This window comes from Arthrobacter sp. 05T45 (genome assembly GCF_056395875.1).
Genome location: NZ_JBFTKI010000030.1, coordinates 1 through 56,386, shown reverse-complemented (window position 1 = coordinate 56,386; position 56,386 = coordinate 1). Strand labels below are relative to the sequence as shown.

At 67.7% G+C, this 56,386-nt stretch carries 44 protein-coding genes and 1 pseudogene; 18 read left to right on the top strand and 27 right to left on the bottom strand.

Features of this window, described 5'->3' with window-relative positions; genetic code table 11:
• Window positions 1-184: 184 nt before the first annotated feature.
• The 4 genes from AC1DGD_RS19960 to dut all read right to left on the bottom strand — a co-directional run bounded on the left by AC1DGD_RS19960 (window position 185) and on the right by dut (window position 2,925).
• Window positions 185-1,018 carry a DUF3159 domain-containing protein gene (locus AC1DGD_RS19960; protein WP_476850471.1) on the bottom strand — a complete coding sequence of 278 codons (834 nt, stop codon included), beginning with the start codon at window positions 1,016-1,018 and terminating at the stop codon, window positions 185-187.
• Window positions 1,015-1,485, bottom strand: a complete 471-nt coding sequence (locus tag AC1DGD_RS19955; protein ID WP_476850470.1) for a hypothetical protein — start codon at window positions 1,483-1,485, stop codon at window positions 1,015-1,017. The genes AC1DGD_RS19960 and AC1DGD_RS19955 overlap by 4 nt, the downstream gene beginning before the upstream one ends.
• The gene (locus tag AC1DGD_RS19950) at window positions 1,478-2,224 is read right to left on the bottom strand and encodes a DUF3710 domain-containing protein (RefSeq protein WP_476857976.1); all 747 of its coding nucleotides are present in this window, start codon (window positions 2,222-2,224) and stop codon (window positions 1,478-1,480) included. Before AC1DGD_RS19950 ends, AC1DGD_RS19955 begins: the two co-directional genes overlap by 8 nt.
• 182 nt (window positions 2,225-2,406) lie before the next feature.
• Window positions 2,407-2,925, bottom strand: coding sequence for a dUTP diphosphatase (dut, locus tag AC1DGD_RS19945; RefSeq protein WP_230010969.1), 519 nt, complete (start codon window positions 2,923-2,925; stop codon window positions 2,407-2,409).
• Between the two features lie 183 nt (window positions 2,926-3,108).
• Here dut and AC1DGD_RS19940 point away from each other — a divergent pair, with 183 nt between their 5' ends.
• A complete protein-coding gene (locus tag AC1DGD_RS19940; protein WP_476857975.1) occupies window positions 3,109-3,594 on the top strand; it encodes a DUF3093 domain-containing protein in 486 nt (161 codons plus the stop codon).
• Between the two features lie 117 nt (window positions 3,595-3,711).
• On the opposite strand, the gene AC1DGD_RS19935 is transcribed toward AC1DGD_RS19940, so the two are convergent.
• Window positions 3,712-4,011 (bottom strand): DUF4193 domain-containing protein, encoded by a 300-nt coding sequence (locus AC1DGD_RS19935; protein ID WP_018772415.1) that lies wholly within the window; start codon window positions 4,009-4,011, stop codon window positions 3,712-3,714.
• A gap of 332 nt (window positions 4,012-4,343) precedes the next feature.
• Here AC1DGD_RS19935 and sepH point away from each other — a divergent pair, with 332 nt between their 5' ends.
• Window positions 4,344-5,771, top strand: coding sequence for a septation protein SepH (sepH, locus tag AC1DGD_RS19930; protein WP_476857974.1), 1,428 nt, complete (start codon window positions 4,344-4,346; stop codon window positions 5,769-5,771).
• 121 nt (window positions 5,772-5,892) lie between these two features.
• Here the strand turns inward: sepH and AC1DGD_RS19925 are convergent, their stop codons facing one another.
• The 3 genes from AC1DGD_RS19925 to AC1DGD_RS19915 all read right to left on the bottom strand — a co-directional run bounded on the left by AC1DGD_RS19925 (window position 5,893) and on the right by AC1DGD_RS19915 (window position 10,719).
• Window positions 5,893-7,182: an alkaline phosphatase family protein gene (locus AC1DGD_RS19925; protein ID WP_476857973.1), complete on the bottom strand. Its 1,290-nt coding sequence runs from the start codon at window positions 7,180-7,182 to the stop codon at window positions 5,893-5,895.
• 1 nt (window position 7,183) lies between these two features.
• Window positions 7,184-7,927, bottom strand: coding sequence for a DUF5998 family protein (locus tag AC1DGD_RS19920; RefSeq protein ID WP_223917079.1), 744 nt, complete (start codon window positions 7,925-7,927; stop codon window positions 7,184-7,186).
• A gap of 80 nt (window positions 7,928-8,007) precedes the next feature.
• The gene (locus AC1DGD_RS19915; protein WP_476857972.1) at window positions 8,008-10,719 is read right to left on the bottom strand and encodes a bifunctional acetate--CoA ligase family protein/GNAT family N-acetyltransferase; all 2,712 of its coding nucleotides are present in this window, start codon (window positions 10,717-10,719) and stop codon (window positions 8,008-8,010) included.
• A 67-nt stretch (window positions 10,720-10,786) separates the two neighbouring features.
• On the opposite strand from AC1DGD_RS19915, the gene AC1DGD_RS19910 reads away from it, so the two are divergent.
• On the top strand, window positions 10,787-13,327 hold the full coding sequence (locus AC1DGD_RS19910; protein WP_476850465.1) for a DNA gyrase/topoisomerase IV subunit A: 2,541 nt from the start codon (window positions 10,787-10,789) through the stop codon (window positions 13,325-13,327).
• A gap of 120 nt (window positions 13,328-13,447) precedes the next feature.
• Here AC1DGD_RS19910 and AC1DGD_RS19905 read toward each other — a convergent pair whose 3' ends face one another.
• Window positions 13,448-13,831, bottom strand: coding sequence for a VOC family protein (locus AC1DGD_RS19905; RefSeq protein ID WP_223917085.1), 384 nt, complete (start codon window positions 13,829-13,831; stop codon window positions 13,448-13,450).
• Window positions 13,832-14,077: 246 nt separating this feature from the next.
• Between AC1DGD_RS19905 and AC1DGD_RS19900 the strand changes: the two genes are divergently transcribed.
• The 4 genes from AC1DGD_RS19900 (at window position 14,078) to AC1DGD_RS19885 (ending at window position 17,874) form a co-directional block, all read left to right on the top strand.
• A complete protein-coding gene (locus AC1DGD_RS19900; RefSeq protein WP_476850464.1) occupies window positions 14,078-14,335 on the top strand; it encodes an SHOCT domain-containing protein in 258 nt (85 codons plus the stop codon).
• An 8-nt stretch (window positions 14,336-14,343) separates the two neighbouring features.
• Window positions 14,344-15,795: a multicopper oxidase family protein gene (locus tag AC1DGD_RS19895; protein ID WP_476857971.1), complete on the top strand. Its 1,452-nt coding sequence runs from the start codon at window positions 14,344-14,346 to the stop codon at window positions 15,793-15,795.
• A 761-nt stretch (window positions 15,796-16,556) separates the two neighbouring features.
• Window positions 16,557-17,180, top strand: a complete 624-nt coding sequence (locus AC1DGD_RS19890) for a DUF305 domain-containing protein (RefSeq protein WP_476857970.1) — start codon at window positions 16,557-16,559, stop codon at window positions 17,178-17,180.
• A 175-nt stretch (window positions 17,181-17,355) separates the two neighbouring features.
• The gene (locus AC1DGD_RS19885; RefSeq protein ID WP_476850461.1) at window positions 17,356-17,874 is read left to right on the top strand and encodes a DinB family protein; all 519 of its coding nucleotides are present in this window, start codon (window positions 17,356-17,358) and stop codon (window positions 17,872-17,874) included.
• Between the two features lie 65 nt (window positions 17,875-17,939).
• Here AC1DGD_RS19885 and AC1DGD_RS19880 read toward each other — a convergent pair whose 3' ends face one another.
• From AC1DGD_RS19880 to AC1DGD_RS19865, 4 genes are all read right to left on the bottom strand, one after another.
• The gene (locus AC1DGD_RS19880) at window positions 17,940-19,016 is read right to left on the bottom strand and encodes a GNAT family N-acetyltransferase (RefSeq protein ID WP_476857969.1); all 1,077 of its coding nucleotides are present in this window, start codon (window positions 19,014-19,016) and stop codon (window positions 17,940-17,942) included.
• Window positions 19,017-19,037: 21 nt separating this feature from the next.
• On the bottom strand, window positions 19,038-22,670 hold the full coding sequence (gene cydD / locus AC1DGD_RS19875) for a thiol reductant ABC exporter subunit CydD (protein ID WP_476857968.1): 3,633 nt from the start codon (window positions 22,668-22,670) through the stop codon (window positions 19,038-19,040).
• 8 nt (window positions 22,671-22,678) lie between these two features.
• The gene (gene cydB, locus AC1DGD_RS19870; protein WP_476857967.1) at window positions 22,679-23,728 is read right to left on the bottom strand and encodes a cytochrome d ubiquinol oxidase subunit II; all 1,050 of its coding nucleotides are present in this window, start codon (window positions 23,726-23,728) and stop codon (window positions 22,679-22,681) included.
• A 62-nt stretch (window positions 23,729-23,790) separates the two neighbouring features.
• Window positions 23,791-25,386, bottom strand: coding sequence for a cytochrome ubiquinol oxidase subunit I (locus tag AC1DGD_RS19865; protein WP_476857966.1), 1,596 nt, complete (start codon window positions 25,384-25,386; stop codon window positions 23,791-23,793).
• Between the two features lie 319 nt (window positions 25,387-25,705).
• Between AC1DGD_RS19865 and AC1DGD_RS19860 the strand changes: the two genes are divergently transcribed.
• Both AC1DGD_RS19860 and AC1DGD_RS19855 read left to right on the top strand, forming a co-directional pair.
• Window positions 25,706-26,092, top strand: a complete 387-nt coding sequence (locus AC1DGD_RS19860; protein ID WP_018772400.1) for a BlaI/MecI/CopY family transcriptional regulator — start codon at window positions 25,706-25,708, stop codon at window positions 26,090-26,092.
• Between the two features lie 6 nt (window positions 26,093-26,098).
• Window positions 26,099-27,088 (top strand): M56 family metallopeptidase, encoded by a 990-nt coding sequence (locus tag AC1DGD_RS19855; RefSeq protein ID WP_223917105.1) that lies wholly within the window; start codon window positions 26,099-26,101, stop codon window positions 27,086-27,088.
• Between the two features lie 39 nt (window positions 27,089-27,127).
• Here the strand turns inward: AC1DGD_RS19855 and AC1DGD_RS19850 are convergent, their stop codons facing one another.
• Entirely contained in the window at window positions 27,128-29,236 is a 2,109-nt protein-coding gene (locus tag AC1DGD_RS19850) for a DNA gyrase/topoisomerase IV subunit B (protein ID WP_018772397.1), read from the bottom strand.
• Between the two features lie 250 nt (window positions 29,237-29,486).
• Between AC1DGD_RS19850 and AC1DGD_RS19845 the strand changes: the two genes are divergently transcribed.
• Window positions 29,487-29,708, top strand: a complete 222-nt coding sequence (locus tag AC1DGD_RS19845) for a DUF7455 domain-containing protein (RefSeq protein WP_026266251.1) — start codon at window positions 29,487-29,489, stop codon at window positions 29,706-29,708.
• A gap of 257 nt (window positions 29,709-29,965) precedes the next feature.
• On the opposite strand, the gene AC1DGD_RS19840 is transcribed toward AC1DGD_RS19845, so the two are convergent.
• The 7 genes from AC1DGD_RS19840 to AC1DGD_RS19810 form a co-directional block, all read right to left on the bottom strand.
• Entirely contained in the window at window positions 29,966-31,303 is a 1,338-nt protein-coding gene (locus tag AC1DGD_RS19840) for an RNA polymerase sigma factor (protein ID WP_018772396.1), read from the bottom strand.
• A 284-nt stretch (window positions 31,304-31,587) separates the two neighbouring features.
• Entirely contained in the window at window positions 31,588-33,105 is a 1,518-nt protein-coding gene (locus tag AC1DGD_RS19835) for a DUF4192 family protein (RefSeq protein WP_476857965.1), read from the bottom strand.
• A gap of 166 nt (window positions 33,106-33,271) precedes the next feature.
• Window positions 33,272-34,150 (bottom strand): hypothetical protein, encoded by an 879-nt coding sequence (locus AC1DGD_RS19830; RefSeq protein WP_476857964.1) that lies wholly within the window; start codon window positions 34,148-34,150, stop codon window positions 33,272-33,274.
• A 90-nt stretch (window positions 34,151-34,240) separates the two neighbouring features.
• A complete protein-coding gene (locus tag AC1DGD_RS19825) occupies window positions 34,241-34,897 on the bottom strand; it encodes a response regulator (protein WP_476857963.1) in 657 nt (218 codons plus the stop codon).
• On the bottom strand, window positions 34,894-36,153 hold the full coding sequence (locus tag AC1DGD_RS19820) for a sensor histidine kinase (protein ID WP_476857962.1): 1,260 nt from the start codon (window positions 36,151-36,153) through the stop codon (window positions 34,894-34,896). Before AC1DGD_RS19820 ends, AC1DGD_RS19825 begins: the two co-directional genes overlap by 4 nt.
• 114 nt (window positions 36,154-36,267) lie before the next feature.
• Window positions 36,268-37,599, bottom strand: coding sequence for an MFS transporter (locus AC1DGD_RS19815; protein ID WP_476857961.1), 1,332 nt, complete (start codon window positions 37,597-37,599; stop codon window positions 36,268-36,270).
• A 34-nt stretch (window positions 37,600-37,633) separates the two neighbouring features.
• Window positions 37,634-38,572: a proteasome assembly chaperone family protein gene (locus AC1DGD_RS19810; protein ID WP_476850450.1), complete on the bottom strand. Its 939-nt coding sequence runs from the start codon at window positions 38,570-38,572 to the stop codon at window positions 37,634-37,636.
• A gap of 375 nt (window positions 38,573-38,947) precedes the next feature.
• Between AC1DGD_RS19810 and AC1DGD_RS19805 the strand changes: the two genes are divergently transcribed.
• The 4 genes from AC1DGD_RS19805 to AC1DGD_RS19790 all read left to right on the top strand — a co-directional run bounded on the left by AC1DGD_RS19805 (window position 38,948) and on the right by AC1DGD_RS19790 (window position 44,514).
• Window positions 38,948-40,474 carry a leucyl aminopeptidase gene (locus AC1DGD_RS19805; RefSeq protein ID WP_476857960.1) on the top strand — a complete coding sequence of 509 codons (1,527 nt, stop codon included), beginning with the start codon at window positions 38,948-38,950 and terminating at the stop codon, window positions 40,472-40,474.
• A gap of 267 nt (window positions 40,475-40,741) precedes the next feature.
• Window positions 40,742-42,127: a dihydrolipoyl dehydrogenase gene (gene lpdA / locus AC1DGD_RS19800; protein ID WP_018772391.1), complete on the top strand. Its 1,386-nt coding sequence runs from the start codon at window positions 40,742-40,744 to the stop codon at window positions 42,125-42,127.
• A 126-nt stretch (window positions 42,128-42,253) separates the two neighbouring features.
• A complete protein-coding gene (gene sucB, locus AC1DGD_RS19795) occupies window positions 42,254-44,011 on the top strand; it encodes a 2-oxoglutarate dehydrogenase, E2 component, dihydrolipoamide succinyltransferase (RefSeq protein ID WP_476857959.1) in 1,758 nt (585 codons plus the stop codon).
• 152 nt (window positions 44,012-44,163) lie between these two features.
• Window positions 44,164-44,514 (top strand): hypothetical protein, encoded by a 351-nt coding sequence (locus tag AC1DGD_RS19790; protein ID WP_018772389.1) that lies wholly within the window; start codon window positions 44,164-44,166, stop codon window positions 44,512-44,514.
• Between the two features lie 89 nt (window positions 44,515-44,603).
• Here AC1DGD_RS19790 and AC1DGD_RS19785 read toward each other — a convergent pair whose 3' ends face one another.
• Window positions 44,604-44,987 (bottom strand): VOC family protein, encoded by a 384-nt coding sequence (locus AC1DGD_RS19785; RefSeq protein WP_230011753.1) that lies wholly within the window; start codon window positions 44,985-44,987, stop codon window positions 44,604-44,606.
• A gap of 134 nt (window positions 44,988-45,121) precedes the next feature.
• Here AC1DGD_RS19785 and AC1DGD_RS19780 point away from each other — a divergent pair, with 134 nt between their 5' ends.
• The gene (locus AC1DGD_RS19780) at window positions 45,122-45,550 is read left to right on the top strand and encodes an OsmC family protein (protein ID WP_026266249.1); all 429 of its coding nucleotides are present in this window, start codon (window positions 45,122-45,124) and stop codon (window positions 45,548-45,550) included.
• A 108-nt stretch (window positions 45,551-45,658) separates the two neighbouring features.
• On the opposite strand, the gene AC1DGD_RS19775 is transcribed toward AC1DGD_RS19780, so the two are convergent.
• Window positions 45,659-49,246 (bottom strand): S41 family peptidase, encoded by a 3,588-nt coding sequence (locus tag AC1DGD_RS19775; RefSeq protein WP_476857958.1) that lies wholly within the window; start codon window positions 49,244-49,246, stop codon window positions 45,659-45,661.
• A 74-nt stretch (window positions 49,247-49,320) separates the two neighbouring features.
• On the opposite strand from AC1DGD_RS19775, the gene AC1DGD_RS19770 reads away from it, so the two are divergent.
• Window positions 49,321-50,214: a TIGR01777 family oxidoreductase gene (locus AC1DGD_RS19770; protein WP_476850445.1), complete on the top strand. Its 894-nt coding sequence runs from the start codon at window positions 49,321-49,323 to the stop codon at window positions 50,212-50,214.
• Window positions 50,215-50,223: 9 nt separating this feature from the next.
• On the opposite strand, the gene AC1DGD_RS19765 is transcribed toward AC1DGD_RS19770, so the two are convergent.
• From AC1DGD_RS19765 to AC1DGD_RS19750, 4 genes are all read right to left on the bottom strand, one after another.
• Window positions 50,224-51,570: a M20/M25/M40 family metallo-hydrolase gene (locus AC1DGD_RS19765; protein ID WP_476857957.1), complete on the bottom strand. Its 1,347-nt coding sequence runs from the start codon at window positions 51,568-51,570 to the stop codon at window positions 50,224-50,226.
• Between the two features lie 3 nt (window positions 51,571-51,573).
• The gene (locus AC1DGD_RS19760) at window positions 51,574-52,020 is read right to left on the bottom strand and encodes a hypothetical protein (RefSeq protein ID WP_476857956.1); all 447 of its coding nucleotides are present in this window, start codon (window positions 52,018-52,020) and stop codon (window positions 51,574-51,576) included.
• Window positions 52,017-53,459, bottom strand: coding sequence for a glutamate/gamma-aminobutyrate antiporter GadC (gene gadC / locus AC1DGD_RS19755; protein ID WP_476857955.1), 1,443 nt, complete (start codon window positions 53,457-53,459; stop codon window positions 52,017-52,019). The genes AC1DGD_RS19760 and gadC overlap by 4 nt, the downstream gene beginning before the upstream one ends.
• 269 nt (window positions 53,460-53,728) lie before the next feature.
• Window positions 53,729-55,354 carry a serine/threonine-protein kinase gene (locus AC1DGD_RS19750; protein ID WP_476857954.1) on the bottom strand — a complete coding sequence of 542 codons (1,626 nt, stop codon included), beginning with the start codon at window positions 55,352-55,354 and terminating at the stop codon, window positions 53,729-53,731.
• Between the two features lie 107 nt (window positions 55,355-55,461).
• On the opposite strand from AC1DGD_RS19750, the gene lipB reads away from it, so the two are divergent.
• Window positions 55,462-56,130 carry a lipoyl(octanoyl) transferase LipB gene (gene lipB / locus AC1DGD_RS19745; protein ID WP_230007918.1) on the top strand — a complete coding sequence of 223 codons (669 nt, stop codon included), beginning with the start codon at window positions 55,462-55,464 and terminating at the stop codon, window positions 56,128-56,130.
• Window positions 56,127-56,386, top strand: a pseudogene (locus AC1DGD_RS19740) (lipoyl synthase); the annotation flags it as partial. The gene lipB and the pseudogene AC1DGD_RS19740, both read left to right, overlap by 4 nt.

Here is a 56,386-nt window from a genome sequence, read left to right as displayed (position 1 = left end):
GAAATCATCAGCCACCCGCGCCCGCCCAAAGGAACCGTCTACATCGGCCTCAACGGCACGGGCAGGCAACCGTCCACGAAGTCCTGAGACATGAACCGTCCACGATCAGTTGAGACATGAAGTGTCAACGATGAGGTGAGACAGCACAAAGTCTGGGAACGGCCATATCTGATAGAGCAACGGGTCAGTTGGCCTCTGGGGCTGCGGCGGGCACCGGGGCCGGCCGGGTGATCAGCCAGGCAATCCAGATGCCGAGGATGTACAGCGGGGCGCCCATGATGAGCCTGGTGGTGGCGAGGGCGGCGAGGCCCTGCTCGCCCATGAAGTAGAGCGGAACCTGCACCACGAGCCGCAGGACCAGCACGGCAACGATCACCCAGGTGCCGATGCTGTACGCCCTGATCCGTTTCGGGTCCTTGCGCCATTCCAGGCCCTCGTTGCGGATGAAGCCGAAGAGCAGGCCGGCGATCGGCCAGCGCACGGCCACAGAGATCGACATTGCCAGGATGTAGCCGACGTTGGTGAAGAACCCCAGGACGTAAAAATTCTCTGCTTTGCCGGTCGAGGTGGCCAGCCAGGCGGAGAGGCCGACGCCGATGAAGCCGGCCAGAGCCTGCGTCAGTGGTTTGCGCTGAACCAGCCGCGCCACGGTGAAGACGGCGGCCACCGCCAGGGAGGCCGTGACGGCCATCGTTAGGTTTTCCCGGTCGATGGTGAAGGCAATCAGGAAGACCAGGCCCGGGAGGATGCTCTCGGCGATGCCCTGGATGCCGCCGGCGCTTTTCAGCACGTCGATGTTGCCGTTGCTCGACCGGTGCAGGCCGGCCTTGGCCGCGTAGTCCCCGGCAAGCTGGGCGACGGTGGGCGCGGCGGTTGTGGGCTGGGCCGTTGTGGGCTCGGAGGTCACGGGGGCGGAAATGTCCCGGCCGCCGTCCGCGGATTCCGCCGGCTCGTGCCGGTCGGTGTCTTGTTGAGGCCGCTCCGGGCGGTCCCGCTCGGGGTGTTCGGGCAAGGTCATTGCTCCTCCTGGCGGGAGAGTATTTCGTAGCGTGGGTTGAAGATCGTGGGCAGCCCGTCGCGGATGGTGACCATGCCCTCGAGCCGGAGCTCAGTTCCGGCGTCGACGCCAGGGATCCGGCGCCGGCCCAGCCATACAACGCGCAGCCGCTCCTTGGGGCCGGCCGGCCGCTGGCGCTGAGCGCCGGGGCGCACCCGGTGGGTGGACACGCCGCTGGCCGGCAGGGTGCTGGCCGGCAGGCTGCTGGCCGTCCCGGCACCGGAGCCGGCTTTGACACCAAATCCCGGGAAACGGCTGACGGGCGCAGGCACGTCGTGATCGATCAGGATCGCAATGAAGGAAGCCACCTGGTTGGCGGGCACGTACGTGACGGACTCGATGAAGCCGTGGCACAGCACCCGCCCGCGGTCCGGCAAGTCCCGGACGGACATGGCGGCGGTGGATTTTTTGCCGGCGGCATCAGCCAATCTGGGTTATCTCCGGTCCGCGTTCGGGCTGTTCGAATTCGGGGGCCGCCTGCGGCGACGGTGCAGCGGCGGTGTCCTTGGGCAGGCGCAGCTGCAGCAGGTCACGCGGCGGCATGGGGTTCTCGCCGCGGACCACGACGATCTTCCGGAAAAGCCCCTCCAGCCCGGCCGCCGCGTCGCGGTCAAGGGCTGCCTCGCCGCCGAAGACTCCGCGGAGGAACCAGCGCGGGCCATCAACGCCGATGAAGCGGGCCACGCGGTAGCCCTGGCTGCCGTCCGCGCCGCCGGCGGGAAGCTTCGCCACGAGTTCGGTGCCGAAGCTGCCCTCGACCTCCTCGACCTGGCCGCCCTGGCTGCCGACCGACTGCCCGATCTGCTCACGGATTTCATCCCACAGGCCCTCGGAACGGGGGGCGGCGAAGGCCTGCAGCTGAAGGCTCGAGCCCTCCAGGTCCATGGTGACGGCGACGACGCGCTGGCTCGCCTCTTCAACCTCCAAGCGGAGCTGGAGTCCCTCGCGGGGCGCGATCAGCAGCGCACCGAGGTCCACGTACCCGTCCTGGTCGTCGATTTCCGAGACGTCGAAGGGCCCCGTCGCGGCCCGGCCGGCGGTCTCGGCAACGTTCCCTGCCGCTGTCGCGGCGGCGTCACCAGCAGCTTCCGTGGCCACAGCGTTCTGGTCCGTATCGGCCCCGGTCGGCTGCTCCTGTTTGGCTTTCCTGCCGCGCCCAAAAACCATGGGGTGTCTCCTTCAGTTGTGATCCTGTACCGCCGCCCGGCGCCGTCCTGGCGCCTGTCCGCGTGGCCGCCCGCTACCCCGCGGCCGGCTCCTTATTCCGTGCATCATTGGCTGCATGTGCTGCAGTGCCTGCGGCACTGCTTAAACGCAGCTGGCTCCCGTGGTGTTGCCGGGGCCTGCGCTCAGGCCGGTCCGCCGAAACCGCCGGTGGAGCCGAAGCCTCCCCCGCCGCGGACGGAGCCGTCGAGCTCCTCGACCGGGAGGAACCTGGCGTACTCCACGCGCTGAATGACCATTTGTGCAATTCTATCGCCGCGGCGGAGCTCAATCGCCTCGTCCCGGTCCGTATTGAGCAGTGTCACCGCGATTTCACCGCGGTAGCCGGCGTCCACGGTCCCCGGGGCGTTCACCACCGTGAGTCCGTGCTTGGTGGCGAGGCCGGACCGGGGGTGGATCAGCGCAACGAATCCATCCGGGAGCGCAATCGAGACGCCTGTCGGGACGAGGCGGCGCTCCCCCGGCGCGAGGACGACGTCCTCGCGGGCGCGAAGGTCAGCGCCCGCGTCGCCCGGGTGCGCGTACGACGGCGGCTCGAGCCCGTCGTCGAGCATTTTCAGCTGTACCGTCAAGGTGGGCGTTCCGTAGGCTGCGTCGCTGGCCGTCGGTGCGGCACTGGCGACGGCGGTGTTTTCTTCAGTCACAGTCCCTCACTCTAACGCCCGCAAGGAACATCGTCCTAGCCGACGCTGGCCTGCCCGGGCACGCCGCCCGCGGGACTGGTGCGCGGTGGATGCGGGTTGATCCTGGTTGTTCCGGGTTGATCCAGGGCTGGAGCCGGGCGGGGCCGAGGTGAAATAGCCCGGGAAAGATGAAAAGCTGTGCTTATGCCCGAATCCAGCGCAGCCGCGCCTGCCCCGAAGAGCGCCCCGCGCGACTCCACTGCCCTTTACTCCGAGAAGCTTTGGCCGAACTTCTGGATCTGGCTGGTCGCGGCGGGGTTCTCCAGCGCCGGGATCCTCATGCTGGCGCCCATCAGCATCTGGGCCGGTATCACCGCAGCGATCGTGCTCTTCGTCATCATCTCCGCGCTGCTGGTCCTGTCCACGCCGTCAATCACGGTCACGAGGACCACCCTGAAGGTGGGCAGGGCCACGATTGAACGCGGATTCCTGGGCAAGGCCACGGCGTTCCGGGGCAAAGAAGCGACGGCGGAGCGGGGCACCCGGCTCAATGGGCTGGCGTTCCTGTGTATCCGCGGCTGGGTGGATCCGGTGGTCCGGATCGAGATCGAGGACCCCTCGGACCGCACACCGTACTGGCTGGCGTCCAGCCGCCACCCGGAGCAACTGATCGCCGCGCTCAACGCTTAGTTCCCGCCGCCCCCTGCACGGCTCTCCCCAACTCCCAGAGGGCACCTCACGTCGCCTCCTCCCCGGTCCCGAAATGCGGGCCCGGGATCGGGGGTCCTGGTCAGGGCTGCCGCGTGCCTAGCCCTCGCAATCCTTGCAGTACTTAAGGCCGTCCTTTTCGCGGGCAATCTGCGAACGGTGGCGGACGAGGAAGCAGGAGGCACACGTGAATTCGTCAGCCTGGGCGGGCAGGACCCGGACCAGCAGTTCCTCCCCGGACAGGTCTGCGCCGGGAAGTTCGTAGCCTTCGGCGAGGTCGGACTCATCTTCATCCACCACGGCGGAAGGCTTCTCCGTACGCCGCGCCTTCAGAGCCTCAATCGAATCCTCGCTGAGGTCTTCTTCGGTCTTACGCGGCGCATCGTAATCAGTCGCCATTATTTGTTGCTCACACTCCGCATTCGTTCGATTGATTCGCCGCTCCTGGGTGGCCCGCCGGGATGGTAACCCTGGGCTCCGGGAACGGTTCACCGTTGTAACGCCGGACATGCGGTTTTTGTGCCCGGTGTCGGGTCATTTTTGCTTAAGCGCCTCCCGAATGCCAGAGCCCACCGGTCTCCTCGCCCCGATCTCTCCCGCAGACCGGCAAAAACAGGCGGAAAGTCGCGTAAAGTCGCGGAAAATCACGGCGCGCCTGCCGTCCTAACCCGAAATGCGTCCGGCTGGTGGCAGAGTTTCGATTGTTAGTAATGCCAGGGTGGAGGATTTGTATGCAGGATCTACGGCTTGTAGGCGTCCACGACGACGGAGAGCATCTCCTGTTGAGTGGCACCGGCGGCGAGATGTTCCAGCTGCCGATCGATGAAGCACTTCGGGTGGCAGCCAGCCGGGCGTCGGCGAAGACCGCGTCCAGCGCGGCCGCACCCCCTATTGCCATGTCACCGCGCGACATCCAGACCAGGATTCGCAACGGGGCCACCGCCGCCGAAGTGGCGGAACTGTCCGGAATTCCGCTGGAGAAAGTCCAGCGCTACGAGGGCCCGGTCCTGGCCGAACGCGAGTACATCGCGCAGCAGGCCCGCAAGGTGGAGGTCGCCTCCCCCGCCCCGGGCCACGACGCCTACCGATCGGTGTTCGGTGAAAACCCGGCGTCCCTCAGCGACATGGTCGAGCACCGGCTCAGGGCCTACGGCGTCGAGCCCTCAACACTGGAGTGGGATTCCTGGCGACGTCCCGACGGCAGCTGGAACGTGGTGGCCCGCTTCGAGCCCAAGCCCGGCGGCCCGGCCGGAATCGGCGAGGAGCCGCCGGCCCTGTGGACCTTCCACCCCGCCCGGAAGACCCTGCAAAACGCCAACCGCTGGGCCCAGCAGCTGAGCGAACTTGAGCCGCTCGAAGGCCCCGTGCCGACCCGGCGCCTTACGGCCGTCTCCGACCGGCCCTTCGACTTTGAAACCGATGCCGAGGCCGCCGCCCGCACAGCGACCGGCCAGCACAGCATTATTCACCAGATGCTGCTCCAGCAGGACAGGATCCACCAGGAACAAGACGCCGACGGGCTGCTGGACATGCTGCGTTCCCGCCGCGGCCAGCGAATCGGCGTGGACGAGGACGCGGACGACGCCCTTGCCACGCTCCTGACCACCGGCGTCCCCGCTGCCCACCCCCGTCCCTCGGAGGTCCCGGAAACACCCGGGCTTCCGGCAACTGTGGAACCGGATGCCATCCCCGAAACGGCTGCGGAGAACGATCCCGCCCCGGCCGAGACCAATCCAGCCCTCATCAACCCCGGTCTGCCGGACGTTCCTGCAGTGGAGGCGGCCGCCCCGTCGGAAACCGACCCCTTCACGCGACGGCGCGACGGCAGGCCCTCGATGCTCTCGCGGCTGAGCCTCGCACCGCGCCTCCCGGAGGAGGACGATGCCCTGAAACTGCACGACGGCGTCAGCACCGAGACCCGGGAAGTCACCATCGCGGCCTCGCAACTGCGCCCGGCCCCTAAGAGCGGCCCGACGGCGAGCCCGGGCCTGGATGAATTGATCGGCGGCGGAACGTCCCGGCGGCAGCACCGCGAGTCCCACGCCGCTGCCCGGAACGAAGCCGGAACGGACCAGCCCGAGCGCCAGCCGGCCAAGCCGAAGCGCTCCAGCGTTCCGAGCTGGGACGAAATCGTCTTCGGAACCCGCAACGACCAATAAAAGCCGGGTGCGCGTTTCCGGCAGGGATTTCAGTCCCGAATTTCAGTCCCGAATTTCAGGCAGGAAATTCAGGCAGGAATTTCCGTCCCGATTTTCAGTCCCGAATTTCAGGCTGGGAACGTCAGCCGCGGGGCGCTTTTTTACCGTCGGCCTGGAAATAGAGCAGCGGGACTTCACGCTCAGCTTTCGTCAGGGAACCGTGCTGGCCCACGACCTCAAGGGCAGTGGGCCGGACCCTGCGTGTATCGTAAAGCGCCAGCGCGTCCCGGGCCGCGATCATGACGTCGCCAATCCGCAAGGCGGCCTCGGCCCTCACGTCGCCGAACAGGCCGCCCGCGATCGCTTCCTCACGGGTGAAGGCCCATATTCTGTCCCCGAAACGGGACCGCCAGTTGGCCAGCAGGCGGCCGCGGGCGGCGTCGTCCGTCCTATCCTCCAGGTAGAGGTGGACCATGCGCGGCTCTCCGGCGGTGTGCCGCACCCCGGCGAGCAGCGCCGGCTCCGCGGAGTAGTCGATCCGCTGCGATTCGGGCACGTCCACCATTCCGTGGTCCGCCGTCAGCAGCACCGTGGTGCCGGCCGGCAGGGTGGCGTTGAGCCGGCGCACCGTGGCATCAAGTTCTTCCAGCTGGTGCTCCCACTGGGCTGACTGGCAGCCGTGGCGGTGCCCGGCCTTGTCGAGCTCATTGACATAGAAGTACATCAGCGAGGGACCGGCGCCAGCCATGGCCTCGGCGGCCGCTTCGGTCCGGGCGTGCGACGTGATTCCGGTGAGGAAGCGGCCTCCGCGGAGCGCGGCCTCGGTCATGGCAGAGGTGCTGAACTGCGGCAGGCTGACCGTCGTCACATCGACGTGTTCCGCGGCCCGTTCAAAAACGGTGGGGAACGGCTGCCACGTCCGCGGGTCCACGCCGGCGTCCCAGTTGCCCAGCATGTTCACTACCCGGTCCTGATCCGGATCCAGGACGTCGTAGCCCACCATGCCGTGCTGGCCCGCCGACAGTCCGGTGCCGAAGCTGGCGAGGGATGCCGCGGTGGTGGACGGGAACGCCGAGTCCAGCGACACGGGCACCTGGCCCTGGCCGGCCTGCTGGACCGCACGCAGGAACGGGGTGTGGGCGCTCTTCTGCTTCAACAGGTTCCGGCCCAGCCCGTCGGCCAGCACCACACACACGCGTTTGGCGGCCGGAAGGTTCAGTTTGTTCTCAAACCCCGGGACTCCCAGGCTGGCGGCGGCGCTGGTGAGCACCTCGGCGATGGAACGATGTCCGAACGCCGGGGCGGGCGGGAGCGGGGACGGACCAGCACCGGCGGCCAGCGGAACGGCCGCGGCGCCGGCGGCCAGGGAGGGAGCCAATACCGGGACTGGCAGCTGATCTTCGGCGGGCTCAGGCTGACGGAAATGGGCCATGTCAGCGCTGGTGGCCGCGGCTGAGGCGGTTTCCGAACACGCCCATCCGCGGTCGGGGCGGCAGCCCGGGCCCGTTGTGCGGGACCGGCGCCGCGGAGCCGGTGTTCACAGCGCGGAGGGCGCGGGCGAAGAGCTTAGCGTCTTGTACGGCCTGCAGGCCGTCCGCTTCGGCGCTGATGCGCAGGACGATGTCTTCCTGGGCAATGGTGCCGCTGTAGCCGTGATCGGCCTCGCACTGCGGGTCCCCGCAGCTGGCCGGACCCATGTCGAGACGCTGGCCGCCGGACCATGCAATGGACAACGTCAGCTCGCGGACAGGGTCGGAAGGCTTGTAGTCCTGCGGCTGGGCGTAGACATAGCTCAAGACGACGGAGCGGATCTGGGTGACGGGAACGGACTCGGTGGACACCTGGGCGACGGTCTGCTCGCCGGCCTCGTCGAGCTGCTGGTCGTCGACATGGGTGATGACCAACATGTCGTCGGTCAACACCAGGACTGTGATGTGGCGGCGGACCTCGGCCCGGTCGAAGTGTGTCTCGAGATGTACGAGGTGGGCCACGCAATCGCGGCCATCCAGGGCATCGGCGACGACGTCGGCCACGAGCCGGGGGTAGAAACCGGCCTGCTGGAGGGCCCCTTCCAGGCTCTGGCCCTGCGCACTGTGGTCATGAAGGCCGTGGTGGTGCGCGGTCTGGCGTGCGGGGGCGGTCGCCAGGGGCTTGGGTGCTGGAGGCTGGGTGCTCATAGTCTCCATTTTCACAGATCAGCATGGGACTTGCTAACTGCCGGGCCCTGGAGGCGGGCTGCAGCCGGGGAGGTTAGACCCTAACTGCGCATCGCCCGGCGTGCACTGTCGGTCCGCTGGGCGGCGTTCGCGATCCTGACATCGGCGGCCAGGATCGAGGCACCATCGGGCCCGGCGAGGACGGGATTGAAATGCACCAGCGCGATCTCCGGGTGGTTGTCCTTCAGCCTGGTGAGGCGGGCGGCGAGGTCCTCGAGTGCCGCGACGTCGACGGCGGGCAGGCCCTGGTAGCCGAAAAGCTTCCGCGACGCCCGGGGCGCCCGGATGAAGTCGTGGACGTCGGAGCCGGAGAGCGGCGGCACGCGGTGGGCCCAGTCGTCGAGCAGGTTCACGGCGTCTCCGGCCAGGCCGAAGGAGATCACCGGCCCCAGCAGCGGGTCTTCGATGGCGCGGAAAGTGCAGGCCTGCCCCACCGGTACCATGGTCTGCACTTCCAGGGACGGCGAGCCGTACCGCTCGAGCGACTTGCGCATCTCCAGCACGTTGCGCCGCAACGAATCGGCGTCCTGGATGTCCAGCCGCACACCTCCCAGGTCCAGCCGGTGCCGCAGTGCCGGGTCCGTGGTCTTCAAGGCCACAGGCCAGCCGAGCTGCCCGGCCGCGGCCACGGCCTCCTCCGCCGTCTCGAACCCGACGGACGGGACCAGCCGGATGCCGTAGTGGCCCAGCAGCCGGGCGGCCGTGTCCTGGTCCAGCCGGACGAGCTGCTCGCCGCCCACATCGCGCAGCAGCAGCTCCAGGTCCACCCGGGCGGCCTCCGGGTGGCACCCTTCGGGCTCCACGAACAGTCCCTGGTCCCGGTCCAGCCATTGGGCGTAGCGCACGACGGCGGCAAGGGCCGCGACCGCCGCACCCGGGTTGGAGTAGCACGGGACCGGCGGAGCGGGCGCGGGCTGGTGCGGCTGTTCAGGTTCGGCGCCGACCATTCCCTCCACATAGATGGAGGGATCAAGGATTCCGCTAAAGGCGGCAACCACCGGCTTGCCGGCCGCCGCGGAGCATTCGGCCAGCACTCCGGCGATCTTTTCGACGGTGAGACCGTGCGCCGGCAGCAGCGCGACCACCGCGGCGTACACCCTGTCCGCGGTCAGGGTTTCCTGCAGGCTCCGGCTCAGGGCCGGCAGCGCCCGGGACATGCCCGCGTCCAGGTCCACGTCTGTCACGATCCGTTCCACGCCGAGCCCCTGGCGGGCGGCACTGTCTGCTACCACCTTGCCAAGGGCGCGCGAGTTGCTGAAGACGGCGATTCCGGGGCCCCCGGGCAGCGGCTGGCTCGAGACGATCTGGGCGACGTCCATGAGCTCTTCGATGGTCTCGACCCGGATCACCCCGGCCTGCCGCATCATGGCATCCAGCGCTTCCGAGGGAGCCTGGGTGGTGCGGACGGAGTGCCCGGGCGGCAGATTCAGGCCCATGGCGTCGGACTTGGCCACAATCACCGGCTTGGTGCGGGCCAGCCGGCGGGCCAGCCGGGAGAACTTGCGCGGGTTGCCGATCGATTCCAGGTACAGGCCCACCGCCGTGGTGTCGGCGGCGTCTTCCCAGTACTGCATCATGTCGTTGCCGGAGACGTCGGCGCGGTTGCCGGCCGAGAGGAAGGTCGAGATGCCAACCCGGCGCCGGCTGGAGGCCGCGTAGAGCGAGACGCCGATCGCGGCCGACTGGCTGAACAGCCCCAACCCGCCGCGACGGGCCAGGGCCGGTGCCATCGAGGCGTTGAGGGACACGGCCGGGTTGGTGTTGACGATGCCCAGGGACGCCGGGCCGATCACGCGCATGCCGTTTTCTCGAGCCTGCCGCACCAGTTCGCGCTGGCGCGCCAGGCCGCGTTCGCCGTCGTCCGCGTACCCCGCGGTGGCCACCACGATTCCCTTGACCCCGGCGGCCGCGCATTCCTGGACCACCTTGGGGACCTCGTCGTACGGGACCGCGATGATGGCGAGCGTAACCGGGCCGGGAACCTCGGAGAGCCGGGCGAAGGAGAGCATGCCGGCCAGTTCCAGGGCCTCCGGGTTGATCGCATAGACCGGGCCGCTGAAGCCGCCTTCGATCACGTGCTCGAGCAGCTGGTAGCCCACGGTGCCCCATTTGCGGCTGGCTCCGATCACGGCCACGGACGCCGGAGCGAGCAGTTCCTGGATGCTGCGGGCCTCGGCGCGGTGCTCGCGGGATTCCATCACGGCGCGGGATTTGTCGGTGGGGTCGATGTTGAACTCGAGGCTGACCACGCCGTCGTCGAAGTGGCGTTTGACGTCGTAGCCGGCGTCGGAGAAGACCATGAGCATCTTGCGGTTCTCCGGAAGCACCTCGGCGCTGAACTTGCGGATCCCGTTCTCGCGGGCCGCGGCGGCGAGGTGTTCGAGCAGGATCGAGCCGATGCCGCGGCCCTGATGGGCGTCGGCGATGTTGAAGGCGACCTCGGCCTCGGCCGGGTCATCGAGCCGGTCGTAACGGCCGATGCCCAGGATTTCGCCGCCGATGGTGATCACCAGGGCCACCCGGTCCTTGTAGTCCACCTCGGTGAAGCGCTTGAGTTCCTTGCTGGAAAGCTTGGACTTGAAGGCGAAGAAGCGCATGTAGATGGACTTCTGGGACTGGCCCACGTGGAAGGCCTGGACCGCATCTGCATCGGAGGGGTGGATGGGGCGCACATGCGCCGTGCCGCCGTCGCGCAGGACAACATCGGCTTCCCAATATTCCGGATATACGCCGTCCGCCGGCTGATCCACCATAGGCTTAGCCTAGTCATAAACTTACGCAGTACCCGTTCAGCACCCCTCAGAAGGATCCACCAGCCTTATGGCACGCCGCCAAACCACGCCCCCGGCAGGGGAACCCAGCCACGATTCCGCAGGAAAATTCGTCGAGAACATCGTCGATATCGATGTCACGTCCGAGATGGAAGGCTCATTCCTCGAATACGCCTATTCGGTGATCTATTCGCGGGCCCTTCCCGACGCCCGCGACGGCCTGAAGCCCGTCCAGCGGCGGATCCTCTACATGATGTCCGACATGGGGCTGCGCCCGGACCGCGGCCACGTCAAGAGCGCCCGCGTGGTGGGCGAGGTCATGGGCAAGCTGCACCCGCACGGTGACGCCGCGATCTACGACGCCATGGTGCGGATGGCCCAGGACTTTTCCCTGCGGCTGCCGCTGATCGACGGACACGGTAACTTTGGCTCGCTCGACGACGGCCCGGCGGCCCCCCGCTACACGGAAGCCCGGCTGGCGGCCGCGGCCCTGACCCTCACCGACCACCTCGACGAGGACGTCGTCGATTTCGTTCCCAACTACGACAACCAGCTGACCCAGCCGGACGTGCTGCCGGCCGCGTTCCCCAACCTGCTGGTCAACGGCGCGACGGGCATCGCCGTCGGCATGGCCACCAATATGGCCCCGCACAACCTGGTGGAGGTCATCGCCGCGGCCCGGCACCTGATCGACAACCCGGACGCCACGCTCGAGGACATCATGAGGTTCGTCCCCGGCCCGGACCTGCCCACCGGTGGCCGGATTGTGGGCCTGGACGGCATCCGCGACGCCTATGCCACCGGCCGCGGATCCTTCAAGACCCGGGCAAAGGTGGACATCGAGCAGCTCTCGGCCCGCCGCACCGGCCTGGTGGTCACGGAACTGCCTTACATGGTGGGCCCCGAGAAGGTGATCGAGAAGATCAAGGATGCCGTCAACGCCAAGAAGCTCACCGGCATCAGCGACGTCGTGGACCTCACCGACCGCAAGCACGGCCTGCGCCTGGTCATTGAGCTCAAGAACGGCTTCAATCCCACTGCCGTGCTCCAGCAGCTCTACCGCTACACCCCGATGGAAGACTCCTTCGGCATCAACAATGTGACGCTCGTCGACGGCCAGCCGCAGACCCTCGGGCTGCTCCAGCTGCTCTCGGTCTACGTGGACCACCGGATCAATGTGGTCCGGCGCCGCACCGCCTTCCGGCTGGGCAAGAAGAAGGACCGCCTGCACCTGGTCGAGGGCCTCCTGGTCGCGATCGTGGACATTGACGAGGTCATCCAGATCATCCGGTCCTCCGACGAGGTGGCCGAGGCCCGTACCCGGCTGATGTCCATCTACGATCTCTCCGAGATCCAGGCCAACTTCATCCTGGAACTGCGGCTGCGGCAGCTGACCAAATATTCGCGGGTCGAGCTGGAGAAGGAGCAAGAGGAGCTCCGCCGGGAGATCGCGGAGCTTGAAGCGATCCTGGGCTCCCCCGCGCTGCTCCGTGCCCTGGTGTCCGACGAACTCGGCGAGATCGCGGAAAAGTACGGCACACCGCGCCGGACCGTCCTGCTGGAATCCGAGGCCGTCTCCCCCACCGTCGCCGCGGCACTGGGCGCAGCCGCCGGGGCCAAGGGCAAGGCCGCACCGCTGGCCCTTGAGATCGCGGACGATCCTTGCTGGGCCATCCTCACCGTGTCCGGGCAGATTGCCCGCACCGCCAACCAGGACAGCCTGGCCGAGGCTGGACCGCGAACCCGGCATGACGTCTTCTCCTCCGTGGTCAAAACCACCGCCCGCGGCGAGATCGCCGCCGTGACCTCGCAGGGCCGCATGCTGCGCCTGCAGGTCATGGACATGCCTGTGCTGCCGCCAACCTCGGGTACCCCCAACATGGCCGGCGGGGTAGCGGCCAAGGATTTCATCACTTTGCTCAAGGGGGAATCGCTGGTGGCTTTCGCGCCGCTGGACCAGGTTCTGGCAATCGGAACCGCCCAGGGCGTGGTCAAACGTGTGCAGCCGGACTATCCGCTGAACCGCGAAGACTGGGAAGCGATCGCGCTCAAGGACAAGGACACCGTGGTGGGCGTTGCCCCCGCCGGGTCCGACGACGACGACCTCGTCTTCATCACGCGCCAGGCCCAACTGCTGCGCTTCAGTGCCTCCGCCGTCCGCCCGCAGGGCCGGACCGCCGGCGGCATGGCCGGGATCAAGCTGGCCGCCGGGGACCGGGTGATGTTCTTCGGGACCGCCAGCCCCGCTGACGCCGCCGCCGTCGTCGTGACCATCGCGGGGACGGAAGGCGCGCTGCCGGGCACAGCCCCCGGGGCCGCGAAGGTCACCGCCCTGGCCGAGTACCCGGTCAAGGGCCGGGCGACTGCCGGGGTGCGGGCACACCGTTTCCTCAAGGGCGAGGACACGCTGCTGCTCGGCTGGGCTGGGCACGGTCCGGCCAAGGCGTCCTCCCTGGCAGGTGTGGCGCGCTCACTCCCCGGCGAGCATGGCCGCCGCGACGGCTCCGGCATTCCGCTGTCCCAGGCGATCGACGCCATTGGACCCAGCATGGCGTGGTCAGAGGACCCGGAAGCCGGCAACGACACGTAGGACCGCGGACGAACGAAACCCGGCCGGCGGCGCTGTCGCGCTCCGGCCGGGATTCGTGATCCGGCGTTGCCTCCGGCGATCTCAGTCCCGGAAGCCTTGCCCGCATCCTGTGGGCCGGCGCTAGGGCATGTGGTTGAGGCTCAGGATGTTGCCCTCCGTGTCCAGGAACCACGCGGCCGAGCTTCCGTCCGGAGTGGTGGCGATGCCGTCCTCCGTTTTTAGGCCCGGGAAGTCGTATTCCTCGAAGACGACTCCCTTGGCCCGGAGTTCCGCAACGGCACCCGGAAGGTCATCGACCACCCAGCCGATCTGCGTGTTCTTGGCCGTTCCGGCATTGGGCGTCTGGTACAGGAGGAACCCGGTACCGCCGCCGCACTTGTACTGCAGGTTGTCCTCGGCATCCGCGTTCTCGGGTTCGAGTCCGAGCTTATCGCGGTAAAAATCCCGTGCACGGGCGATGTCCGCTGCCGGTAGCACTGCGCCGACTTGCTTGTCCTTGAGCATGGCTATTCTCTTTCCAGGCCCGCCCCCCGGAAGGAATGATACTCCTCCACATCCCCCACGTACCTGAGAAACCGCGACGCCGATTTCCTTGGCCGGCGGGGCACGGCCGGGCATGCGCGCACTCGATATCCGTGAGTGCGTGTAGCTCGAGGCTCCCGGGGCGGGGAGGCCTTCGGACTCTACCGGGCAGCCGGGGTCGGCCAAAGAATCGGAATAGCAATGGTCTGAGGCGAAAGGGCACCGGTCTTGATGTGGGGCTACGGCATGAATATGGCCTGGATGTGGATGTGGGGCATACTGCTGCTCATCGGCATAGCGCTGCTGGTACTGGTCGCCGTGCGCATGTTTGCCGGAGGCGGCAGTCACAGCGGGATGCAGGGACCGCAGGGGCCCTACCCACGCAGGAGCCGGGCCCGGCAGATCCTCGATGAACGCTTTGCCCGGGGTGAACTGACGGCGGAGCAATACCGCGAGCAGCTAAAGGTTCTCGGCGAGGACCAATAGTGCTCCCAATGAGCCGCCGGAACGCGCTCCTGCTGGGCGGCGTCGGCACGGCAGCCATAGCCGCCGGCGGAGCCGGGCTCTGGTGGACGGTCAGTTCCCGGTTCGCGTCCGTCGCGGGCGGAGACTTCACCGAGCCGAAGCAGCTGCGCAGCAGCAACGGACAGTTGCAGGTCCGGCTCGAAGCGTCCGCTGGCTCAGTGCAGCTCGGCGGCCAGCAGGCCTCGGCGCTTGGCTACAACGGCGGAATCCCCGGCCCAACCCTGCGTTTGAGGGGTGGGGACGTGTTCGCCGTCGAGCTGGTCAACAGCATGGACGTCCCGACAAACCTGCACGTCCACGGACTCCACGTTTCACCCCAGGGCAACGGAGACAACGTTTTCAACGTCGTCGAGCCCGGCCACTCGTTCCGCTACGAGTACCGGCTCCCTGCGGACCACCCGCCCGGCGTGTACTGGTACCACCCCCACCATCACGGCATGGTCGCCGATCAGATTTTCGCCGGCCTGTTCGGTGCGATCATCGTCGAGGACGCACAGCCCGTGGACGTCAGCCGCGAGCGGGTGATGGTCGTCTCTGACATCACCCTGGACGGCTCCGGAACCGTCGCCGGCCCCTCGCCCATGGACCGAATGCTCGGCCGGGAAGGTGAACTTGTCCTGGTCAACGGCCAAAGCAACCCGAAACTTTCCGCCCGGCCGGGCGAGCGTGAGCGGTGGCGGATCGTGAACACCTGCGTGGCCCGCTACCTGCAGCTGCGCCTGGACGGGCAGCAGATGCAGCTCCTCGGCATGGATTCCGGCCGCTTCCCCGAACCCCGGAACGTGGACGAGGTGCTGCTGGCGCCGGGCAACCGTGCAGATGTCCTGGTCACAGCTGTCGAGGGTGACGCCACTCTCGCTGCCGTCTACTACAACCGTGGCAGCATGGCCGGCATGATGGGACCGGCAGGGCCAGCCCCCAACGGCGCCCAGGGCACAGGGGATCTCGTGCTGGCGACCCTCTCGGTCTCCGGCGCCCCGCCCTCTCCTCCTCCGGCGGTGCCGGCCCGGCCCGCAGCGGCAGACCTGAGGACCGCGGCCGTTGCCGCTCGCCGGCAGCTGACCTTCGCCGTCGGCGGTATGGGGATGGGGATGGGAATGACTTTCACCATCAACGGCCGTGAATTCAACGCAAGCCGGACGGACACCACCGTGGCCGCGCAGACGGTGGAGGAGTGGACCCTGATCAATCCCAGCCCGATGGACCATCCTTTCCACCTGCACGTCTGGCCGATGCAGATCATCGAAGAACAGAGCCAGGCGCCGGGCCAGCCCGTCTGGCGTGACGTCGTCAACATACCCGCCAACGGACAGGTGCGGGTCCGGATCCACTTCAAGGATTTCACCGGCCGCTCCGTGTACCACTGCCACATCCTGGACCACGAGGACCAAGGAATGATGGGCGTCATCGAAGTCCGCTAGCCCAGCGGGAGCAAGTATCCCGACGACGGCCCGGCCAATGCGCAGCCTGTAGCCTTAACCTGGCTACCGTCCAACACTGCCAACCGGAGGGAGAATGCCATGGCCGCAGCTTTCATGAGCCATGCCGCAACCGCCCTTCGCCGCGGATTCCTGCTAGTGGGCCTGCTGGCCGTCATGGCTGGATTCCTCGGGATGCACATCATGACCGGAATGCATGGCGCTCACGCCATGACCGCGGTGACATCCTCCGCGGAAACCGCGGGGTCGTCTTCCCGGCCGGAGACCGGCCTCGCACCTCATCCGGCCGCCCATGCCCTGCAAGAGCGCACCATGGGCCGTGACTCCTTGGCTCCGCGCCCTGCGACCCCAGCCGGTCCCGACCTGACGGCCGACAGCCGGGCCGCTGCCCCAGCGGCTTCGTGCGTATGCCAATCGAACTGCGCCGACGCTGCGTCAATGCACTCGGCCTGTGTGCCCTCGGCGGCAATGACGTCCCTGGCCGCGCCCCCGCCTGGCACGGCACCGGCCTCAATGCACAACCCGGACACGCACAGCGACGCCGCCGTCAGGGCCTACTTCTATCGCCCCGCAAGTCCTTCGCCGGGCGATCTGTCCATCAGCCGGACGTAAGACGGGATCGCGCCGTGTCGTGCCCGGCGTCCCTACTTACCCGACACGCTCCATCCCGTTCTTCCAGCGGCGCAGGCGTGTCATCCGCAGGCGTGCCACAACGCCGATTGATGATTGAAGGACTTGACCCCATGAAGAAAACCCTGACCATCTCTGCCACAATTTCTGCCTTCGGCATTTCCGCCGCCATCGCCCTTGCCGGCTGCGCCGGCACCTCCGGAAGCACACCCACTAACACCATGCCGGGCATGGTCAGCGGCGGCATGGGCATGGCATCCAGCTCAGCCCCCGCAACCGCAGGCCACAACGCGGCAGACACCATGTTCACCCAAGGGATGATTCCGCACCACGCCCAGGCCGTGGAAATGAGCGACATGATGCTCAGGAAACAGGGCATGGACGCGCGGATCACCGCACTCGCCACCAAGATCAAGGCCGCACAGGCACCCGAAATCGCGCAGATGACGGGCTGGCTCAAGACCTGGAACGAACCCACCCAGATGGCGTCCGGCCATGGCATGGGCGACGGGATGATGGGCGACGGCGACCTCAAGACGCTCGACGCCGCCCAGGGCAACGACGCGGCCAAGCTGTTCCTGGCCCAGATGATCGCCCACCACGAGGGCGCGGTGATGATGGCCAAGACTGAAAGCAGCCAAGGCAAGAACTCGGACGCCATCAGCCTCAGCAAGGCAATCGTGACCGCCCAGGAAGCTGAAATCCAAGAGATGAAGGACCTGCTGGCCAGCCTCTAGCAGCGTCCCGGCCCCGGTCCGTCTTCGGACCGGGGCCGTCAACTGGGCGGCCACGGCCGACGTCGTCAAAGCATCGGCCGACGGCGGTGCTGCTTTGGCCTCGTACCTGGGTGCCGCACCGGCTGCAGCGACGGGTCGGGATGCCCGGCGGAACAAATGCACCTACACTGCTGGAATGCCTATCATTCCGGATTCCAAGGACTGGACTTGGGTCCTGTCGCGGCCCTGCCCCGAGTGCGGTTTCGATGCCTCCGCCGCGACCCCGGCCACGGCGCCGGGGATCGTCATCAGCATGCTCCCGCGGTGGCGTGCAGCCCTCCGACGTCCGGACGCGACGGAACGGCCCAACGAGGCAGCGTGGTCCGTCCTCGAGTATGGCTGCCACGTCCGGGACGTCTTCACGCTTTTCGATCACCGCCTGTCCCTCATGTTGTCCGAGGACGATGCCCGGTTCGATGACTGGGACCAGGACAAGACGGCAATCGAGCAGGACTACGCCAACGCCGATCCAGCCCAGGTCGGCGTCGAGTTGACGGCCGAGGGCGAGCAGATTGCAGCGTCCTTCGCACGGGTAACGGAGGAGGATTGGGTCCGCTTGGGGACCCGGAGCAACGGCTCAGTGTTCACTGTCCTGACCTTCGCGCAGTATTTCCTGCACGACGTCGTCCACCATCTCCACGACGTGGACGGCTAACGCGAAGAACCAGCGCGCGGACGGCCGGCGGGCAGGCGCAGGTCTGCGGTTCCCCGAGGCGGCCCCTACGGCGCTGCCGGCTGAAGCTCCTTGTCCCACGCCATGCTCCGGTTGACGGCCACATAGCCCATCTTGATGTAGAGCGCGAGGGCCCCGGTCGGGTTCTCCGAGTCGACATCCAGCGAGGCCACGTCCATGCCCGCGGCCGCGAAGCGGCGCATGGCATCGGCCAAAAGCACCTGCGCGATGCCCCGGCCACGGTACTCCCGCCGGACGCCGAGGAGCTCCGTGTAGCCTTCGCGGAAGCCGCGGGTCAGGGCGGCCCCGACGTCGTGGGTGGCCAACTGGTACCCGGCCACCGTGCCGGTAGAACGGTCCAGCACGACGCCGCTCAGGTCCGGCCGGGCCTGCGGATCATTCACCACAAAGCCCCAACCCTCCTGGTCGCGGGGCTCGCTGCCCCAGTGGTCCCGGAATGCCGCGTTGTGCGCCAGCCGCACCGGTTCATGCAACTCCGGACCAAAAGTGACGAGCTCCAGTCCGGGGTCCAGGGAGGATTCAGGCACAGCCTGGTTCAGTGGCCGGTGCATCTCGTTGTAATAGCGGACAACGCCGTAGCCGGAACCGGCAAACAAGGTGGCCTGGTGCTGGTGCTGCTGTTCGGTATGGAGCCGTAGTCTCGGGCGCGGGACGTCCCCGTTCCCCCCGGCATCGCCGGCCGCCAAAGCTGTGCCGGCATCCCCAACAGTTCCGGCCGGCCGTGCGTCCTCGGCAAAGCGGTCCCTGGTCCGCTGTTCCATCCAGCCCAGCAGCGAGGTGCCGATCCCGCTCCCCTGCCACTCGGGGTCAACGCAGCCGGAGCCGTTCGCCTTGTCACCGTCGCGGTTCTTGGTGATCCGGCCGTAAGCCCGGGCAACGCCCTCCGGATCGAAGCCGATGATGGTGTTTGCCGTTGCCGGGTTATTTTTCGACTCCAGGATCTGTTCCAGATCCGCCTGGCGCTCGAACCAGACGGGTTGCTCGACGGCGGCCGTGCGGGCAATCAGCCCGGCCCACGCGTCGAGGTAGCGGCGCTCCGCCGGCCGCCAGGACAGCCGGGGATCGAGTGCGGGCCGGGGGTGGAGCTCGCCGTTGCGGTTCATGGCAACAGGCTAATAGGCGGGTTACCCGCGCGCCAGCACGGCCGCGGCCGCTGGACCCTCGCCCGCGGCGCCCACGGCGGCAGCCGCGGCTGCGGCGTCCAGGTCCAGCCTGGTGTCCGCGGCGTCGATATCGTCCGGGTTGTGGGTGACCAGGACAACGGTCCGGTCGCGCAGCCCGTCGCGCAATTCGGCGAGCATGAGCCTGCCTGACTCCGCATCGAGGTGCGCCGTCGGTTCATCGAGCAGGATGACGTCGGCCCCGGTCATGAGCGTGCGCGCAACGGCCAGGCGCGTACGCTCTCCGCCGCTGAGGAAGGCCCCGCCCGGGCCGATCCGGGTGTCCAGGCCGGCCTCAAGCCGGGCCAGCATCGGGCCGAGTCCGACGGCGTCGAGGGAAGCCCGCATCTGCTCGTCCCCGTTGGCCACCACGGCGCCGCCGGGTCCACGCCGCGCACTCTCCGTCCTGGCGGGAGCTGGCTCCGGCCGCGCCAGGAGAAGGTTGCCGCGGATGGTCGAATCGAACAGGTGTGCCTCCTGCGGGCACCAGGCGGCGCGTCCGCTCAGGTACAGGTGGCCGCCGGCCGCCGGCAGGAACCCCAGGACCGTGGCCAGCAGGGTCGACTTGCCGGAGCCGGAGGCGCCGGTGACGGCCAGCCAGCGCCCGGGGCCGGCCTCGGCCGTGAGTCCGCTGAAGACATTTCCGCCGCCAGGCCACGCGGCAGCGAGGTCCACGAGTTCAATCCCTGGCAGGCCGCCGGGCCGCGAAGCCACGGGCACCAGTCCACCCGTTGCGGCACCGCCGTCCGCGTCACTGACCGCCCCCGCCTCCAGGACTCCTGCCGCGCCGATCCGCCGCATCACGGCGCGCAGCGCGGGATACTGCCGCACGGCCGTGGTGATGGCTGCGTAAGGGTCCACCAGGGCCAGCTGCACGAGGACGACGACGGCAACAGTCTCCGGTTCGACCGCGCCGCTCAGGGCGAGCGGGGCGGCCAGCACGGCGCTGGCCAGGGCGGCCCCGGCACAGGCCAGGACGGTCAGGGCCTGGCCGAGACCTTCCGCCCATGCCGACCGTTGTGAGGCTGCCGTCGCGGCCCGGTCCGCCCGGCCAATCGCATTGAGCACGGGGGCGCTGACGCCGTTCGCGTGCAGTTCCGCGCGGGCGTCCAGGGCTGCGGCAACGTGACGGAGCACGCCGGAACGGAGGTTTTGTTCGGTGCCGGCAGACATGCGGTCGGCGGCCAACGCCAGGGCGGGGGCAACGACGATGCTCAGCAGCGCTGCCGCGGCCACGGCAGGCAGCGCAGCGGGAAGCAGCAGTCCGATCCCGGCCACTGCGGCCGCGGCGACAGCGACGGCGGTCACGGGCGGCAGCACGACGCGGGGCAAAAGCTCGCGGACCGTGTCGACGTCGTCCACCACCGTGCCGAGTACGTTGCCGCCCTGCAGGAGCCGGCGCAGGGACAGCGCCCGGCGGCTCAGCGACTCCCAGAGCCGGCCCCGGAGCCGGGTCAAGGCGGCGAACACGGCATCGTGCAGCAGCAACCGCTCGGAGTACCGCAGGCACGCCCGGCCGACGCCGAAAAACCTCACGCCGACGATCGCGGTGAGCAGGTACAGGATGGGCGGCTGTTCACTGGCCCGGATGATGAGCCAGCCGGACAGCCCCGCGAGGGCGACGGCGAACAGGGCCGCCAACGTGCCTACGGCTCCGGCGGCGGCGAACCGGCCCTTGACCGGGGCCAGCAGGCGACGCAACTGGGCAGTGACCGAACCGGACGGGCCGGACGGGCCGGAGCCGATTGAGCTGACCGAACCGGCGGCCGCGGCAGGAGCGGGGCCGGTTTCGGGGCGGCCCGGGGCCGGATCCGGGGTCGGGGTTGGGTCCGGGGTCTGGCTTTGGCCCGGCGCCGCGGCGTCCACGAGGAAGGGCGCCCGGGTGGCCGCCGCCTGCACGCCCGGCTCTCCCCCGGCGGATGCCGGCAGTGGCGGGACGAGGGCCGGAAGTTCACCGCCGTGGTGGCCGCCGGCGCCCGGCGTAACCGCGACGAGAGTGTCGGCAAGGTCCCGGGTGTGCCGGTCGTGCGCAACGAGCAGCACGGTGACCTTTCCCCGGAGCCCGGCGAGGGCCCGATTGACCAGTGTGGCCGATCCCCGGTCCAGATGGGCGGTGGGTTCATCCAGGAGCAGTACGCGGGCGCCGGCCTCGATCCTCGCCAGCCCGCGGGCCAGAGCAACCCGCCTCAGCTCCCCCGGGCTCAGCTCGGCCGGGTGCTTGGCCGCCAGGTGCCCCGCGCCCACGGCTGCCAGGCACCGCTGCGCTGCCGCATCGGCTTCCGCGCCCGCCTCGGTGCCGGCCGTGGCGGCGTCGGCTTCGTCGGCGGGAACGCCGAGATACAGGCGGATCTCGTCCAGCACCGTGGAAGCCAACATGACGGGATGCTGTGGCACCCAGGCGAGATCCGCCGTCGTGAATCCTCCGAGGCGTCCGGACACGGCGGTCCCTGCATCCGTCCCGATGGTCCCGGCGAGGACTCCGAGCACGGTGCTCTTGCCGGCGCCGCTGGCACCGTCGAGTGCCGTGATCTGGCCGGCGGCGGCGGTGAAGCTCAACGGTCCGACGGCGGTGTCCGTGCGTCCGCCGAAGCGGACGATCAGTCCGTCCACGGTGACGGCGGGCGGGCCGGCAGGACCGGAGGCCGGCGTCGGATCCAGGGGCGCAGCTCCGGGGTCCGCGAGGACCGCTGTGGTTTCGGCGAGGGCTGCCCGGCCGTCGTCGCTGGCGTGGTGTGCGGTGCCGAGCTCCCGAAGCGGAAGGTAGCAGTCGGGAGCGAGGATGAGCGCAAGCAGCCCTGCCTCAAGCGCCATGTCGCCGTGGACCAGGCGGACGCCGATGAACACGGCGACGACCGCCACGGAAATCGTCGAGATGAGCTCCAGGGCCAGGGCGGAAAGGAAGGCCGTGCGCAAAGTCCCCATGGTCCGGGAACGATATTCCTCGGACATGTCCTCCAGCGCCTGGCGCTGGGCGGAGGCCCGGCCCAAGCCCACGAGGACGGGCAGGCCTTTGGCGAGCTCGAGCATGTGCCCGGAGAGCCGTGCCAGCGCGGACTGGGCGTCCCTGACACGTTCCTCGGTGTACCGCCCGATCAGGATCATGAACAGCGGCACCAGCGGCACCGTCAGCACGATCACCACGGCGCTGACCCAGTCGGCGAACAGGATGCGGGCGCCCAGCAGCAGCGGAATGGCCGCGCAGTTCACCAGCGCGGGCAGGAACTGGGTGTAGTAGCTATCCAGGGCGTCCAGCCCCCGGGTGGCCAGCACGGCGAGGCCGCCGTCGGCGGGCCCGGCAGACCGCGTGCCGTTCCTGAGCGCCTGCTCCAGCAGTTGGGAGCGCAGCTCCTCCTTCACTCCGAGCGCCGCCCGGCGTGAGGCCACGGACTGGCCCCACACCGTCAGTGAGCGCAGCACCGCCCCCGCGGCGCCCAGAACCAGCTGGTCTGCCCAGGCGGGGTCATGAGCGGCGAGCCCGGCGAGCATCGATGCCACAGCCTGCGCCATGAGCACGAGCGAGAGGGCTTTCAGGGCGGCAAGCAGTCCCAGCAGGTAGAGGGCGGAACGGGTCGAGGGGCCGGCGGGGAACGGTCTCATCTGGGAAGTTAGTCCTTCGGTGCCAGCGCTTTGGCGGCGATCGCGGGAAGGAAGCTGTGCGCCTCCGGGATATGCGCTGCGCTCACCCGGCGCCGGAACACCCAGTACGTCCAGGCCTGGTACGCCAGGACCAGCGGCAGCCCGATGCAGGCCACAATGCTCATCAGGCCCAGGGTGTAGTCCGAGGACGAGGCGTTGGAGACGGTGAGATTGAACGCGGGATCCAGCGTGGACGGCAGGACCACGGGGAAGGCGGCACCGAAGATGGAGGCGCTGCCGAGCAGGAGGAAGGCACCCAGCGACATGAAGGCACGGCCTTCGGCACCCTTGCGGGCGAAATTCCACGCCAGGACTGCGGCGACGACGGCGCCGACCACGGCGGCGATGGTCCAGGCCTCGCCGCTGAGGAGCTGGAGGCTCACCGCCCAGCCGGCCATGGGCAGCAGCAGCACGGGCAGCAGCCGGACGAACCAGGCCCGCGCCCGGTGGCGTACCTCGCCGTCGGTCTTCAGGGCCAGGAACCCGAGACCGTGCAGGAGGGAAAAACCGACGACGGCGAGCCCGCCGAGCACGGCGTAGCCGCTGAACCAGGCAAACGGGCCGCCCTCTCGGTCGCCGTTGGCGTTCAGCGGCAGTCCCGTGGTGGTCAGGGCCAGTGCGGCGCCGACGCCGAAGGCCGCGACGAACGACCCTGCCGAGATGGCCCAGTCCCAGCGGGCGCGCCACCGGGGGTTGTCCACCTTGCCGCGGTATTCGAAGGCGACCGCCCGGAAAATGAGCGCCACGAGGACCAGCAGGAGTGGCAGGTACAGGGCGGAGAACAGCGAGGCGTACCAGAGCGGGAACGCCGCGAAGGTGGCGCCGCCGGCGGTCAGGAGCCAGACTTCGTTGCCGTCCCAGACCGGGCCGATCGTGTTGATCAGGACGCGGCGTTCCGTGTTGTTCCGGGCGAATCCCTTCATCAGCATGCCGACGCCGAGGTCGAAGCCCTCGAGGAAGAGATAGCCCGTCCACAGCACCGCGATGGCAACGAACCAGATGGTGGGTAGCAGTTCCATGCTGAGAATCCTCTGCGTATTTTTCGTGTGGGTTGCTGGGTGGTGGGTTGCCGGGCGGGCGCCTAGTAGGCGAACGCCAGGACGTCGTCGTCGGGTTTGCCGGGACCGCCCTGGGGGGTGTTGTCCTCGTTTTCGTCAACGGGGGCGTGGACAAGTTCCGGCATGGCCGAGGCCACGCCGCCGCGGATGTACTTGACCAGGAGCTTGACCTCCACCACCAGCAGCACAGCATAGATGGAGGTCAGGACCACGAGGGAGGTCAGGATCTCTCCGGCCGAGACTCCCGGTGAGACGGCCGCGGCGGTGAACATGAAGACCTGGTCGATGCCGCTGGGGTCCGGGTTGGGGGCGACGACGAACGGCTGGCGGCCCATCTCGGTAAAGATCCAGCCCGCCGCGTTGGCACCAAACGGTGCGAGGATCCCGAACACCGCCAGGCGCATGAGGCCGCGGGAGGCCGGCACGGTTCCCTTGCGGGTTGCCCACAGTGCCAGGAGGGCGGCGAGGGCGGCCACGCCGCCGAAGCCGATCATCATCCGGAAGCCCCAGTAGGTGACTTCCATGACGGGCACGTACTGGATTTGCTGTCCGGCGCGGTCCCCGTAGATGGGGTTGTCCGGCAGGGTGGTGCCGTACTTGGCCTGGTACTCGCCCAGCAGGCTGTTGACGCCCTTGACCTCCGTGGTGAAGTCGCCCTTGGCCAGGAAGGACAGGATGCCGGGGACCTCGATCACGGCCACGATGTCATCGCAGTTCTTGGCGCCGAGGTTGCCGACGCTGAGGACCGAGAAGCCGGTGCCATCATGGCAGGCCGCCTCGGCGGCGGCCATCTTCATGGGCTGCTGCTCGAACATGAGCTTGCCCTGCAGATCTCCGGTGACGGCGGTGCCCGCGAAGGAAATCATGGCGACGACGGCGCCGATCCTCAGCGAGCGGATCCAGACGGTGTGGTCACTGCGGTCCCGGCCGAGGATGCCGGCGGCTTCGCCGGGGATCACCTTGCCGTCGGCCCCGATGGTGTCGATGCCGTCGTGGCGGCGGCGCCACAGGTGGTACCAGGCAATGCCGAGCAGGAACCCGCCGGCGACGGCCAGGGCGCCGAAGAGAGTGTGGGGCACGGCGACCAGGGCCGTGTTGTTGGTGAAGACGGCCCACGCGTCGGTCATGACGGGCCGGCCGTTGACCATTTCGACGCCGACGGGGTGTTGCATCCAGCTGTTGGCCACGATGATGAAGTAGGCCGAGAAGACGGAACCAATGACGGCGATCCAGAGGCAGGCCAGGTGGACGGCGGGCTTGAGCTGTTTCCAGCCGAAGATCCACAGGCCCAGGAAGGTTGACTCGACGAAGAACGCCAAAAGCGCTTCCAGGGCCAGCGGGGCGCCAAAGACGTCACCGACAAAGCGGCTGTACTCGCTCCAGGCCATGCCGAACTGGAACTCCTGCACGATGCCGGTGGCCACGCCCATGATGAAGTTGATCAGGAAGAGCTTGCCCCAGAACTTGGTCATGCGCAGATATTCCGGCTTGCCGGTGCGGTACCAGAGCGTCTGGATCACAGCCACCACCAGCCCGAGGCCGATCGTGAGCGGCACCATCATGAAGTGGTAGACCGTGGTGATTCCGAATTGCCAGCGTGCGATTTCCAAGGCGTCCAAGGCAGTCCCTACTTTTGGCTAGGTCCGAGCAACTTCTACGTGGCGTAGAAGTAATTCTTCTACAGAGTGTAGAACACATCGTCGCTTCCCCGTAACCCAGACTCCCACGGCACGTCACGGCCTGCAATGGAACAAAGGCCCTCTCCCGCCACCCCGGGTCGGCGGCGCGACACGCCGGGCGGCCGTGTTCTACTTCATGTAGAAAGAATGCGCAAAACGCGGTAAATTTGTAAACGAAGTATTCACACACACCGCCCCGGCAGGCACCAGCAGTTTCCCAGCATGACGCCGGCGCGGCAGGCATAGAAGGATGTACGCAATGGCAAGTCTCGGTGAACTGGAACGGGCAGTGATGGACCTGCTCTGGGCAGGCCAAGAAGCTGCGACAGCCAACACTCTGCGGGACCTCCTCGCACAAAGCACCCAGCCCCAGGACGGCAGCGCCGGACACGTGGGCAAAGACCTCGCGGTCACCACGGTGCTGACCGTACTCTCGCGCCTTGAGCGGAAGGGTCTGGTGGAACGCGAACGCGGCACCCGCCCTCACCGCTACCAGGCCGTCTCGAGCCGTGCGGACCACACCGCGGAACTCATGCACGAGGTCCTCGGCTCCGCTCCGGACCGCGAAGCCGTCCTGGCCCGGTTCATTGGTTCCGTCACGGATAACGAGGCAGAAACCCTGCGCAAGCTTTTGGGCCGCAGCTAGCGCCCGATGTTCTGGACCTCATATTTTCTGGCGGTCCTGGCGATAGCATTGGCGTGGCCGGTGCCTGTCCTCCTCTCCCGTGCCCAGTGGCCGGCCCGCTCCCCCTTCACGGCGATGCTGTTGTGGCAGGCGATCGCGCTGGCCGGTGGCCTGTCCATGATCGGCGCCATGCTGGTTTACGGGCTCGAGCCGGTCGGGGACAACCTGCTCTCCGGCCTGCGGGCGCTGGCTGGCATGGTCTTCCACAATGCCCCCACCACGGAACTGGGTTTCTGGCACATCTTTGCGCTCTCGGCCGCGGCCCTGCTGACGGCGCACCTGGTATTTACCCTGCTGCTGACCTACTACAAGATCCAGCGCCAGCGCCGCCGCCACCGCGAGCTGCTGGACCTCCTGGCGTCTCCGTCCTCCGACGGCCCGGGGACGATGGTCCTGAACGTGGACTCGCCGGTGGCGTACTGCCTGCCCGGCGGCGCACGGTCCGTGACGGTTCTCTCCGACGGCCTCATGGCCGCCCTGGAGCCCGATGAGTTGCGTGCCGTGCTAATTCACGAGAACGCCCACCTGAGCCAGCGCCACCACCTCCTGCTGTGGGCCTTCGCCGCGTGGCGCCAGGCGCTGCCGTGGCTGCCCACCACCCGGCTGGCGCAGGAGTCGGTCAACTCCCTGATCGAGATGCTGGCCGACGACGTCGCGCTCAAGACGGAGAGCAAGGCGACCCTGATCAGGGCGATTGCCATTGTGGCCAGCGGGTCCCCGGCCACCCCCGCGGTGCGCCTGGCGTTCGGCGAGCCCGGCGTGGCCGACGGCGACCCCAGCCAGCCCGGCGCCACCGGAGGCAGCGGCTCGGCGGGCACGACGGCGTCACGCGTCAGCCGCCTGCTCTCGCCGCAGCCGCCGTTGTCGGAACCGCTGCGCGCCGCTGTCCTGGCCTGCTGTGTGCTGCTCCTGGCAGTGCCGACGGCCCTGCTGCTGGTCCCCGGCCTGCTCGGCTAAGTCCGTTCTTCCGGCCAGCCCGTCCCCGCCGGCGGAACGTCAGGCGTCGATGCGCTCCCGGTCCAGATTGGCGGCGCCTGCAATGATGAAGTCTTTGCGCGGCGCCACGTCCGAGCCCATGAGGAGGTCGAAAGTCTCTTCGGCCTGCTTGGCGTTCTCGATCCCGACCTTGCGGAGCGTCCGGTGTCGCGGGTCCATGGTGGTTTCGGCCAGCTGTTCGGCATCCATTTCGCCCAGCCCCTTGTACCGCTGGATCGGCTCCTTGTAGCGCTTGCCCTCTTTGGCGAGCCGCGCCAGCAGGACATGGAGCTCAGCCTCGGAGTAGGTGTAGATCATCTCGTTGGCCTTCTGGCCGGCGTTGACGACCTCCACCCGGTGCAGCGGCGGGACGGCGGCGAAGACGCGCCCCTCGTCGATCATCGGACGCATGTAGCGGAAGAAGAGCGTCAGGAGCAGGGTCCGGATGTGGGCGCCGTCGACGTCGGCGTCGGTCATCAGGATCACTTTGCCGTACCGGGCGGCGCTGATGTCGAACGTGCGGCCGGAACCGGCCCCCACCACCTGGATCAGGGCAGCGCACTCGGCGTTGGAGAGCATGTCCCCCACCGAGGCTTTCTGGACGTTGAGGATTTTGCCGCGGATCGGCAGGAGCGCCTGGAAGTCGGAGGACCGCGCCAGCTTGGCGGTGCCGAGCGCGGAGTCACCTTCGACGATGAACAGTTCGGAGCGTCCGACGTCGTCGGTACGGCAGTCGGCCAGCTTGGTGGGCATGGAGGAGGTTTCCAGCGCATTCTTGCGGCGCTGGGTTTCCTTGTGGACGCGCGCCGAGATGCGGGACTTCATCTCGCTGACGATCTTTTCCAGCAGCAGCGCGGACTGGGCCTTGTCGTTGCGGTTGGCGGAGGTCAGCTTCGCGGTGATCTCCTGTTCCACCACCTTGGCCACAATGGCCCGGACGGCGGAGGTGCCCAGGATTTCCTTAGTCTGGCCCTCGAACTGCGGTTCGGCCAGCCGGACGGTCAGGACCGCGGTCAGGCCGGCGAAGATGTCGTCCTTTTCAATCTTGTCGTTGCCGGCCTTGAGCTTGCGGGCATTGGTCTCCACGGCCTTGCGGAAGGTCTTGAGCAGGGCCTGCTCGAAGCCGGACTGGTGGGTGCCGCCCTTGGGCGTGGAAATGATGTTGACGAAGGTCCGGACCGTGCTGTCGTAGCCAATCCCCCAGCGCAGCGCGACGTCGACCTCACAGTCGCGTTCGACCTCCGCGAGCTGGCTGTGGCCCTTTTCGTCGAGGACGGGGACGGTTTCCTTGAATTTCCCGGCACCGTGGAGGCGCCAGATATCCGTGACGGCGGGGTCGGCGGCGAGGAAGTCGACAAATTCGGAGATGCCGCCGTCGTGGTGGAAGACCTCTTCATGCGGGCCCGATTCTCCGGGCGTGCCGGCAATCCTGCGTTCATCCCGGACCGTGAGCTTCAGTCCGGGGACCAGGAACGAGGTCTGGCGGGCACGCGCGGCGAGGTCATCGTAGGAGAATTTGGCGTCGGGCGTGAATATCTGCCGGTCCGCCCAGTAGCGGATCCGGGTTCCGGTCACGCCGCGCTTGGCCTTGCCCACGACATCGAGCACAGAGCCGTCGATGAAGGGTTCGAACAGGGTCGCGGGGTCCGGCTTGGTGCCCGGATCCTTGAACCGGCCCGGTTCCCCCCGGCGGAAGGACATCTTGTACGTCTTGCCGCCTCGGTCCACTTCGACGTCGAGGCGGGCCGAGAGCGCGTTGACCACCGAGGCGCCCACGCCATGCAAGCCGCCGGAAGCGGTGTAGGAGCCGCCGCCGAACTTTCCGCCGGCGTGCAGTTTGGTGAAGACGACTTCGACGCCGGTCAGCCCGGTTTTCGGTTCGACGTCCACGGGGATGCCGCGGCCGTCGTCGTGGATCTCGACTGAGTTGTCCGCGTGGAGGATGATCTTGATGTCGTGGCCGAAGCCGGCGAGGGCCTCGTCGACGGAGTTGTCGATGATTTCCCAGAGGCAGTGCATGAGGCCGCGGGAGTCCGTGGAGCCGATGTACATGCCCGGGCGCTTACGGACGGCCTCGAGGCCCTCCAGCACGGAGAGGTGCCGGGCGGTGTAATCAGAACTGGGTGCCACGGGTCGTGAACTCCTTAAAGGATCGGGACAGCCACCGCAGCGTGCGCAGGCGGCAGTCACAGAATTTGACGCACTTCCTAGGTTAGTCGGACTCCGGGTGATCGACGGTCTGCCACTCCCCGCGGGGGCTCTCCGGCCACCCGCCGTTACTGAGACGTGATACGCGGACAGCGAAAGTAGGCCATCCGTGCCATGGTTTGGCCACGAATGCTGGTTATATAGGTATACCGATCTACTAAGGAGGCCGAACATGACAACAGCAGTTGCGGACCGCACACTGACCGCCGCAGACCGGTGCGATCGTTGCGGAGCACAGGCATATGTCCGAGTTGTTCTCGGTGCCTCCGGCGGTGAGCTTCTTTTCTGCGGCCACCACGCACGCGCCGTAGAACCGACACTCAAGCCGCTCAGTTCAGACTGGCATGATGAGACTGACCGCCTTCACCAGAAGGCCCCGGTTCCGGTCGACTAGACCGCACCGGCTTCAGCCCGTCGCCCTACAGGGTTCCGGGCGACCTGAGACCACTGCATCAGGGCCCCTCCATACCGGAGGGGCCCTGATTCGTTAAGTGCTGTTTCGTCAGGTGCCGGTTCGGTTAAGTGCCGTGCACCCGGCTGCGGCGGCAAAAAGCAATGCGGGGTCCCTTCCTGCCCGTTCCTCCGGTGAGGACGGGCGGGAAGAGACCCCGCATTGCTGAGAACCTTTACCCGGTCTGCGACCAGTGGCGCTTAGTCCAGGTAGTCGCGCAGGACCTGTGAGCGCGACGGGTGCCGCAGCTTGGACATGGTCTTGGATTCGATCTGGCGGATGCGCTCACGTGTCACACCGTAGACCTTGCCGATTTCGTCTAAAGTCTTCGGCTGGCCGTCGGTAAGGCCGAAGCGCATCGCTACCACGCCGGCTTCGCGCTCGGAGAGCGTATCCAGCACCGAGTGCAGCTGTTCCTGCAGCAGGGTGAAGCTCACGGCATCCGCGGGAACCACGGCTTCGGAGTCCTCGATGAGGTCGCCGAATTCGGAGTCGCCGTCCTCGCCAAGCGGGGTGTGCAGCGAGATGGGCTCGCGGCCGTACTTCTGGACCTCCACGACCTTTTCCGGGGTCATGTCGAGTTCGAGGGCCAGCTCCTCCGGGGTGGGTTCGCGACCGAGGTCCTGCAGCATCTGGCGCTGGACGCGGGCCAGCTTGTTGATGACTTCCACCATGTGCACCGGGATGCGGATGGTGCGGGCCTGGTCAGCCATGGCGCGGGTGATCGCCTGGCGGATCCACCAGGTGGCGTAGGTGGAGAATTTGAAGCCCTTGGTGTAGTCGAATTTCTCCACCGCACGGATCAGGCCCAGGTTGCCTTCCTGGATCAGGTCCAGGAACAGCATGCCGCGCCCGGTGTAGCGCTTGGCCAGCGAGACGACGAGGCGGAGGTTGGCCTCCAGCAGGTGGTTCTTGGCCCGCTTGCCGTCGTGGATGACGAATTCGAGCTCGCGCTTGAGTTTCGGGTCCATGGTGCCGTCGTCGGCTGCGATCTTTTCTTCAGCGAAGAGACCGGCCTCGATCCGCAGGGCCAGGTCTACTTCCTGTTCGGCATTCAGCAGGGCGACCTTGCCGATCTGCTTCAGGTAGTCCTTGACGGGGTCGGCGGTGGCGCCGGCAGACATAACCTGCTGCACCGGAGCGTCGTCGTCGTCGGCGTCGGAGTAGACGAAGCCGGAGCCGGTGGTGGCCGCGGCCTTGCCGGCGACTTCCTCGCCTTCTACTTCGTCGCCGAGCTCGGCGGCGTCGGGCGTGATGTCGTCGAGATCCTCTTCGGCGTCGACGTCATCGTCAGACGTACTGGCAGAGTTGCCGGCGGCTTCTGCCGCGGCTTTCGCGCCGGGCTTGGGCCCGCGCTTCTTGGGCTCAGGCTTGGCGACTCCGGTTACGGTGTCGCCACCCTCTGCGGAAGCGGCGTCCTTGACAGCCTTGTTGGCTGCGCGCGTGGCGGCGCGCTTGGCGTTGGTCGCCGCCTTCTTCTCCTCAGGGGACAATTCGGCCTGGTCGGCGGGTTCCTTCTTCGCGGAAGACGGGGTCACTGAAAACCTTTCTAGCTGCGGTCTGCGGAATCACCATACGGGCAACACCACTATGACCCTGTCAAGTCCGTGTTCAACATCAGGTGCAACCACGACCAGCAGAGCCACTTAGTAGAACTGCTGGCGCGGCCTTAATGTTCCCTGTTTCCAAGGAACATTTAGGGCACTTGATACACGGACCCAACCGGGTCTCGGCAACCATTGTCTCACGGTTTTCAGGCCGGGTGCCTTTCGCGACGCCGGGTCGGCGATATCGCGGCGGCTTCGCCCGCCGCGTCAGGACCTCATGCCGCGTCCGGGGCAAACTTCTGCCAGGCCGCCTCCCGCCTGGCAGCCCAGCCGCAAAGGGTGCCGCGCCGGCCAAGCTCCGCCAGCAGTTCCGCGAGCCTGTACCCCGGGTGGCCCTGCAGGGCCTGCCGGTAGAGCGCGTCGGCGTAGGAGCCGCGGCCACGGCACCATTCGATCCAGCCCAGCGCCGTCACGGCGGCTGCCGTTGCCTCCCCGTCACCAAGACGGCCGAGCCGTTCCAGGACCCGCTCGAGCCCGCCCATCAGGGTCCAGTCCGGGACCGACGGCGCCAGTCCGAGCAGGACTTCCCCGTAACCGGGAACAGCCCCGGCAGCAGGCACGGCGCCGGCGGCGGACCCGCCGCTGCCGGGTGCCACCGGCAGAGGCGTCCGCGGAGCGGACTTGGTGCGGGAAGTGCGGCCGGACATTGGACCCGGCAGGGGGCTGGGCGTCGGTCCGAGCCATGAGGCGGGCGTGTTATCGGGGAAAGCGGCGGACCCGGGGTCCGGGTCGAAGATACCGAAGTCCTCGGCGCCGCGTTCGGCCGCGGACCGTCCGGCGGCCGCCATCACCAGGACCGCGTCCCGCCACGACGGAATGCACAGGCTGGCCCGCAGGTAGCCGGCGAGTTCCGGTGAGAGCTGAAGCGGCCGGCCAATGGTCCAGGGATCGGGCGTCCCGGAGCCGGTGGTTCCGGCATCGGTCCCGGAGCCGGTGGTTCCGGCGTCGGTCCCGGCGTCGGTGGTTCCGGGGTCGGGGGTTCCGGGGTCTGGGACGGCACCCCTAGCCACGTCACCCGCGGTGGGGACAGGAAGGTGCTCCTGGCCAATGGCGGCCTGCATGGCCATCATCCAGACGTCGAGGACCTGGTCGAATTGGGCCCGGTCCCGCCGTCGAGGAGAGAATTGCTCCGCCCAGCCGCACTCGGCAAGGCTCACCGCGGGGTCCACCGGCAGCGGCGCCGGGGTGGTCCCCTGGGCGCCGGGGACCGCGCCGACGCTGCTGCCGCGGTAGACCATCTCGGCGTTGAGCCTGCTGTTCCTGATCTGTTCGACCGGACGGCCGGGCATCCCACAGCATTCCGGATCGCTGCAGTCTGCGTTGCGCCAGAACTCAGTACCGATAATCCAGGCGTCCCTCACGGGCAATCCGGCTGCCTCAAGGGCAAGCTCGAGTTCTTTGAGCAGGTCCGCCCACGCATGGCCGTCGCCGGCGCTGTCCGTCTGCGTATCGGCGCCGGCCTCAGCGTCAGTGAAGAAGGCCAGCAGCGAACCGTCAGCCGCGTCGTCCGCCTGCAGATAGGCCACGACATTCCGGGCAAAACCGGCCAGCATGTCCCTCCGGCCTGAGCCGTCTCCGGGCACGGGGAGGTCGACCCGCAAGGTGGCTCCGAGGCGTTTCCCCTGCAAGGTCATGGCCACGAGGCTGTCTTCCGGCCAGTAACCGAGGGAGTGCGGGATGAAGCCCAGAATGTCTTCGGGGCCGGTAATTCTCAGGTGATCGGGAGCTGTCATAAGTCCAGCTTCGCGGCGGCTGCGTCCCCGGCGACAGTACCGGGTTGCGCTATGTGGATAACCGCGACGAAGTCGGAACCACTATGGCGGAACCAGCGCCAACGGGCGGTGTCCTCCCCCCGCCCCCCCGAATGCTGACAGGACGCCGGCCTTTCGCCAAACCGCACTATTTCGATGCAGTGGCCTCCACCGTTGCCGCGTTCGCGTCCGCGGCGCGGCGAATCTCTTTGACCTTCGCGATCTGCGGGGCGAGTTCCTGCATGCGGGTTGTCAGGTATTTGTCCAGGACTTTGTCCAGGGCAGCGTGGAACCCGGTCTTGTCCCGGCAGACGGCGTCGGTCACGGCGATTCTGAACTCTTCCTGGCCGCCCGCAGTTTTACCGGCATCGGCGGCCTGCCCCGGGTTAGAAAACGAGGCGTAAGGGGTTTCCTTCATGCAGGCCGCCCAGTCAGCGACTGCTTTGGTAATGCCCGAGTCGCCGGAGGCGGACAGGGCGGCCGGGAAAAACCAGTTGGAGGCGATACCGGTGGCGAGCATGTAGTTTTCCGCGCTGCCGTAGATCTGTGTCATGGCTTCGCCGCGGCATCCGCCGGAGGACGTTCCCATACCGTCCACCGTGGTCATTGACGCGGTGTCCCCGGGCCCGGTGAGTGCCTTGGTGAAGGCTGGATTGGCGAAGAGTTTGCCGTCTGCGGACCCGGGAGCCGGCTCGTGAGGTCCCTGCGGTCGGGTGCTGGCGTAGCCGCTGGCTTTGGCGGCGTCGACCGTGAGCCGTTTGAATCCGATGGCTCCGTTGAGGTCCATAGTCGTCTCGGAGGCGGGCGGTGTGTAGTCGAAGCCGGCCTTGGCCATGCAGCGGCGGACAGCCTCCTGCATGCCCTTTTCGGCTATCGGATCTGTTGAGGCGTAGGCCTCTGCCTGGCGGATGATCCCTGGGACGGGCTCCGGGGACGCGGTGACCGACGCGGCCGGGATGGCGGCCGCGGCCAGGGCGGCGCCGGTGCCTACGATCAGCACGGCAGCGCCGAAGATCTTCTTTTTCATGGTGGCTCCTTCGGTTGTTTTGGGCAAAGCGGTGGCTGTCCTTCCCGTATTGGGACGGCGTCGGAGGGTGGGGCGGTGCTGTTGTGAGGGCTAGTTGAGGACGTTGTTTTCGTAAGCGAAGGCGACGAGCTGGATGCGGTTCTTCAGCTTCAGTTTCGCCAGGATGCTGCCGACGTGGGATTTCACAGTGGCTTCGCTGAGTACCAGTGAGGCCGCGATTTCGGCGTTTCCCAGCCCTTTGGCGGTAAGGAGAAACACGTCGCGCTCCCTTCCGGACAGGTCTGCCAGCGCGGCGTCGTTCCCGGAAGAGGGCGTGGTGTAGTCGCGTAGCAGTTCGTTGGTGATGGCCGGAGCGATGACTGAGTGCCCCGAGTGAACCGTTCGGATGGCGGCCAGCAGGAAGTCCGGTGTGGTGTCTTTGGTCAGGAAACCGGCGGCGCCGGCCTGGATGGCTCGGACGACGGCTTCGTCATGCTGGATCGTGGTCAGCACGATGATTTTGGTGGCAGTTCCAGTGGACTCTTCCAGGATCGTCCTTGTGGCCGTGATGCCGTCCATGACAGGCATGCGGATGTCCATGAGGAGCACATCAGGGGAGGTCTCCTGCACGAGTTCGACGGCGGCCTCTCCGTTGACGGCTTCGCCGACAAGGTCCATGTCCGCCTGGCTGCGCAGAATCATTTTGAGCCCGGCGCTGAACAGCGGCTGGTCATCGGCCAGGGCAATCCGGATCGGTGTGGTCGTCATGGTTGTGCTCCCTCCATTGAGCGCAGGCGGGGCCCGTTGGAGGCGGCCGCTGCCTGCTGCCTAGGTCCGGCCGACGGGAGGAAGGCCAGTACTTCGAAGGTCTCTTCGCCGCGGACTGTTTCCACCCATCCGCCGGCGGCTGCGGCGCGGGCTTTCATTCCTGCTATCCCGCGGCCCGATGGGGTGGCCTTTGTCGTCGCGGCCGGGCTGGTGATCAGCGAGGAGTTGATGCGGAGCTCAAGGGATCCTGCCGTCCACACCAGGTGCAGGTGCGTACCCTGGCTCCGGTCTCCGTGCTTGAAGGCGTTTGTGAGGCTTTCCTGCGCCAGGCGGTAGACCGATAGCTGCTGGGCGGCGGTCATGTCCCATGGCTGGCCCGTCGTTTCGATCGTGACCGCCATGCCGCTGGAGCTCAGACGGTCGGCAAGAATCACCAGGTCTTCAATTTTGTGAGTCGGTTGGTTGCTGAGCTCCGTGGAGAAGCCTTCGATGAGCCGGCGCGTTTCGACAAGGGCGGTCCTCGCCGATTCGGCGATGACCTTGGATGCTTCTTCCACGGTTTCCGGTTCTGTGCGGTGGATGAAGCGTATTCCGTCGGCCTGGGCCACGATGACTGTCAGTGAATGTGCCAGGACGTCGTGGAGCTCCCCGGCGATTCTGTTGCGTTCTTGTTCGATGGCGAGTTCGGTCGCGGTCTCCCGCAGCCGTGTTTCCGCCGCGAGCTGCGCCCTTCGGCTCCTCGAGGCGTTGTTTACTGCCACACCGACGGCCCAGGCGGCGAGGTTCAGGGCGGCGAAGGCTCCAAAGATCAGAAAGGCGTAGGTGAGGGTTCGCAGTAATTCCCTGCCGTAGATCGGGCTGGCGAAGATGATGTTGATCCAGGTCTGGTCGGTGAACCAGTTGACGGTGATGATGCCGGCAAATACGACAGCAGCAACGGGGAGGACCCACCGGTTCCGGGCTTTCCAGCCGATGACGGCGACAAAGATGACCACCGGAACGACAGCGTAGCTCAGCACGCCCGAGAGAAAGACCAACGGGAAAACTTTCAGGCTCTGCAGGGCCAAGGCGGCGAAAACCAGCCCCACGGCAGCGGCCGGCAGGACCTCGGCCACAGCGACGCCGGTCAGGAGCGCCAACAGAAGGGCGCTGTTCTGGTCGAAATGTCGCTCCTCCAGGATAAAGAGAGTCCCCAGAAGCAGCACGGACGTGGCCGGTGCCGCGAGGAGCCTCAGAGACTGGATCGGTTTGAACATGCCTTCACCCTAAGCTGGCGTCCACATCTCCCTCGCTCGTTCTGAGTTAGTTCAACCCCGATAATGAACAACTTCAGCCATACGGATGACCGATCAGCCCGGCCCACCACATATTCAGGGCGTGCGGCGGCGCTCCGCGACCAGCCTGCGCTGCTCGGCCAGGGACTTGAGCAGCGGCGGAACCATGACTCCCTGGGCCGCCATTTGGCGCCGGACCTTCCGCCGGGTCACCACGATGGCTCCTGCTCCCCCGGCCAGCAGCAGGAACTGCACGCTCAGGGCCACGCGGAACGGATCCAGGCCGTAGAGCTCCCCCTGCGAGAACCCGGTGGCATGCAGGACGTCGAGCACCAGCCCGATCAGGTAAATGGACACGAGCGCGGCGATGAAGCCGCCCACGTTGACGATCCCGGTGGCGGTGCCGAGCCGGTGGGCCGGGTTGAAGGTCCGGGCGAAATCGAAGCCGATCATGGAACCGGGGCCGCCGACGGCGAGGGTCACCACGAGCACGGCCAAGAGCCAGAGCGGCGCGCGTCCCGGCACCAGCAGAACTGCCGCCCAGGCGGCAGCGGTGCATCCGGAAATGAGCAGCACCATAGTGGAGCGCCGCAGCGGATGCCGGGCAACGAATCTGCCCATCAGCGGTCCGGCGGCGATGGCGCCGGCGACGTACAGCGCCATGAGGGCCGAGACCGTGCCGCGGTCCAGTCCCTCGGCGGAAATCAGGAAGGGGTAGCCCCACGTCATGGCAAAAACCGTGCCGCTGAACTGGACGGTGAAGTGGCTCCACAGCCCGAGCCGGGTCCCGGGTTGCCGCCAGGCGTGCGCCAGCGAGATGCCGGTGGCGCGCAGCCCTTGGGACTGTGCCGGTGGGGGGTGCCCGGGCGGAAGGTCCTGGAGCAGGATCAGGACCAGCACGACGGCGAGGCCGGACATCGCGGCGAGCGTCAGGAAGGCCGGGGTCCACCCCGCGGAGTGCAGGATCATGGCGAACGGCACCACGCTGAAGAGCTGGCCGAGCTGGCCGGACATGCCGGTCAGCTGCGTCAGGAGCGGGACGCGCCCCGGGGCGAACCAGAGCGGGATGAGCCGGATGACGGAAATAAACGTCATGGCGTCACCGGCGCCCACCAGGACGCGTCCCAGGACTCCGCCGGGTATGTTGTCGGCAAACGCCAGCTGAAGCTGGCCGAGTCCCATCAGGACACCACCGCCCGCCAGCATCGCGCGGGAGCCGAACCGGTCCACCAGAATGCCCACGGGAATCTGCAGCGCCGCATAAACCAGCAGCTGCAGCACGGTGAAGAAGGAGATCTCCGCGGCGCTGGCGTGGAAGCGTTCCGTTGCCTCCAGGCCGACCACCCCGAACGAGGTCCGTTGGCTGACCGCCACGAGATAGGCGAAGATCCCGACGATCCAGATCAGCCAGGCGCGGGGAGAGGTCACTCCCCCATTATGCCCGGTTCATGATAAATAGTATTTATTCGCCGGGTTCTTTACGGGCCAGGTACGCCTCGACGGCGGCACCAAGGGCGTCGGCATTGGGGAGCTGGTCGTTCTCATCAGCCAGCAGCGACCTCCGGACCGTCCCCTCGGCCTTTTCGTCGTACCGGGTCTCCAGCCGTGAGACCACCTGCTGGACCTCCTCGGATGCCTCGATCTGCTCGGCTATCTGCCGGCCCACCTCGCGTCCCGCCTCGCGCAAACGATCGGTCGGCAGCATGAGCGACGTTGCCGCGCCCAGGTACTCGAGCCCGGCCACGGCGGCCGTGGGGTACTCGGCTTCGGCCAGGTAGTGCGGCACATGGATCACATAGCCGGCGATGTTCCGGCCGGCCTCCGTCAGCCGCAGCTCGAGGATGTGGCCCACCGCGGCCGGCACCTCCACCGTGGGCTTCCAGACCGAGATTCCCTCGATCAGCTCCGGCCGGTTGCCGTGCACGGTCACACCGACCGGCCGGGTGTGGGGCACGGGCATCGGGATCGAATGGATCCAGGTGACGAGGTTGACGTCGAGCTCTTCGACGAGGCCGACGACGGCGCGAGCGAAGCGCTCCCATTGCAGGTCCGGCTCGAACCCCGCGAGGAGCAGGAACGGGCTGCCCAGTCCGTCGACCAGCCGGTAGAGCGCCAGGCTCGGTGCCTGGTAGTCCTGCAGGTGGTCCTCGACGAAGCTGACCTGCGGGCGCCGGGACCGGTAGTCGATCAGCTGGTCGGCGTCGAACTCGGCGATCATCTCGGTATCGAGCGTGTCCAGCAGTTCAGCGGTGATCTGCCGGACCACGTGGCCCGCGTCGGCGAAGCCGGTGAACCCCATGACGAGGTTGAGTCCGCGCAGTTCGGTGCTGGAGAACAGCGCGTCATCACGGATATAGAGCGACTGGGGATCCAGCAAAGAGCCGGAAATCCGTTCAATCACGGCGTGTTCCTTTCACGAGGGCGGCGGTGGGAGAAGCGGGGCGCAATCCGCCATTCGGGCGGTGCCTGGCAGAACGGCCAGTCAGGCGGATCCTGCCGGCCAGTCCCATGGAGCACTCACCGCTCCGCAGCGTCTCTACCAATACAACGCCCCGGCGCCCGGGCTAATTCCTGCCCGGGGTGTGCTCCAGCTCTCATTCGATTGAATTTCCGCACGGTCGAGAGACTACGATCGGTGATGGCCCTAGGGCTTGTTTTGCAGACACCGGGTTGCGTCCCAGACCGACGGCGCCCCGGGATCCGTGGCAGGACGCCAAACATGCAGTTCCTGCCGAATATCACCGAGAACCATCACAGAGAATTGAGGACTGTCCTCGTGGTCAAGAATAGTGAAGTCAAACTTAGTGCAGTCGCAGGGGATTTGAAGAAGTCCCCCAGCGATGCCCTCGTCATCGGCGTCGGACAGGGTCCTGACGGCCCCGTTCTGCTCGACAATCCGCTGACGGCCAAGGCCGCGGAGGCCCTGGCGGAATCACTGAGCGTTCTTGGCATCACCGGCGCGGCGGACCAGGCTCACCGGCTGCCCGGCCTGCCCGAGGCGGGAGCGACCATCCTGCTGCTCGCCGGCGTCGGCAAGCTTTCCGCCACGCAGCCGCTCTCCGAGGAGGCACTGCGCCGCGCCGCCGGCTCGGCCGTCCGCCAGCTGGCCGGCGTCGCCACCGTCACCCTGGCCCTGCCCACGACCAGCCTGGCCGAGGTCGCGGCGGTCGCCGAGGGCGCCGCGATGGGCGCCTACTCCTATACGGAGTTCCGGTCCTCCAAGGACGGGCTCAAGGATCCGGTGAAGAACGTCATCATCCGCACCGACTTCGCCACGGACAAGGCGCTGGCGCCCGTCCTGAACCGGGCATCCCTGATCGGCACGGCCGTGAACGCGACCCGCACGCTGGTCAACCAGCCGCCGAGCCACCTCTACCCCGAGTCCTTCGCCGATGCCGCCAAGGAACTGTCCAAGGGCCTGCCGGTGAAGGTGACCGTCTGGGACGAGAAGCGTCTTGAGAAGGAGGGCTTCGGCGGCATTCTCGGCGTCGGCAAGGGCTCCACCCGGCAGCCGCGCCTCGTGAAGGTCGAATACGCCCCGGCGAAGGCCACGGCCAAGATTGCCCTCGTGGGCAAGGGCATCACTTTTGACACGGGCGGCATCTCCATCAAGCCGGCCCTGGGCATGGGTGACATGAAGTCCGACATGGCGGGTGCCGCCGTCGTCCTCAACACCGTCCTGGCCCTCGCGGGCCTCGGGCTGCCCGTCAAGGCGACCGCGTGGCTCTGCATCGCCGAGAACATGCCCTCCGGCGCTGCACAGCGCCCGGCGGACGTTCTGACGATGTTCGGCGGCAAGACCGTCGAGGTCCTCAACACCGACGCCGAGGGTCGCCTGGTCATGGCCGATGGCATCGTCGCCGCCAGCCAGGAATTCCCGGATGCCATCATCGACGTCGCAACCCTCACCGGCGCCCAGCTCATTGCCCTGGGCGACCGCACGGCCGGTGTGATGGGTTCCGACTCCCTTACCGGCGCCATCAAGACCGCCGCGGACCGGGCCGGCGAGCTCGTCTGGCCCATGCCGCTGCCGGAAGAACTCCGGGCCAGCCTCGACTCCCAGGTCGCCGACATCGCCAACATTGGCGAACGCCACGGCGGCATGATGACGGCGGCCGTCTTCCTGCGCGAGTTCGTCGGCAAGGGCAAGGACGGGGAACAGATCCCGTGGGCGCACATCGACATCGCCGGCCCGTCGTTTAACAACGGCAGCCCCTACGGCTACAACCACAAACACGGCACGGGCTGCACCGTCCGCACCTTGGTGGCCTACGTCGAGGACATCCTCACCAAGACCGTCTAGCGCGCATCGCGGCTTTGTGGCCGGGGCGGCGATGCCTTCCCGGCCACAAAGGCGCGTGACACTGGACACAAGCGCTCCACAAACGCCATGGCAAGGTGGAGCATGTATTAGTGGTTCGCTAAGGTAAACCTTGTTTCCCAGAAGCAGACCCCAATGTAGTAGTCACAAATGAAAGGGAACCGGCCGGCTGGCACAATCACAGCAGACAGGTTCCAAGACCAGATGATGCGTACTCTCGTGTCATCGTTCACGCGAGGGAGCGTTTTAGTGGCCGATCAGGCAACTGCGCAAGAATTCGACATCCTGGTACTCGGCGGCGGCAGCGGCGGCTACGCCACCGCACTGCGTGCTGTCCAGCTTGGCCTCACCGTCGGCCTCATCGAAAAGGGCAAGCTCGGCGGCACCTGCCTGCACAACGGCTGTATCCCCACCAAGGCCCTGCTGCACTCGGCAGAGCTGGCGGACCACGCCCGCGACTCGGCCAAGTACGGCGTCAACGTGACCCTTGACAGCATCGACATCACGGCTGTCAACGCTTACAAGGACGGCATCATTGCCGGCAAGTTCAAGGGCCTGCAGGGTCTGATCAAGGGCAAGAAGGGCATCACCGTCATTGAGGGTGAAGGCAAGCTTCAGGGCACCGACACCGTCGTCGTGAACGGCACCGCGTACAAGGGCAAGAACATTGTCCTCGCGACCGGCTCTTACTCCCGCACCCTGCCGGGCCTGGAAATCGGCGGCAAGGTCATCACCTCCGACGAAGCCCTCACCATGGATTACATCCCCAAGAGCGCGATCATCCTGGGCGGCGGCGTAATCGGCGTCGAGTTCGCCTCGGTCTGGAAGTCCTTCGGCGTCGACGTCACGATCGTCGAAGGCCTCCCGTCGCTGGTTCCGAACGAGGACGCCACGATCGTCAAGGCCTTCGAGCGCGCCTTCAAGAAGCGCGGCATCAAGTTCTCCACCGGTGTCTTCTTCCAGGGCGTCGAGCAGAACGACGACGGCGTCAAGGTCACCCTCGTGGACGGCAAGACCTTCGAGGCCGACCTCCTGCTCGTCGCTGTGGGCCGTGGCCCCGTCACGGCAAACCTCGGCTACGAAGAGGCCGGGATCACGATCGACCGCGGCTTCGTCATCACCAACGAGCGCCTGCACACCGGCGTCGGCAACATCTTCGCCGTCGGCGACATCGTCCCCGGCGTGCAGCTCGCGCACCGCGGCTACCAGCAGGGCATCTTCGTCGCCGAAGAGATCGCCGGCCTGAAGCCGGTCATCGTCGAGGACGTCAACATCCCCAAGGTCACCTACTCCGAACCCGAGATCGCCACTGTCGGCTACAGCGAGAAGGCCGCCAAGGAGAAGTTCGGCGAGGACCAGATCCAGACCCAGGAATACAACCTGGCCGGCAACGGCAAGAGCTCCATCCTGGGCACGTCCGGCCTGGTCAAGCTGGTCCGCCAGAAGGACGGCCCCGTGGTCGGCGTCCACATGATCGGCGCCCGCATGGGCGAGCAGATCGGTGAAGCACAGCTGATCGTGAACTGGGAAGCCTACCCGGAGGACGTGGCCCAGCTGGTCCACGCCCACCCCACCCAGAACGAATCCCTGGGCGAGGCGCATCTGGCGCTGGCGGGCAAGCCCCTCCACGGCTAGCAGCTCCGCCCGCACCACCGCATGAACTCAGAGCCTGGTGCACCCGGCCCGAAAAGCCGGGTGCACTAAGCTCGACCAAGGCAGCAATCATCCGCACTAAAGATCAATAAGGAGAACGGGGACGACATGTCTGAATCCGTTAACTTGCCCGCCCTCGGTGAGAGCGTCACCGAAGGAACCGTCACCCGCTGGCTCAAGCAGGTCGGTGACCGGGTAGAGGTGGACGAGCCGCTGCTCGAAGTCTCCACCGACAAGGTCGACACCGAGATCCCCTCTCCGATCGCCGGCGTGATCGAGGAAATCCTCGTCGCCGAGGACGAGACCGCTGAAGTTGGCGCCCCGCTGGTCCGCATCGGCTCCGGCGAGGCCGCCCCCGCAGAGGCTCCGGCCGCAGCCGCCGAAGAGGCACCGGCTCCCGCCGCAGCTGCGCCGGCCGCAGAAGAGGCTCCCGCGGAGGCTCCGGCCGCCGAGGCCCCTGCCGCCGCTCCGGATTCTGCTCCAGATTCTGCTCCAGCGGGGGAAGGACACGACGTCACGCTGCCTGCCCTGGGTGAAAGCGTCACCGAAGGCACTGTGACCCGCTGGCTGAAGAGCATCGGCGACACCGTAGAGGTCGACGAGCCGCTGCTCGAGGTTTCCACCGACAAGGTCGACACCGAAATCCCGTCCCCGGTTGCCGGAACCCTTCTGGAAATCCGCGTCAACGAGGACGAGACGGCCGAGGTCGGCTCCGTCCTGGCCGTCATCGGTTCCGGCGCCGCGGCACCGGCCGCACCGGCGCCCGCCGCGGCCCCCAAGCAGGAAGCAGCACCGGAAGCTCCCAAGCAGGAAGCGCCGGCAGCAGCACCGGAGGCTCCCAAGCAGGAAGCTCCCGCAGCGGCTGCTCCGTCAGCTCCCGCCGCTCCGGCAGCTCCCGCGCCTGCGGCAGCAGCTGCCGCACCGGCAGAGTCCGGCTACGTCACTCCCCTGGTCCGCAAGCTGGCCAACCAGCAGGGTGTCGACATCGCTGCCCTGACCGGCACCGGCGTCGGCGGCCGCATCCGCAAGCAGGACGTGCTGGCAGCTGCCGAGGCAAAGGCAGCACCGGCCGCCTCCGCACCCGCGGCAGCCCCCGCCGCATCTGCGCCGCAAGCCGCGGCATCCGCAGGCGCAGCGTCCTCGCTGCGCGGCACCGTGCAGAAGGCCCCGCGCATCCGCCAGGTCATTGCCCGCCGCATGCGCGAGTCCCTGGACATCTCCACCCAGCTGACCCAGGTCCATGAGGTCGACATGACCAAGGTTGCCAAGCTGCGCGCCAAGGCCAAAAACTCCTTCCAGGCCCAGAACGGCTCCAAGCTGACCTTCCTGCCCTTCATCGCCAAGGCTGTTGCCGAGGCCCTGAAGCAGCACCCGAAGGTCAACGCCTCCTACGACGAGGACAAGCAGGAGATCACCTACCACAACGCCGAGCACCTGGCGATTGCGGTGGACACCGACAAGGGCCTGCTGGTTCCGGTCATCTCGGACGCCGGCAACCTGAACCTGGCCGGCCTGGCCGGCAAGATCGCCGACGTCGCCGACCGCACCCGCAACGGCAAGATCGGCCCGGACGAGCTTTCCGGCGGCACCTTCAGCATCACCAACATCGGTTCGGTGGGTGCCCTGTTCGACACCCCGATCATCAACCAGCCGCAGGTTGCCATCCTCGGCACCGGCGCGATCGTCAAGCGGGCCGTAGTGGTCGCCGACGAGAACGGCGATGACTCGCTGGCCATCCGTTCGATGATGTACCTCTCCCTGACGTACGATCACCGCCTGGTCGACGGCGCCGACGCGGGACGCTTCCTGCAGACGCTGAAGGCACGCCTTGAGGAAGGCGCCTTCGAGGCCGACCTCGGACTCTAGGGTCTAAAAGCGCACACCGACGGCGACGGCGGTGCGGGCTCCGGTGGGAAACCACCGGGCGCCCGTGCCGCCGTCGCCGTTTTTGCTGTTGCGCCCCGGGGCCGCGGCGGGTCCTACTACGGTGCGTAGAAGACTCTGGCTACACTGATGCCATGAACATCGTCTATAACGTCATGGTCTTCCTGCACATCATCGGCGCCGCCATGATTGTCGGCATCTGGATCGGCCAGATGAAGAAGCCCACCGTCCACCCGCGCCAGTTTGACGGCGCAATGCTGCAGCTGATCACGGGCATCATCATGATGGGGCTGATCCCGGCCCTGGACATGAACGCCAACTACGCCAAACTCGGCGTCAAGCTTGTCATCGCCCTGATCGTCGGCGTCCTGGCCTTCATTGGCCGCCGCAAGTACAAGAAGGGCGAGCCGATCAGCAAGGGCCTCGCGAACAGCGTTGGCGGCCTGGCACTGCTCAACGTCGCGATCGCGACCCTGTGGCAGTAACCGGCTGACTGCACCGGCCATGACGGCGCCGCTCCCCCCGCCGGGGTGCGGCGCTGCCGTCGTTTAACTGCCGCCGTTAAGCCGGCTTGTCAGTCGCCGGCGATGCAGAATTCGTTGCCCTCGGGATCCTGCATGACATCCCAGTGGAAGTCGCCGATGTCATTGCCCTCCACGAACCCGGCACCGAGGGACTCGGCGCGGGCGCGCAACGCCGCAGGGTCGGGCCCATGGATGTCCAGGTGCAGGCGCCGCCTGCCCTCCGTGGGGTCCTGGACCTGCTGGAAGGCCAGCTGCGGGGCTCCGGTGCCGGCGGGTTCCAGCCAGACGAACTGCTCGAAGCGCGAGGAGACCGCCGTCCCCAACAAGTCGGCCCAGAACTGCGCCAGGCGCCCGGCGTCGACGGCGTTGACCATAATCGTGGCGATACGCGCCACGGGCGCCCCTGGCACCTGCGCATCTTCGGTAAGTTCCATGACGACACTGTACGGGTCACAATCCTCTGACAGCGGAACCCCCGTGCGGCGGCCGCACAGAATCCCTAGGATTGATCACGGCAGGCTCCGGCACCAGCCGGACCCCTGATTCACAACGACGTCGAGGAGTGGACATGGCTACAACACGCACCGCACACACTGTATGGAATGGCGACCTGATGACAGGCGCCGGCAACACCACCCTGGACAGCTCCGGGCTGGGCAACTTCGACGTCACCTGGAAGGCGCGCGCCGAGGCCGCCGAGGGCAAGACCAGCCCCGAGGAGCTCATTGCGGCAGCGCACTCCGCGTGCTTCTCGATGGCCTTCAGCAACGCCCTGGCCCAGGCCGGCCACACGGCCGAGGAGATCAACACCAAGGCCGACGTGACCTTCCAGCCCGGTACCGGGATCACCGGCAGCCACCTCACCCTGGCCGCGCGTGTCCCCGGCATTTCCGCCGACGATTTCCAGCGGCTGGCCGAGGAAGCCAAGACCGGCTGCCCCGTCTCCGCTGCCCTGACCGGCATCGAGATCACCCTGGACGCCACCCTGGCCTCCTAGGCCGGCCGCAGTAAGACGAAGGCCCCCGCCGCCTTGGATGTCCAGGGTGGCGGGGGCCTTGCCATCTGTCCTGCGCGGACCGTCTGTGCGGGCCGCGCCCGGGAGCGCCTAGGCCTGGCCGGCCTGCCGGCGCGCAGGCAGCGGTGCGGGCCGGACCCGGCGGTAACCCTCGCGCAGCGGCGGACGGTCCGTGGGCAGTTCCTGGATCATTTCCTTCAGCGCCCCGATGCCGTACTCCAGCTGCGGGTCGGTTCCGGCGGCGTAGGCGTGCGGCGGGAAGGTCACCTCGATATCCGGGGTGACGCCGAAGTTTTCCACGCCCCAGCCAACGCCACCGGCGAACCAGGTGGCGTAGCGCGGCTGGGTGACGCCGGTGCCGTCGGCCAGCGCGAAGCGGTTGTCGATCCCGACGACTCCGCCCCAGGTGCGGGTGCCAATGACGGGCCCGATCCCCCGCAGCTTGGAGACCTGCGTGATGATGTCGCCATCGGAGCCCGCGAACTCATCGGTGAGAATGATGACCGGTCCGCGGGGAGCGTGGTGCGGGTACGTCCGCGGCTTTTCCCCGCGCGGCATGCTCCAGCCGGTGACCTTGCGCCCGATGAGTTCGGCCACGAGCTGAGAGGTGTGGCCGCCGCGGTTGCGCCGGACATCGACGATCAGTCCGTCCAGGGCCGTTTCGGTGTCGAGGTCGCGGTGGAGTTGTGCCCAGCCGTTGGCCATCATGTCCGGGATGTGCAGGTAGCCGAACGTCCCGTTCGAGGCTTCCCGGACAGTTCGCCGGTTGCCGGAGACCCATTCCTGGTAGCGCAGGCGCTCCTCGTCCTTGACCGGGACCACGGCCACGCGGCGCTGGGCGCCCGCGGCCGCACCATGGCCGGCGCCATTGCGCAGGGTAAGTTCCACGGCGCGGCCGGCCGCGCCGACCAGCTGCATTGCCGGGGTCCGCGTTTGGGTCAGTTCGACGCCGTCGATCGCCAGCAGGACGTCGCCCGGCTTGGCGTCGGCGCCGGGACGGGTCAGCGGCGAAGTGGCCAGCGGGTCAGAGGACTCCCCCGCGAGGATGCGGGTGATTTCCCACCCCTCGCCGGTGAACCCCAGGTCCGCGCCGAGGCGGCCCTGCGGGCTGCTGCCGTTCTCGACAGCGGCCACGGGCCGGACGTAGGCGTGGGAGGTGCCGAGCTCGCCGTGCAGCTCCCACAGCAGGTCCACCAGGTCGTCATGGGAGCCGAGGCGTTCCACCACCGGGCGGTAGCGGGCGTGGACGGACTCCCAATCCTGGCCGGCCATGTCCTCGGTCCAGAAGAAGTCGCGCTGGAGCCGCCATGCCTCGTCAAAGGCCTGGCCCCACACACTGAGTGGGTCCAGCTGCACCCGGATCCGGCCAAGGTCCACCTTGACCAGCTGGCCGGAGTCCTCATCGGCCTTGGCGGCGGCCGGCGCCACGCGGATCTGCTTGTCCTGGATGAACACGATCTTTTCGCCGTCGCCGGAGAGCCGGTAGCTGTCCAGGGCCTCAACGATCGTGGCGGTGCGGCGCTTGGCCAGGTCGTAGCGGACCAGGCTCGGCGCCGCGCCCTTGTCCTCGAGGCTGGCCCGGCCCTCACCGGTGGTGCCGGCGAGCTCGCTGTCCAGCCAGAGCAGGGCGCCGGCGACGGCGGTGAGTCCGGCGTAGTTGCCTTGCGGCACCGGGACCCCGATGACGCGGTGGGCCAGGCCCTCGGCGTCGACCCGCACGGACGGCACGGGTTTGGCCGCCGGCTGCGGCCCGGACGCAGCACCCGCTGTTCCGGCGGCACCTGCCTCGGCGTCGGCGTCGGCGTGGAGGTCGACGCTCGGGCCGAAGGGCGACGGGGTGTCGGCGGCGAGGGCGACGAGGTACGGCTTGATCGGGCTCGGGAAGGACAGATCGAAGGAGTGCCCGTCGTAGACCGGGTCGAAACTGCGGTTGGAGAGGAAGGCGAGGTATTTGCCATCCGGGGTGAACGACGGCGACTCGTCGCGGAACCGGCCGTCGGTGACGTCAATGATCGCAGCTCCAGTGCCGCCGTCGATCCGGGTGATCCGGAGCCGGCTGCGGGACCCGAAGGACGTGACCGGCTCGGACCAGCCGAGCCACGCGGAGTCCGGGGACCATGTGAATCCCTCAATGCTGCCCTCGCCGATGCTGCTCAGCTGGGATATCGTGCCCGTGCGGGTGTCGGCAAGGTAGATATCACCGAAGGCCGTGCCGACGGCGAGCCAGCGCCCGTCCGGGCTGGCTTCGATGGCGCTGGTCCGGCTGGGCTTGGGGAAGTCGATCCGCGTCAGCTCATCGGCGGCAGGCGCGTTCTCCACGGCGGCGCCCGCACCGGCCCGGTCGGGCTCGGAGCCGGAGATGGAGCCGGCTGCGTCTGCTGCAGCCGGGACGGCTGTGACCTGGCCGGACACGGAACCGTTTGCAGCGGCGGGGATTGATCCTGCGCCGGTCAGGGCGGCTGCGGACACCGGCTTCGGCAACTGCATGCCGGCGTCCTCGGCGGAAGCAGCGGGCCGGGCCGTTGACTCGGCAGCGGACTGCACGGCCGGCTGCGGGGCCTTCGATGCTGCCGCAGCCGCTCCGGCCAGGGGCGCCGCAATGGCTTTCAGGTACAGGGCCTCGACGCCGTCGTGGTCGGCGACATAGGCGATCCGGCCCTCGCCGAAGGGCCGCGGCAGCCGTGCCCGGACGCCCGGGGTGGCCTCGAGGACGCGGGAAGGGCCGTCCTTGTGCCGCAGCCAGTGGACGGTTCCGTGGGATTCGACGGCACTGGACGCGCCCGTGCGGTCCGGTACGACGTCGCCAAGGTGCTTCGAGGGCTTCAGCGGGGCGGGCCGGCGCGCCTGCGAGGCGGAACCGAGCACAATGTCGAGCTTGACGGCCTCGGCGTCGAGGCTGGGCAGCAGCCAGAGCTCACCGGCCGATTCGAAGATCACGCGTTCGCCGTCGGTGGCGGCGTGGCGGACATAGAAGTCCTCGTGGTCCGTGTGGCGCCGCAGGTCGCTGCCGTTGGGCAGGACGGAATAGAGGTTTCCGTAACCCTCGTGGTCGGACAGGAACGCGATCCGTCCCTTGACCCACAGGGGGTCCGTGAGGTTTCCGTCCAGCGCGGCAGCGAGCCGGACGAATTCACCGTTTCCGTCTGCGTCGATCCACAGCTTGCCGGCGGCGCCGCCGCGGTAGCGCTTCCACCAGGCCGGCTCACGCGAGAGGACACTGGCGAGCACCACAGGGCGTTCATCGCCGACGACGGGGCCGAAGGCCACCGACTCGACCGGGCCGAACGGGAGTTCCTGCGCCCAGCCGCCGGTCACGGGGAGGCTGTAGGCGTGGGTGTGACGGCTGTCGGACTGGCGGAACGCGCTGGTGACCAGGACGTCGCCGTCGGGGGTGAAACCCTTGACCCGGGTGGAAGGGTGGCCGAAGTAGCTCAACTGGCTGTAGCCGCCGCCGTCGACGTTGGCCGTGACGACTTCCGGGGCAGTCCCTTGGACGACGGTCCAGACCAGACGCTTGCCGTCGGGGGTGAAGCGCGGGTTGCGGGCCGGCAATTGCAGGGAGGATACGCGCCAGGCGCGGCCCCCGCCCACGGGTGCAATCCAGACGTCGTCCTCGGCCACAAAGGTGACCAGATCGCCGTGCAGATGCGGGAAACGGAAGTAACTCGAGGGGGTCATCGTTCGATCATAGCCACAACGGTCCTTACGGCCCGGGAGGTTTCGCGGCCGTGCCGGGCATGGTGAGATGGATCATGCGAATCCTTATTGCCGGGGCCTCCGGGCTGATCGGAACTGCCCTTTCGGGTGCACTGCGCAGCGAGGGGCACGACGTCGTCGCCCTGGTCAGGCGTGCCCCTGCGTCCCCAGCCGAGTTCCAGTGGGACCCGGCTGCCGGCCGGATCGACGACACCGCACTGAAGGGCGCGGACGCGGTGGTCAACCTCTCCGGCGCCGGAATCGGCGACCGACCCTGGACCAAGGCGCGGGTCAACGAGCTCCGCGCCTCCCGGCTGGGGGCTACCCGGACCCTCGCGGCCGCCATGGCGCGCACCGACGCGCCGCCCGCCGTGTTCCTGAGCCAGTCGGCCTCCGGTTACTACGGCAACGCCGGTACGGCGGTGCTGCGCGAGAACGCGCCGGCCGGCACCGGCACCCTGTCCCGGATCTGCGTCGACTGGGAGGCCGCGGCGCATGAGGCGCCTGCCGGAGTCCGGGTGGTCACGCCCCGCACCGGCGTCGTCCTGAGCCGTTCCGGCGGCGCACTGGGCCGGCTGTTGCCGCTGCTGCGCCTGGGTGTCGGCGGCCCGCTCGGCGATGGCCGGCAGTTCTGGCCGTGGATCACTCTGCCGGATGTGGCTGCCGCCTTTTCCTTCCTTCTCTCGGCGCCCGTGTCCGGGCCGGTCAACGTCTGCGCCCCCGAAGCCGCAGATGTGAATTCCCTGATCACGCAACTGGCCAGGGCGCTGCACCGGCCGGCGGCGCTGCGGGTACCGGCCCCGGTGCTGCGGCTGGTGATGGGCGATCTCGCCGAAGAACTGCTGCTCGCGAGCCAGCGACTGGAGCCGGCCGTCCTGGCGGAGAACAGCTTCGCCTGGAAGCACCCGTCCCTCGCCGGGGCCGCCGCCTGGGTGGCAGGGCGCGGCTAGCTGCCGCTATTAGCCGTGCAGCGTCGCGTACCTCCGGAGGAAGAGGGCCAGGGACTCTGCCAGGGCCCTGATCTCGCCCGGATCGACGCTCTCATTCGGTGCATGGATCAGGGCGAGCGGCTCCTCGACGCCGAGCAGGATGATCTCCGCGTCCGGGTAGGTGTCGGCGAAGACGTTGCAGAGCGGGATCGATCCCCCTTGCCCCAGGGTTGTCATGGGCGTGCCGTAGGCCTGGGACATCGCGGCGCTCATGGCTTCAAAGGCCGGGCCGCCGACTGCCGCCTGGAATGGCGACCCGATGGCCTCGAGGTCCACCGTGACGTGGACATCCCAGGGCGCGGCCGCCTGGAGGTGGCTGACCAACGCCGTGTGGGCGTCGGCGGCCGCCATGCCCGGCGGGACGCGCAGGTTCAGGCGTGCCGAGGCCCGCGGCGAGATCGCCGCCGTCGAGCCGGTCACCGCCGGGCAGTCGATGCCGAGCACGGTGACCGCGGGCCGCGCCCAGAGCATGTCGGACACGGTGCCGTCCCCCAGCAAGGACACTCCCTCAAGGACGCCGGCGTCGGTGCGGAACTGCTCGGGCGGATAGGGCGCACCGGTCCAGGTCTGGGCGTTGTCCAATCCCATGACCGTCGTGTTCCCTTGCCGGTCCCGCAGTGATGCCAGCACGGCGATCAGTGCGGCGAGCGCGTCGGGGGCAGCACCGCCAAACATGCCGGAGTGGAGCTCTGACGCCATCGCCTCCACCGTCACCACGACATTGACCATCCCGCGCAGGGTCACGGTCGCGGCGGGGTGGCCCACGGCGGCGTTGCCGGTGTCGCAGACCAGGATGGTGTCGGCACGGAGCAGGTCCGGGTGGCCGGCGACGAACGCCTCGAGCCCGCCGGTGCCCTGTTCCTCCGACCCCTCGACCACCAGCAACAGGTTCACCGGTACGTCGTTGCCGAGTGCCCTCAGGGCGAGCAGGTGGGCGAGGATGTTGCCCTTGCAATCGGCGGCGCCGCGGCCGTACCAGCGGCCGTCCACTTCAGTGAGCTCGAAGGGCGGGGTCCGCCATGCCGAGTCATCGAGGGGTGGCTGGACGTCGTAGTGCGCGTAGAGGAGCACGGTGGGCGCGTCCGGATCGGGTCCGGGCCTGGAGCCCACCACCGCGTCGGAGCCGTCCGGGGTCCGTTCGAGGTGCACATCCGAAAATCCGAGTCCGGCGAACTTGTCCAGCACCCACTGGGCAGCCTTGGCACACTCCTCGACGGGAAACTGCCGCGCATCCGCCACCGACCGGATGGCAACAAACTCGGCGAGCTCCTCCCGTGCCGGACCCATCAGATCGGTGATGCGGGCGCGCAGGTCCACAGCTCACGCACCACCCGTGTGGTACGTCTTGAGGTCGTCGATGAACTCCTGGAACTCAGCGAGCTGGTCCGGGCAATAGACCTTGATAATCGCAAGCTCGCCGACGGCGATCCGGGCGTTCCCGATGACCGGCCTGTATCCGGGCCCGGTTGCCCCGTTCGCCAGCTGGCTCAAGAAGGTGGCCCGGCTCAACGCGCTGTTCGGGTTCGCGCAAACGGCACCGCCGTCGTCACCGAGCACCCGAGCTATCTGCTCGCGCGAGGGTGCCGTCCCGCCGGCTGATTCGATCGCCGCGATCAGCTGGTCGGCCTTCGCCAGGGACTGTTGCGTCTCCCTCGCCGACCGGAAATTCAGCAATGCGACGACGGCGAACACCACCGGCAGGATCATGGCAACTATGTAAACGACCGAGCGGCTGCGCCTGGTCGAGGACTCCTGATGCGTGCTCATGACCTAGGTGCCTCCGTCCGAGCGTCTTGCTCCGGCAGCTTCCACGAGGGTTTGCGGAACCTGTAAAAGAGGAACGGCACGAGCAGGCCCAGTCCCAGCGCGCCGCCGGCGACGATCAGGAAATAGACGGCCGGATCGCCGTTGCCAAACTGCGACGGCGGGACGAACCCGACGAGCAGGGCGGCCAGGGAGGCGGTAAAACCGACGCCGCAGAGCCCAACCAGCATTGGCGCCCGGAAGGCACGCGCGTGGTCCGGGTCGTTGCGGCGCAGCCGGACGGCGGCCACGAACATCAGCAGGTACATGATCAGGTAGACCTGCGTGGTGATCACCGAGAAGATCCAGTACGCGCTGGAAACATCCGGGATCAGCGCGTAGCCAAGCGCGATCACGGTGGTGACGAGCCCCTGGACCACCAGGAGGTTCTGCTGGATGCCGTTCTTGTTCAGCTTCTGCAGGAACGGCGGGAGGTATCCTTCCTCACGCGAGATCAGCAGCAGGCCCTTGGACGGACCGGCCAGCCAGGTCAGCATGCCGCCGAGGGAGGCGGCCACCAGCATGATCCCAAGGATCGGTGTCAGCGCCTGGAGGTTGAAGGAGGCCAGCACCGCGTCGAAGGCCTGCATCACACCGGCTGTGAGGGAGAGTTCATCGGCCGGAACGATCCAACTGATCGCCAGCGCCGGCAGGATGAAGATCAGCAGTACCAGTCCCATGGCCAGGAACATCGACTTCGGATACTCCTTACCCGGATCCTTCAGCGAGGACACGTGCACAGCGTTCATCTCCATGCCGCTGTAGGACAGGAAGTTATTCACGATCAGCACCAGGCTGGCCAGCCCGGCCCATTCGGGCAAGAAATTCGCCGCGGTCATCGGAGCGGCGGACGGATTGCCCTGGCCGAGGAAGACCACCCCCAGGATGACGAGCAGGGCGCCCGGGATCAGGGTGCCGATGATCAGGCCACCGCTGGCCAGGCCCGCCACACCCTTCGTGCCGCGGGATGAGACATACACGCCGGCCCAGTAGAACACCACGATCACCAAGGCCGTCCACACGCCGCTGCTGGCCAGCGCCGGGTTGAAGACGTAGGCGAGCGTGCTCGCGACGAATCCCAGCAGGGTTGGATAGTAGAAAATCGTCATCGCGAACTGGCACCAGACCGCCAGGAAGCCCATCGGTTTGGAGATTCCGGACGATACCCAGTTGTAGATGCCGCCATTCCATCCGGACGCCAGCTCGGCGGACACGAGGGACGTGGGCAGCAGGAAGACGATCGCGGGAACCACGTAGAGGAAGACTGAGGCGAGGCCGTAGACGGCCATGGTCGGGGCCGCACGGAGACTGGCCACCGAACTCGTGGTCATCAATGCCAGGGCCACCCAGGAGATCCACACGGCCGGTGGTGCCTTCGGCCGGGTCACTGCCTGTTCGCTCACGTGAGCCACACCCTCCAGTGCCCCGTGGTCTGCGCCACGGGCCAGGCGGAGCTAAACCGCCTGGGGCGAGTACTCGTCGGCTTGAACATGCCCACTGCCCCCCCCTATCACAGAAAGTGCTCGGTGCCTACAGCATGGACCTAGGAATTAGCAGGGAATAGTCCCCAACTCCCCTATACGTCAGATCGCCGGGGTGCTAATTTGCGCGGCCTTCTGACCGCTTCCACGGCAGGTCGGCGCCCGGGCCAGGATCTGTACCGGTCGGAACCCTAGCCGGCTCCGGGCCCCGGAGGTAGCACGTCCTGGATCCGCCAGCGCCCGTCGACGGGCACCAGGACCAGGTGAAGCTGCTGTGCGGAGGCGGCGGGTACTTCGGCCACAGTGGCGCCGTTCCCATCGATTTCCCGGTAAGCGGAAGGTGCAGTGGTGATGGCCACCACTGCCCGGGCGGGGCTGCTCTCCGCGGTGGTCTCGATCCGGGTCAGGGAGGTCGAGAATCCGGCCAGGACGTGGCCGGAGGCGCTGAGCTGCGCTTTGATGCGGCCGTCCGAGGCGGCGGCCGCCGAGTCCGGGGCGTTGACGGCATCGAGCAGTCTGAAGTCGCCGGAGCTCAGTGCCAGTGAACGGAGCCGGGCCAGGCCGCGGACCGCCTCCACCGGGTCGGCGGAGGCCAGGAGTGCCTCAAGATCGGGAAGGATGGCGGTGGCCCCGCCGTCGGCGGTGGGGGGCGGCGGCCCGCCAACCGGCCCCTCCGACGGCGCGGCCGGTCCCTCGCGGCCCACGGGACTTCCTGTCTGCACCGGCGCATCGTGGCCGGACACAAACCCTGGAAACAGCCCGGCGACGGCGTCGGAGGCCGGCCCGCCACCGGCCAGCAGCCAGGTGCCGGCCAGCAGGACTGCAGCGGCGAGAGCGGGCAGCAGCGCCCGCTGCGCGGGAGTCCGCCGGAATCCGCGGTGGAGTCCGGCTTTCCGGATAGCGCCTGGGCGCCGGCCCGGGCCGGACTGCACAGCCTTGCGTGTGAGCAGTTGGGGGATGACGGTGGGGTGCACGGAGACCGACAGATCGACGGGCTCCGCCCGGGCGCTGCGGTAGACCATAGCGGCAAACTCCAGCGCCGGGGGACGCTCCCGGCGCTCCCCGCCCAGCCCCGCTTCGAGGGCGGCAACCAACGCTGCCGGAACCTCCGGGACCAGCAGGCTCAGCGGTGGACGATGCGGGCCGGGCTCGGGGGCCCGTCCGGTGAGGCAATACCAGCCCAGGGCGGCCAGGGAGTAAATGTCGCGTTCGGGCTGCAGCCCGGCCCGCACAGCGTCCGACGGGGCGGGATCCTGGAATCCTGCTGTGCCCTCTTCGGCGACCGGAGCGGCGTCGGCCACCATTCGCGCGACGCCGAGATCGGCCAGCAGCGGTTTGCCGTCAGCCGTGAAGAGCACGTTGCCGGGGGCCACATCACCGTGGGTGAAGCCTTGGCCGTGAAGGTATGCCAGGGCCTGCGCGATGGGAGTCAGGACCGTCACCGTTTCGCCGGGACCCAGGCGTCCCCGGCTTCCCACGAGCGTCGCCAGCGAGCCGCCGGGTGCGTAGTCCAGCGCAAGCCCGAGGCCGCTGCCGCCAGAGTCGTGAACCGGCAGGCGCACCACTGCGTGCACGCGAAGCAGGTGGCTGTGTGCCAGGGCGGAGAGGATCCGGACTTCGCGCCGCATGACGTCCCCGGCCTCGGATTCTTCCGGTGCGGCGCGGTCGGCATCGAAGCATTTCAGGGCGAACTCGCGGCCCGTTGACTGTTCGGTCACCAGCCAGACCGTGGCGCTGCCGCCGCGCCCCAGCAGCCGTCCGACGTCGTAACCGGGAACCTGGGGGGCCGCACCGGCGGCCGGCGGGAGATCTTCCATACCCAAGGAATAGTCGATTGCGCGGAATCGTGCAGAAGTTATCCACAGGCATGAGAGCTTAAGCACACAAACGGGAGGTGGGTGCGGCGGGGTCTAAGCTTGATGCCATGACTCTTGAGTTCAAACAGCTGGGTCTCGCCCCGGACTTCGTCGATTACACGCGCGGATGGGACATCCAGCGCGAATTGCATGAAAAGGTCCTCGCGGGCACCGCGCCCAGCACTGTACTGCTGCTCGAACACGCCGCGGTTTACACCGCAGGCAAGCGCACCGAAGACCACGAACGGCCCTTTGACGGAACTCCCGTTGTGGCCGTGGACCGCGGCGGCAAGCTGACGTGGCACGGCCCCGGCCAGCTCATTGGCTACCCCATCATCAAACTGAAGAACAAGGCTGGCATCCGCGACTACGTGGAGCGGCTGGAAGCGGTCATCATCGCCGTCCTGGCGGACTACGGCATCGCCGCCGTCCGGATCAAGGGCCGCGCTGGCGTGTGGATCGAACAGGACGAAAAGGGTCCGGACCGCAAGATCGCGGCCATCGGCATCCGTGTCCACGAAGGTGTCACCATGCATGGCTTCGCGATCAACTGCAACAACGATCTCGCCCCCTACGGCCAGATCATCGCCTGCGGGATCAGCGACGCCGGAGTCACCACGATCGCCCAGGAACTTGGCAGGGACGTCACCCCGGCGGACCTCATGTCGCGGATCACCGAAGAACTGCGCAAGAATGAACAAGCCCTAGTTGCAACCCCAGAAGGAGCTCTACTGTGACACTGGCACCAGAAGGCCGGAAGATGCTGCGCATTGAGCAGCGAAACGCGGCCACACCGGTGGAACGGAAGCCGGAATGGATCAAGGCCAAGGTCCAGATGGGCCCGGAGTTCGTCCAGCTCAAAAACCTCGTCAAGAAGGAAGGCCTCCACACCGTGTGTGAAGAGGCCGGCTGCCCGAACATCTTCGAATGCTGGGAAGACAAGGAGGCCACCTTCCTGATCGGCGGCTCCGAATGCACCCGGCGCTGCGACTT

Coding starts and splice junctions, on each gene's coding strand:
- AC1DGD_RS19925 (WP_476857973.1), bottom strand. CDS start 7,182: ATGGCCCATTTCCGTCAGCCTGAGCCCGCCGAAGATCAGCTGCCAGTC.
- AC1DGD_RS19885 (WP_476850461.1), top strand. CDS start 17,356: ATGCCTATCATTCCGGATTCCAAGGACTGGACTTGGGTCCTGTCGCGG.
- AC1DGD_RS19940 (WP_476857975.1), top strand. CDS start 3,109: ATGCCCGAATCCAGCGCAGCCGCGCCTGCCCCGAAGAGCGCCCCGCGC.
- AC1DGD_RS19770 (WP_476850445.1), top strand. CDS start 49,321: ATGCGAATCCTTATTGCCGGGGCCTCCGGGCTGATCGGAACTGCCCTT.
- cydB (WP_476857967.1), bottom strand. CDS start 23,728: ATGGAACTGCTACCCACCATCTGGTTCGTTGCCATCGCGGTGCTGTGG.
- AC1DGD_RS19910 (WP_476850465.1), top strand. CDS start 10,787: ATGGCACGCCGCCAAACCACGCCCCCGGCAGGGGAACCCAGCCACGAT.
- AC1DGD_RS19790 (WP_018772389.1), top strand. CDS start 44,164: ATGAACATCGTCTATAACGTCATGGTCTTCCTGCACATCATCGGCGCC.
- AC1DGD_RS19905 (WP_223917085.1), bottom strand. CDS start 13,831: ATGCTCAAGGACAAGCAAGTCGGCGCAGTGCTACCGGCAGCGGACATC.
- AC1DGD_RS19860 (WP_018772400.1), top strand. CDS start 25,706: ATGGCAAGTCTCGGTGAACTGGAACGGGCAGTGATGGACCTGCTCTGG.
- AC1DGD_RS19960 (WP_476850471.1), bottom strand. CDS start 1,018: ATGACCTTGCCCGAACACCCCGAGCGGGACCGCCCGGAGCGGCCTCAA.
- AC1DGD_RS19785 (WP_230011753.1), bottom strand. CDS start 44,987: ATGGAACTTACCGAAGATGCGCAGGTGCCAGGGGCGCCCGTGGCGCGT.
- AC1DGD_RS19835 (WP_476857965.1), bottom strand. CDS start 33,105: ATGACAGCTCCCGATCACCTGAGAATTACCGGCCCCGAAGACATTCTG.
- AC1DGD_RS19760 (WP_476857956.1), bottom strand. CDS start 52,020: ATGAGCACGCATCAGGAGTCCTCGACCAGGCGCAGCCGCTCGGTCGTT.
- AC1DGD_RS19775 (WP_476857958.1), bottom strand. CDS start 49,246: ATGACCCCCTCGAGTTACTTCCGTTTCCCGCATCTGCACGGCGATCTG.
- AC1DGD_RS19890 (WP_476857970.1), top strand. CDS start 16,557: ATGAAGAAAACCCTGACCATCTCTGCCACAATTTCTGCCTTCGGCATT.
- sepH (WP_476857974.1), top strand. CDS start 4,344: ATGCAGGATCTACGGCTTGTAGGCGTCCACGACGACGGAGAGCATCTC.
- AC1DGD_RS19780 (WP_026266249.1), top strand. CDS start 45,122: ATGGCTACAACACGCACCGCACACACTGTATGGAATGGCGACCTGATG.
- AC1DGD_RS19825 (WP_476857963.1), bottom strand. CDS start 34,897: ATGACGACCACACCGATCCGGATTGCCCTGGCCGATGACCAGCCGCTG.
- AC1DGD_RS19855 (WP_223917105.1), top strand. CDS start 26,099: ATGTTCTGGACCTCATATTTTCTGGCGGTCCTGGCGATAGCATTGGCG.
- AC1DGD_RS19935 (WP_018772415.1), bottom strand. CDS start 4,011: ATGGCGACTGATTACGATGCGCCGCGTAAGACCGAAGAAGACCTCAGC.
- AC1DGD_RS19820 (WP_476857962.1), bottom strand. CDS start 36,153: ATGTTCAAACCGATCCAGTCTCTGAGGCTCCTCGCGGCACCGGCCACG.
- AC1DGD_RS19915 (WP_476857972.1), bottom strand. CDS start 10,719: ATGGTGGATCAGCCGGCGGACGGCGTATATCCGGAATATTGGGAAGCC.
- AC1DGD_RS19830 (WP_476857964.1), bottom strand. CDS start 34,150: ATGAAAAAGAAGATCTTCGGCGCTGCCGTGCTGATCGTAGGCACCGGC.
- lipB (WP_230007918.1), top strand. CDS start 55,462: ATGACTCTTGAGTTCAAACAGCTGGGTCTCGCCCCGGACTTCGTCGAT.
- AC1DGD_RS19895 (WP_476857971.1), top strand. CDS start 14,344: ATGAGCCGCCGGAACGCGCTCCTGCTGGGCGGCGTCGGCACGGCAGCC.
- AC1DGD_RS19950 (WP_476857976.1), bottom strand. CDS start 2,224: ATGGTTTTTGGGCGCGGCAGGAAAGCCAAACAGGAGCAGCCGACCGGG.
- AC1DGD_RS19880 (WP_476857969.1), bottom strand. CDS start 19,016: ATGAACCGCAACGGCGAGCTCCACCCCCGGCCCGCACTCGATCCCCGG.
- cydD (WP_476857968.1), bottom strand. CDS start 22,670: ATGAGACCGTTCCCCGCCGGCCCCTCGACCCGTTCCGCCCTCTACCTG.
- AC1DGD_RS19845 (WP_026266251.1), top strand. CDS start 29,487: ATGACAACAGCAGTTGCGGACCGCACACTGACCGCCGCAGACCGGTGC.
- sucB (WP_476857959.1), top strand. CDS start 42,254: ATGTCTGAATCCGTTAACTTGCCCGCCCTCGGTGAGAGCGTCACCGAA.
- AC1DGD_RS19750 (WP_476857954.1), bottom strand. CDS start 55,354: ATGGAAGATCTCCCGCCGGCCGCCGGTGCGGCCCCCCAGGTTCCCGGT.
- AC1DGD_RS19920 (WP_223917079.1), bottom strand. CDS start 7,927: ATGAGCACCCAGCCTCCAGCACCCAAGCCCCTGGCGACCGCCCCCGCA.